Source organism: Fictibacillus sp. 7GRE50 (assembly GCF_015903875.1).
Lineage (GTDB): Bacteria > Bacillota > Bacilli > Bacillales > Fictibacillaceae > Fictibacillus > Fictibacillus phosphorivorans.
The window spans coordinates 570,153-627,823 of the sequence record NZ_JACZDW010000004.1 but is presented as its reverse complement, the minus strand read 5'-3'; the positions used below and the strand labels follow the sequence as shown (position 1 = coordinate 627,823).

General features: G+C 36.9%; 62 protein-coding genes. 6 read left to right on the top strand and 56 right to left on the bottom strand.

Translation table 11 applies throughout. The features are described 5' to 3' along the window. Window positions 1-240: 240 nt before the first annotated feature. Both IHV12_RS18475 and IHV12_RS22960 read left to right on the top strand, forming a co-directional pair. The gene (locus tag IHV12_RS18475; protein ID WP_197191783.1) at window positions 241-1,320 is read left to right on the top strand and encodes a hypothetical protein; all 1,080 of its coding nucleotides are present in this window, start codon (window positions 241-243) and stop codon (window positions 1,318-1,320) included. Then, complete coding sequence (locus IHV12_RS22960) at window positions 1,317-1,445, top strand: hypothetical protein (RefSeq protein ID WP_255520074.1); 129 nt, start codon at window positions 1,317-1,319, stop codon at window positions 1,443-1,445. The genes IHV12_RS18475 and IHV12_RS22960 overlap by 4 nt, the downstream gene beginning before the upstream one ends. A 104-nt stretch (window positions 1,446-1,549) precedes the next feature. Here the strand turns inward: IHV12_RS22960 and IHV12_RS18470 are convergent, their stop codons facing one another. The 7 genes from IHV12_RS18470 to IHV12_RS18440 all read right to left on the bottom strand — a co-directional run bounded on the left by IHV12_RS18470 (window position 1,550) and on the right by IHV12_RS18440 (window position 5,691). Beyond that, window positions 1,550-2,023, bottom strand: a complete 474-nt coding sequence (locus IHV12_RS18470; protein WP_197191832.1) for a GNAT family N-acetyltransferase — start codon at window positions 2,021-2,023, stop codon at window positions 1,550-1,552. A 42-nt stretch (window positions 2,024-2,065) separates the two neighbouring features. Then, entirely contained in the window at window positions 2,066-2,500 is a 435-nt protein-coding gene (locus IHV12_RS18465) for a hypothetical protein (protein ID WP_231620794.1), read from the bottom strand. A 77-nt stretch (window positions 2,501-2,577) separates the two neighbouring features. Further along, window positions 2,578-3,795, bottom strand: a complete 1,218-nt coding sequence (locus IHV12_RS18460) for an ATP-binding protein (RefSeq protein ID WP_197191782.1) — start codon at window positions 3,793-3,795, stop codon at window positions 2,578-2,580. A 181-nt stretch (window positions 3,796-3,976) separates the two neighbouring features. Further along, window positions 3,977-4,381 (bottom strand): NUDIX hydrolase, encoded by a 405-nt coding sequence (locus tag IHV12_RS18455; protein ID WP_197128087.1) that lies wholly within the window; start codon window positions 4,379-4,381, stop codon window positions 3,977-3,979. A 67-nt stretch (window positions 4,382-4,448) separates the two neighbouring features. After that, window positions 4,449-4,763 carry a DMT family transporter gene (locus IHV12_RS18450; protein WP_231618149.1) on the bottom strand — a complete coding sequence of 105 codons (315 nt, stop codon included), beginning with the start codon at window positions 4,761-4,763 and terminating at the stop codon, window positions 4,449-4,451. Further along, entirely contained in the window at window positions 4,763-5,104 is a 342-nt protein-coding gene (locus tag IHV12_RS18445) for a DMT family transporter (RefSeq protein ID WP_197191781.1), read from the bottom strand. The genes IHV12_RS18450 and IHV12_RS18445 overlap by 1 nt, the downstream gene beginning before the upstream one ends. Next, on the bottom strand, window positions 5,104-5,691 hold the full coding sequence (locus IHV12_RS18440; RefSeq protein ID WP_197191780.1) for a TetR/AcrR family transcriptional regulator: 588 nt from the start codon (window positions 5,689-5,691) through the stop codon (window positions 5,104-5,106). Before IHV12_RS18440 ends, IHV12_RS18445 begins: the two co-directional genes overlap by 1 nt. A gap of 152 nt (window positions 5,692-5,843) precedes the next feature. Between IHV12_RS18440 and IHV12_RS18435 the strand changes: the two genes are divergently transcribed. Beyond that, complete coding sequence (locus IHV12_RS18435; protein WP_197191779.1) at window positions 5,844-7,025, top strand: FtsW/RodA/SpoVE family cell cycle protein; 1,182 nt, start codon at window positions 5,844-5,846, stop codon at window positions 7,023-7,025. A 73-nt stretch (window positions 7,026-7,098) separates the two neighbouring features. On the opposite strand, the gene IHV12_RS18430 is transcribed toward IHV12_RS18435, so the two are convergent. The 10 genes from IHV12_RS18430 to IHV12_RS18385 form a co-directional block, all read right to left on the bottom strand. After that, window positions 7,099-8,256 (bottom strand): DUF418 domain-containing protein, encoded by a 1,158-nt coding sequence (locus IHV12_RS18430; RefSeq protein WP_197191778.1) that lies wholly within the window; start codon window positions 8,254-8,256, stop codon window positions 7,099-7,101. A 25-nt stretch (window positions 8,257-8,281) separates the two neighbouring features. Continuing rightward, entirely contained in the window at window positions 8,282-8,734 is a 453-nt protein-coding gene (locus IHV12_RS18425) for a helix-turn-helix domain-containing protein (protein WP_197191777.1), read from the bottom strand. Between the two features lie 382 nt (window positions 8,735-9,116). After that, on the bottom strand, window positions 9,117-9,254 hold the full coding sequence (locus IHV12_RS18420; RefSeq protein ID WP_197191776.1) for a hypothetical protein: 138 nt from the start codon (window positions 9,252-9,254) through the stop codon (window positions 9,117-9,119). Continuing rightward, window positions 9,251-11,449: a histidine kinase dimerization/phospho-acceptor domain-containing protein gene (locus tag IHV12_RS18415; protein WP_197191775.1), complete on the bottom strand. Its 2,199-nt coding sequence runs from the start codon at window positions 11,447-11,449 to the stop codon at window positions 9,251-9,253. Before IHV12_RS18415 ends, IHV12_RS18420 begins: the two co-directional genes overlap by 4 nt. Continuing rightward, window positions 11,427-12,119 carry a response regulator transcription factor gene (locus IHV12_RS18410; RefSeq protein WP_197191774.1) on the bottom strand — a complete coding sequence of 231 codons (693 nt, stop codon included), beginning with the start codon at window positions 12,117-12,119 and terminating at the stop codon, window positions 11,427-11,429. The genes IHV12_RS18415 and IHV12_RS18410 overlap by 23 nt, the downstream gene beginning before the upstream one ends. Window positions 12,120-12,313: 194 nt before the next feature. Next, window positions 12,314-12,742 carry an SRPBCC family protein gene (locus tag IHV12_RS18405; protein ID WP_197191773.1) on the bottom strand — a complete coding sequence of 143 codons (429 nt, stop codon included), beginning with the start codon at window positions 12,740-12,742 and terminating at the stop codon, window positions 12,314-12,316. Window positions 12,743-12,859: 117 nt separating this feature from the next. Next, on the bottom strand, window positions 12,860-13,378 hold the full coding sequence (locus tag IHV12_RS23110; protein ID WP_197191772.1) for an extracellular solute-binding protein: 519 nt from the start codon (window positions 13,376-13,378) through the stop codon (window positions 12,860-12,862). Between the two features lie 15 nt (window positions 13,379-13,393). Further along, entirely contained in the window at window positions 13,394-14,221 is an 828-nt protein-coding gene (locus tag IHV12_RS23105) for an ABC transporter substrate-binding protein (RefSeq protein WP_197191771.1), read from the bottom strand. 35 nt (window positions 14,222-14,256) lie between these two features. After that, entirely contained in the window at window positions 14,257-15,435 is a 1,179-nt protein-coding gene (locus IHV12_RS18390) for a Gfo/Idh/MocA family protein (RefSeq protein WP_197191770.1), read from the bottom strand. Between the two features lie 4 nt (window positions 15,436-15,439). Next, window positions 15,440-16,225 carry a sugar phosphate isomerase/epimerase family protein gene (locus IHV12_RS18385; protein WP_197191769.1) on the bottom strand — a complete coding sequence of 262 codons (786 nt, stop codon included), beginning with the start codon at window positions 16,223-16,225 and terminating at the stop codon, window positions 15,440-15,442. A gap of 272 nt (window positions 16,226-16,497) precedes the next feature. Between IHV12_RS18385 and IHV12_RS18380 the strand changes: the two genes are divergently transcribed. Continuing rightward, a complete protein-coding gene (locus IHV12_RS18380) occupies window positions 16,498-17,274 on the top strand; it encodes a helix-turn-helix domain-containing protein (RefSeq protein ID WP_197191768.1) in 777 nt (258 codons plus the stop codon). A 95-nt stretch (window positions 17,275-17,369) separates the two neighbouring features. Here the strand turns inward: IHV12_RS18380 and IHV12_RS18375 are convergent, their stop codons facing one another. From IHV12_RS18375 to IHV12_RS18280, 22 genes are all read right to left on the bottom strand, one after another. Then, window positions 17,370-17,741, bottom strand: coding sequence for an iron chaperone (locus tag IHV12_RS18375; protein WP_197191767.1), 372 nt, complete (start codon window positions 17,739-17,741; stop codon window positions 17,370-17,372). Between the two features lie 87 nt (window positions 17,742-17,828). Then, on the bottom strand, window positions 17,829-18,836 hold the full coding sequence (locus IHV12_RS18370) for an ABC transporter ATP-binding protein (protein ID WP_231620793.1): 1,008 nt from the start codon (window positions 18,834-18,836) through the stop codon (window positions 17,829-17,831). Beyond that, the gene (locus IHV12_RS18365; protein ID WP_197191766.1) at window positions 18,811-19,785 is read right to left on the bottom strand and encodes an ABC transporter ATP-binding protein; all 975 of its coding nucleotides are present in this window, start codon (window positions 19,783-19,785) and stop codon (window positions 18,811-18,813) included. Before IHV12_RS18365 ends, IHV12_RS18370 begins: the two co-directional genes overlap by 26 nt. Then, on the bottom strand, window positions 19,760-20,644 hold the full coding sequence (locus IHV12_RS18360) for an ABC transporter permease (RefSeq protein WP_197191765.1): 885 nt from the start codon (window positions 20,642-20,644) through the stop codon (window positions 19,760-19,762). The genes IHV12_RS18365 and IHV12_RS18360 overlap by 26 nt, the downstream gene beginning before the upstream one ends. Further along, a complete protein-coding gene (locus tag IHV12_RS18355) occupies window positions 20,637-21,614 on the bottom strand; it encodes an ABC transporter permease (RefSeq protein WP_197191764.1) in 978 nt (325 codons plus the stop codon). The genes IHV12_RS18360 and IHV12_RS18355 overlap by 8 nt, the downstream gene beginning before the upstream one ends. A gap of 73 nt (window positions 21,615-21,687) precedes the next feature. After that, window positions 21,688-23,451, bottom strand: a complete 1,764-nt coding sequence (locus IHV12_RS18350; RefSeq protein ID WP_231618150.1) for an ABC transporter substrate-binding protein — start codon at window positions 23,449-23,451, stop codon at window positions 21,688-21,690. Window positions 23,452-23,498: 47 nt separating this feature from the next. Beyond that, a complete protein-coding gene (locus IHV12_RS22950; RefSeq protein WP_255520075.1) occupies window positions 23,499-23,624 on the bottom strand; it encodes a hypothetical protein in 126 nt (41 codons plus the stop codon). A 257-nt stretch (window positions 23,625-23,881) separates the two neighbouring features. Then, window positions 23,882-24,391: a FixH family protein gene (locus IHV12_RS18345; RefSeq protein ID WP_197191763.1), complete on the bottom strand. Its 510-nt coding sequence runs from the start codon at window positions 24,389-24,391 to the stop codon at window positions 23,882-23,884. Further along, a complete protein-coding gene (locus IHV12_RS18340; protein ID WP_197191762.1) occupies window positions 24,384-25,775 on the bottom strand; it encodes a PepSY-associated TM helix domain-containing protein in 1,392 nt (463 codons plus the stop codon). Before IHV12_RS18340 ends, IHV12_RS18345 begins: the two co-directional genes overlap by 8 nt. Before the next feature lie 266 nt (window positions 25,776-26,041). After that, on the bottom strand, window positions 26,042-26,824 hold the full coding sequence (locus IHV12_RS18335; protein WP_197191761.1) for an ABC transporter ATP-binding protein: 783 nt from the start codon (window positions 26,822-26,824) through the stop codon (window positions 26,042-26,044). Then, window positions 26,821-27,852: a FecCD family ABC transporter permease gene (locus IHV12_RS18330; protein ID WP_231620792.1), complete on the bottom strand. Its 1,032-nt coding sequence runs from the start codon at window positions 27,850-27,852 to the stop codon at window positions 26,821-26,823. Before IHV12_RS18330 ends, IHV12_RS18335 begins: the two co-directional genes overlap by 4 nt. Before the next feature lie 69 nt (window positions 27,853-27,921). Continuing rightward, window positions 27,922-28,905, bottom strand: a complete 984-nt coding sequence (locus tag IHV12_RS18325; protein ID WP_197191760.1) for an ABC transporter substrate-binding protein — start codon at window positions 28,903-28,905, stop codon at window positions 27,922-27,924. A 65-nt stretch (window positions 28,906-28,970) separates the two neighbouring features. Continuing rightward, on the bottom strand, window positions 28,971-29,969 hold the full coding sequence (locus tag IHV12_RS18320; protein WP_197191759.1) for an ABC transporter substrate-binding protein: 999 nt from the start codon (window positions 29,967-29,969) through the stop codon (window positions 28,971-28,973). 201 nt (window positions 29,970-30,170) lie between these two features. After that, on the bottom strand, window positions 30,171-31,517 hold the full coding sequence (locus IHV12_RS18315) for a PepSY-associated TM helix domain-containing protein (protein ID WP_197191758.1): 1,347 nt from the start codon (window positions 31,515-31,517) through the stop codon (window positions 30,171-30,173). A 266-nt stretch (window positions 31,518-31,783) separates the two neighbouring features. Continuing rightward, window positions 31,784-33,490: a thiol reductant ABC exporter subunit CydC gene (gene cydC / locus IHV12_RS18310; protein WP_197191757.1), complete on the bottom strand. Its 1,707-nt coding sequence runs from the start codon at window positions 33,488-33,490 to the stop codon at window positions 31,784-31,786. Beyond that, entirely contained in the window at window positions 33,487-35,214 is a 1,728-nt protein-coding gene (cydD, locus tag IHV12_RS18305) for a thiol reductant ABC exporter subunit CydD (protein WP_197191756.1), read from the bottom strand. Before cydD ends, cydC begins: the two co-directional genes overlap by 4 nt. Window positions 35,215-35,260: 46 nt before the next feature. Further along, window positions 35,261-35,365: a cytochrome bd oxidase small subunit CydS gene (cydS, locus tag IHV12_RS23150; RefSeq protein WP_425590179.1), complete on the bottom strand. Its 105-nt coding sequence runs from the start codon at window positions 35,363-35,365 to the stop codon at window positions 35,261-35,263. 11 nt (window positions 35,366-35,376) lie between these two features. Further along, window positions 35,377-36,390, bottom strand: coding sequence for a cytochrome d ubiquinol oxidase subunit II (locus tag IHV12_RS18300; protein WP_197191827.1), 1,014 nt, complete (start codon window positions 36,388-36,390; stop codon window positions 35,377-35,379). A 12-nt stretch (window positions 36,391-36,402) separates the two neighbouring features. Beyond that, window positions 36,403-37,734, bottom strand: coding sequence for a cytochrome ubiquinol oxidase subunit I (locus tag IHV12_RS18295; RefSeq protein WP_197191755.1), 1,332 nt, complete (start codon window positions 37,732-37,734; stop codon window positions 36,403-36,405). 277 nt (window positions 37,735-38,011) lie between these two features. Then, window positions 38,012-38,428, bottom strand: coding sequence for a transcriptional repressor (locus tag IHV12_RS18290; protein WP_197191754.1), 417 nt, complete (start codon window positions 38,426-38,428; stop codon window positions 38,012-38,014). An 18-nt stretch (window positions 38,429-38,446) separates the two neighbouring features. Continuing rightward, window positions 38,447-39,094 (bottom strand): response regulator, encoded by a 648-nt coding sequence (locus IHV12_RS18285; RefSeq protein ID WP_197191753.1) that lies wholly within the window; start codon window positions 39,092-39,094, stop codon window positions 38,447-38,449. Between the two features lie 3 nt (window positions 39,095-39,097). Then, window positions 39,098-39,976 carry a sensor histidine kinase gene (locus tag IHV12_RS18280; protein WP_197191752.1) on the bottom strand — a complete coding sequence of 293 codons (879 nt, stop codon included), beginning with the start codon at window positions 39,974-39,976 and terminating at the stop codon, window positions 39,098-39,100. A 122-nt stretch (window positions 39,977-40,098) separates the two neighbouring features. Here IHV12_RS18280 and ctaG point away from each other — a divergent pair, with 122 nt between their 5' ends. Further along, a complete protein-coding gene (gene ctaG / locus IHV12_RS18275; RefSeq protein ID WP_197191751.1) occupies window positions 40,099-40,983 on the top strand; it encodes a cytochrome c oxidase assembly factor CtaG in 885 nt (294 codons plus the stop codon). 117 nt (window positions 40,984-41,100) lie between these two features. Here the strand turns inward: ctaG and IHV12_RS18270 are convergent, their stop codons facing one another. Further along, on the bottom strand, window positions 41,101-41,961 hold the full coding sequence (locus tag IHV12_RS18270; protein ID WP_197191750.1) for a zinc-ribbon domain-containing protein: 861 nt from the start codon (window positions 41,959-41,961) through the stop codon (window positions 41,101-41,103). 272 nt (window positions 41,962-42,233) lie between these two features. On the opposite strand from IHV12_RS18270, the gene IHV12_RS18265 reads away from it, so the two are divergent. Then, window positions 42,234-43,778 carry a hypothetical protein gene (locus tag IHV12_RS18265; RefSeq protein WP_197191749.1) on the top strand — a complete coding sequence of 515 codons (1,545 nt, stop codon included), beginning with the start codon at window positions 42,234-42,236 and terminating at the stop codon, window positions 43,776-43,778. A gap of 76 nt (window positions 43,779-43,854) precedes the next feature. On the opposite strand, the gene IHV12_RS18260 is transcribed toward IHV12_RS18265, so the two are convergent. The 16 genes from IHV12_RS18260 to IHV12_RS18190 form a co-directional block, all read right to left on the bottom strand. Further along, the gene (locus IHV12_RS18260; protein ID WP_197191748.1) at window positions 43,855-45,891 is read right to left on the bottom strand and encodes a molybdopterin-dependent oxidoreductase; all 2,037 of its coding nucleotides are present in this window, start codon (window positions 45,889-45,891) and stop codon (window positions 43,855-43,857) included. A gap of 59 nt (window positions 45,892-45,950) precedes the next feature. Then, window positions 45,951-46,373, bottom strand: coding sequence for a VOC family protein (locus IHV12_RS18255; RefSeq protein ID WP_197191747.1), 423 nt, complete (start codon window positions 46,371-46,373; stop codon window positions 45,951-45,953). Window positions 46,374-46,444: 71 nt separating this feature from the next. Next, window positions 46,445-47,203: a kanamycin nucleotidyltransferase C-terminal domain-containing protein gene (locus IHV12_RS18250; RefSeq protein ID WP_197191746.1), complete on the bottom strand. Its 759-nt coding sequence runs from the start codon at window positions 47,201-47,203 to the stop codon at window positions 46,445-46,447. A 24-nt stretch (window positions 47,204-47,227) separates the two neighbouring features. Beyond that, window positions 47,228-47,980, bottom strand: coding sequence for a class I SAM-dependent methyltransferase (locus IHV12_RS18245; RefSeq protein WP_197191745.1), 753 nt, complete (start codon window positions 47,978-47,980; stop codon window positions 47,228-47,230). A gap of 483 nt (window positions 47,981-48,463) precedes the next feature. Beyond that, window positions 48,464-49,243 (bottom strand): TerC family protein, encoded by a 780-nt coding sequence (locus IHV12_RS18240; RefSeq protein WP_197128107.1) that lies wholly within the window; start codon window positions 49,241-49,243, stop codon window positions 48,464-48,466. Window positions 49,244-49,600: 357 nt separating this feature from the next. Beyond that, on the bottom strand, window positions 49,601-50,182 hold the full coding sequence (locus tag IHV12_RS18235) for a PepSY domain-containing protein (protein WP_197191744.1): 582 nt from the start codon (window positions 50,180-50,182) through the stop codon (window positions 49,601-49,603). 140 nt (window positions 50,183-50,322) lie between these two features. Beyond that, window positions 50,323-51,030 (bottom strand): PepSY domain-containing protein, encoded by a 708-nt coding sequence (locus tag IHV12_RS18230; RefSeq protein ID WP_197191743.1) that lies wholly within the window; start codon window positions 51,028-51,030, stop codon window positions 50,323-50,325. A gap of 77 nt (window positions 51,031-51,107) precedes the next feature. After that, entirely contained in the window at window positions 51,108-52,472 is a 1,365-nt protein-coding gene (locus IHV12_RS18225; RefSeq protein WP_197191742.1) for a sensor histidine kinase, read from the bottom strand. A 3-nt stretch (window positions 52,473-52,475) separates the two neighbouring features. Beyond that, window positions 52,476-53,165 carry a response regulator transcription factor gene (locus tag IHV12_RS18220; protein WP_197191741.1) on the bottom strand — a complete coding sequence of 230 codons (690 nt, stop codon included), beginning with the start codon at window positions 53,163-53,165 and terminating at the stop codon, window positions 52,476-52,478. 176 nt (window positions 53,166-53,341) lie between these two features. Beyond that, window positions 53,342-53,854, bottom strand: a complete 513-nt coding sequence (locus IHV12_RS18215) for a DUF2199 domain-containing protein (RefSeq protein ID WP_197191740.1) — start codon at window positions 53,852-53,854, stop codon at window positions 53,342-53,344. Window positions 53,855-53,879: 25 nt separating this feature from the next. Next, window positions 53,880-54,638 (bottom strand): DUF695 domain-containing protein, encoded by a 759-nt coding sequence (locus IHV12_RS18210; protein WP_197191739.1) that lies wholly within the window; start codon window positions 54,636-54,638, stop codon window positions 53,880-53,882. 56 nt (window positions 54,639-54,694) lie between these two features. Continuing rightward, on the bottom strand, window positions 54,695-55,390 hold the full coding sequence (locus IHV12_RS18205; RefSeq protein ID WP_197191826.1) for an HAD family hydrolase: 696 nt from the start codon (window positions 55,388-55,390) through the stop codon (window positions 54,695-54,697). Window positions 55,391-55,430: 40 nt separating this feature from the next. Then, window positions 55,431-56,090, bottom strand: a complete 660-nt coding sequence (locus IHV12_RS18200) for a GAP family protein (RefSeq protein ID WP_231620791.1) — start codon at window positions 56,088-56,090, stop codon at window positions 55,431-55,433. A 9-nt stretch (window positions 56,091-56,099) separates the two neighbouring features. Next, on the bottom strand, window positions 56,100-56,858 hold the full coding sequence (locus IHV12_RS18195) for a MerR family transcriptional regulator (RefSeq protein WP_197191737.1): 759 nt from the start codon (window positions 56,856-56,858) through the stop codon (window positions 56,100-56,102). A gap of 29 nt (window positions 56,859-56,887) precedes the next feature. Then, entirely contained in the window at window positions 56,888-57,022 is a 135-nt protein-coding gene (locus tag IHV12_RS22945) for a hypothetical protein (RefSeq protein WP_255551379.1), read from the bottom strand. Between the two features lie 141 nt (window positions 57,023-57,163). Then, window positions 57,164-57,634: a DUF4188 domain-containing protein gene (locus IHV12_RS18190; protein ID WP_370568845.1), complete on the bottom strand. Its 471-nt coding sequence runs from the start codon at window positions 57,632-57,634 to the stop codon at window positions 57,164-57,166. Window positions 57,635-57,671: the final 37 nt, after the last annotated feature.

Here is a 57,671-nt window from a genome sequence, read left to right as displayed (position 1 = left end):
ATCGTTACTATTTAGACTCTATGAACTTTAATTCCATAAAAGCCATTATAGTCCTTCCACCCTCATAATCATGTTTTCATTAAACGAAACAATAAGGTATCCACTATAGTGTCAGATTATTGGGAAAATTGATGAAAAAGATGTCACTTTATGCTACCCTCTAGCACGGAATTTTCCCAAGTTTTATTTTTCCATTTTATGTTAGATTTAAATTACAAGTCTTATAGAAAGGAGTTTTCCATGAACGTCGGAACTAGAGAGCCCATCACACAGTCACTCGAGCGGTGGCATACAGCTATTCGGACAAATCACATACAACAATCAGAGAGTATACATAACGAGATTAAGAGTGAGATCTCACAGATCAAAGACCCGTCTACACAATTGTATTATCAATTGTTAAACAGCCGTTACTTGATTCTGAAGAAAGAGCTAACTTCTGCACACGCGATTTTAGATACGCTAAATGATGTTCATTTAAATCGAACAGATATTTTTGGGTACTATATGAACTTAATTACCGGAATGCTATTAACAGCTGAAGGAAATTATGAAGTAGCAGAATTGCGTTTTATCAGGGCATTTAACTTATTAAATGTATTAAGCAGCATGACGGATGAAATCGTGCGAGCAGACTTTTATCATAAAGCTGCTGTTCTGTATTATCACATTCGTCAGCCACTCACTGCTCTGGATTATGCGAACGAAGCTTTGAAAACGTTATCTGAAGCGGAAGATTTCGAACTGCTTCAATCCGGTTGTGAAAATATTCTGGGTCTTGCTTCTCTATCTTTGAAACAATACGGGAAAGCAGAAGAACATTTTCTGTGCGCACTTGATCTCGCTAAACGCATTGATCAGTCATATACTTCACTGATCAAATACAATATTGGTTATCTGTATGCTGAACAAAACATGTCCGAACTGGCAGTACGTTATTTGTTAGAGGTATTTGAAGAAGAAGAAGCCTTTTATAAGACACACTTCTTATTGTCTCGAGAATTCTATCGATTGAATAAAGAAGAAAAAGCAATACCTTTCTACAATAAAGGAATCGAGCTCGCGAATGAAGAATATTTGCATCACTTCAAAATTCTGAACGCCTTAAATCAGGCAACAGATATAAACGAGCTTGAACGAACTGTTAAAGAAGGAAATGACTATTTTAAACAACACGAACTCTTTGGTTTCGTAGAAGATTATGCTGGAGAACTTGCACAGGTCTTCTTCAACAAAGAGAACCACAATAAAGCTAGTTATTATTTTAAAGAGTCTTACGAAGCAAAACGCGCTTTACAAAAAAAGGAGGCACTAAAATGAAAAAATTCGCTGCAGGTATTATCATCACTTCACTAGCACTTACGGCTGTATTTGTTGGACTATCCACAAATTCAGTTGAGCAAGCTGAGCATGGCAGAACGTTCTCTCTTTCTCAAAAATTATAAAACAAGCTGTTAACAAAAAAACGATCAGAGGTTTTCTGATCGTTTTTTTGTGTTGCCGAAATGGGAATGAAAAGCATCTTAATTCAAAACCTAGAATAGTTCAATCACTTAAGATTTTTAGTCATTTTAAAATTAATTAAGGAAACACCTTTGCGGACTACACTTTGAGGACAAACTACTTGGTAGCCTCGGTGTTCAAAGAAAGGTTTAGCAGTAATACTGGCATAAGTATCCAAACACACTAAATCTAATTTCCTTGCTTCAGATTCTATTAAATTAACTAATGTCGTAGCTATCCTTTGCCGTTGGTAATGCTTATGAACATACAGTCTATCTAAATGTCCTCTATATGTTAAATCGGAAAAGCCAACAATTTTATCCTTATTCTTAGCTACAAAAGTTATGTTTCGACTCAATGATTCCTTCCACGATTCCACCTTAGATTGTAATTCATCAAAGGATACCCAAGCATACAACTCTAGTGAAGAATAATCTTTGACATTTACGGTATGTACAGTTTCATAAAACAGATTGATGATCTCCTCTGTATCAGTTTCCTTGTACTTTACAACTTTCAATTTCATCTGCACACCTCTGTGGGGTAAACGTTATCCCTTTATTCACGATTCCTTAATCCAAACCGTTCCCATAGTGCCGATCCATGTAAGGAAAGGTATGGATAGACTTATTAACGCATCATACCATTTAATTTCTTTATTTCTTTTTCTTAATATCCTATCAGTAATATAATACAAGACAGCGGCCATTAGACTATACCAAAGCAAGATTAACCCGAAAATCATATGCAATGCGCCAGAAATAATGAGTTCTGCGTTTTTATTTTCAGACTTAATTAAAATAAATTCACCAACTTTATCACTAATTACAGAAGTTATTACACCATAGATTAATATCGCGGGAAAACTATACATCATATAAACAGGGATTATTCCAATACTAGCAAATACATAACTTAGAACTGAATTGAATGATTCATCTCCAAAGGGATTAGGCATAGAGAACCCTAAAATGATGGCATAAATCGTACCTGACAAAGAAGCCGCTACTAATTTTCTTTGTAAAATAACTTTTGTCTCCTCTTCTATTCATTGAAAATTTTTACTGCGCAACATCACTTAGATGGTAGTTTAATCGTAAATGTTGTTCCTTTTTTCAACTCGCTATGAATCGTAATTTTTCCTCCCATCTGTTTTACAATTTGGTGGCATACAGTTAAACCAAGTCCTGTTCCTTTTTCTTTAGTAGAGTAATACGGACTGCCTAGTTTTTTTAATTGTTCTTTAGACATGCCTACGCCGTTATCTTTAATTTCGATACAAACAAAATTGTTTATATCTTTATACGCTAATATCCTGATTTCGCCTTTCGACTTAATTGCTTCAATAGCATTCTTGATGATGTTGATCAAGACTTGTTGAATCTCCAATTTAAGTCCTTCGATTTTAAGAGAGGATTCTACGTGTTGTGCAATATGTATACTGTTCAAAATGGCATAAGAGTGCATCACATCAATTGATTGTTGAATAGTTAATGTGAGATCGATGGTTTCATATTGATCTGTTTGAGGTTTAGCCAACGCCAAATACTGATTGATAATTTCCTGTGCCCGATCCAATTCTTCAATCGAGATACTTATGTACATCTGCTGTTCCTTCGTTAAATCTTCTTTTTGCATGAGTTGCATAAACCCTCGTACGGAAGTCATGGGGTTTCTAATTTCGTGAGCAACTGAAGCAGCAAGCTGACTGACGACATTCATTTTTTCCGTTCGAAGAAGCTCTTGTCTCAATTCCATCTGTTCTTTCATATTCTCAATTAAGTGCACGACTGCAATTAACGTTGCCAATACGATAAGGGAAGAACTCAACTCGAAAAAGAGTTCCTGCTCATCCCCGTTTATAAGTAGTGAGATTCCTCTAGTAATGGGTATCAATGAATAGAATAAACTAATTACGGTAACCTTGCCTTTGATACCGTAGCGATGAAAAAGCTTTGTAATGGGCAATAACAATAAGCAGAGCACCATGTAGTTTCCAAGCAAAATAGCTAGATTCTGATCAGTGAAGTAACCCACCATAAGAAGTGCTAAAAGACTCGAAAACCCCACCCTTTTTCCTCCGTATAAGAAGGACAAAATAATAGCAACCGATTTAAAGTCGTACTTATAGATTTCAGAATAAACGACTGGCTGACTCATCGTGAAAACTAAAATGATCAGCATAAGCAGAAAGAACTTCGAAGTAATTCGTTTTCGTTCGTCATCTCTTTCATTAAAAAACACTTGATAAATAAGGATGGTAAAAAGGATAAAGACCACGTGTAAGCACATGCTTTGGATAGACTCTAACATTCTGTTCCCTACTTCCTAGATTTACCTGTCTTACATGATTTTCGACAACTTTTAAGCATATCCTTGTCAAAAAGACAAACTTACTAGGTATTAGTATCTATTACTTCATAATAAAAAGCACTTCTTCAGCTAAGAAGAAATGCTCTAATAATCATCAGCATTAGAAAGCCCTACTGTATACCTGCCCCTTAAAACGCATTGCGTCCTCAGCTCGAACTCGCTGACTCTCACTTAATTCTGTTAGATCGGCCCATCTTAGGGCAGAGTGTTCGGAGCTAAGAACGATCTCGTCATCATCTGAAATCATACATCGGAATATTGCTGCATGTGTGTTAATTGAACGGTGATAATACAAACCTGTTAAAACAGGATCGATTACATTAATCCCAAGCTCTTCTCTACACTCACGAAACAATGCCTGATGTATCGTTTCACCAGGGTCGACAGCACCTCCAGGCAAACTCCAACCTTTGTTACCGTAAGTTCGTTTTAACAAAAGCACCTTATTCTCTGCATTAAATACCATAGCATGAGAACCAAATCGAAACGTATCATGAATTCCCAAGGTAATCCCTCTTCTACTTAAAATGTATAGCGAGTTATATTCTACTTAAGAACATAGATATCCTTCCTTAGCTTATCAGTTTAAGTCCAACTGCGGCACTGAGTACCATTGCCATAAAAAGAATTCTTAATCCATTTTTTGATTCACCATAAAACAAAATTCCTACGAGTCCAGAACCTACCGTACCGATTCCTGTCCAGATTGCATACGCTGTACCCATAGGCAAAGATTGCATAGCGAGACTCAACAGAAGAAAACTACTGCTGAACCCTAGAACAAGAACAAGAAAAGATACGATGTTTCTCTTCTTAGCAACAAGGTTCATGCCTGTTACACCAACTACTTCAAATAGACCTGCAAACACCAGAAAGATCCAGCCCATTATTGAACCCCTCCTTCTGATTTTGGTTTTCCAGTTACCAATTTAAGTCCCATAACTCCTGCAAGTAGAACAAGAATGAGTATAATTTTTAACATTTTAAAAGGTTCACCGAATACAAGCATCTCCATCAAAACAGTTCCACTTGCTCCTAATCCCGTGAATACGGCATACACCGTTCCAACAGGCAGTTGTTTCGTAGCCAATATAAGAAGCGCAAAGGAAAAGATGATGGCTACAGTGGTTCCTGTCCATGTCAAGATATTATCCGAATGCTTTAAGCCGATTACCCAACACACTTCAAACACTGAACCTATTAATACATAAGCCCAAGCACGATTCATTACAATTCACCACTTTCAATACTAATACCCCGCCAGAACACGGACCACGATTGTTTAGATCTTTTTTGCAGACGTTCTGGAATACCATAGATTAATTCAACAAGAAGTCCGTCTAACATTGTAAGAAATGCTAGAGCTGCAGTTTCCGGAGTAACATCGTGTCTCAACTCATCCGAATGTTGCTCAAAAAGTGCAGTAAATAAACTTTCCAAACGATCAACAAACCTATTACTTCCCGCTTTTATCACTTCATCATGCTTCACTGGTGGATAAAAAGACGTACGCATAAAAAATTTCATATTATTGTTTTTCTCAAATCGCTCTAAATACTCCGTTAAAAATTTGGACAAAACTTCTCTTATTTGAAGAGATTCCTGATCTTCAATAAATTGTTTTACAAAATCGATTTCACAGTCTGTTGCTTCATGAAACGTTTGTATATAGAGATCATCCTTACTCTTAAAGTGAGTGTAGATCGATTGTTTTTTTATTCCCACTTCGTTTGCGATTACAGATAAAGAAGCACCTTCATACCCTAGTTGGGCAAACTGAATGAGTGCTGTTTGTTTCAATTGATCATATGTCATTGTTTAATCCCCTTCCGAACGGTCGTAAGGTAATCTTATCACACTATTTTTTGAAGTCAACATATCGAAATGACTTAATCTTGTATCAACCCACCCAAAATGTGGTATCATTATTTTTGGTAAAATAATGAAAACAGGAAGAAGTGCGGTACATGGAGACTCCACAAAGTAAAACTTTTATAGATAAATTGGATTATGGAATTCTATTTATACTCTTCGTACTAGCAATTATTAGTTTTATGTTCATATATAGCGGCCAACAGTCTGGTCAATATAATGGTAATTTTGTTCCTAAACAGATTTTCTGGTACACCTTAAGTACCATACTAATGCTAGCTATAGCGCGCTTAGATTTTGAGCAGCTTAAAAGAATGTCTTGGTATTTTTATGGCATCGTATTATTTTTTATTGTGATGTTAATTTTCGCACCAGAAAGTATAGCAAAACCGATCAACGGCTCAAAAGCGTGGTATCAATTACCTTTTCTTGGCTCTTTTCAGCCATCTGAATTCATGAAGATCGCTTTAATCTTAGTTCTTAGTAATATCGTTGAATCACATAATTATCAATATATTCAGCGAACGATTAAATCGGATCTGTATCTCATTTACAAAATGGGACTAGCTAGTCTTGCCCCGATTGTATTTGTCGCCATCCAGCCCGATTCCGGAATGATTATGCTCTACCTATCCATCATTCTGTCCATCATCTTCATATCAGGTGTTAGCTGGAAGATTATTTTGGCCGTTATTTCACTGCCATCTATCGTCCTAACAGCATTAATTGTCATCTATTTTAAATTTAATGACTTTTTTCAGACGAAACTGCTCGTCTTACTTCTTCCTCACCAACGAAGTAGAATAAACGGCTGGTTAAATCCATTTGAATACACAGACCAAGGTTATCAAACAAAACAAGCCATTACTGCGATCGGTTCAGGTTGGTATTCTGGTAAAGGCTGGATGGAAGGGATTATGTATGTACCTGAAGCACATACAGACTTCATCTTTTCCATTATTGGCGAAGACACTGGTTTTCTAGGGACATCCATCGTAGTCAGTCTGTTTTTCTTATTAATCTACAAAATTGTGATATTAGGTGTGAAGTCAAACTATTCTTTTGGCGGATATATGTGTTCAGGGATAATTGGACTTCTTTCGTTCCAGATCTTTCAGAATGTGGGTATGAATATAGGGTTGTTGCCGGTAACAGGAGTCACCCTCCCGTTTTTAAGTTATGGAGGGAGTTCATTATTATCCAATATGATGTTAATGGGGATCGTACTCGGAGTAAGTGTGCAAACGAATCGTTATATGTTTGAGATTGATCAATAAGATATATAAACAACGACGACTAGATGGATTCTAGTCGTCGTTGTTTTAGAGATATTCTTCGTAATATTAGTTACTATCTGTAGACAAGATAGCGAATGAGGGTTTCGAGTGGTCCATTCAGCTTAAATTTTTCCAATAGTAAAGCCATGAAAATACCCATTAACCATATTAAAAAGGCAACCCCTGTCACACTAATGATGCTTAATTCTCCTCCTAAACCAAAAGCGACTGGTGATAGTAAGAGCACTAATAACGTTTCATTCAAGACGTAAAATGTAAGCGAGCGTTTTCCTAGAGCAATGAGTGAATTTGTTAAGAGACCACGCTTTTTAATTTGGCTGCCAAACAGCCCAAATAACGCTGCATATCCAAAACCACCTGCAACACCTGTAATCATTTGAAAACCGTAAATGTTTCCTGCTGTAAATAAACTTGGTTTCCATACTTCATCAATCAGTACTAATGGGATCGAACCTAATAACGATATTGAAATTCCCACTAAAGTAATCATTTTTAATTCTCTTGTATATTTATGTGACTCTGTTAAAAGTCGTTTTCTTCCCATCCAAATCCCTATAAGTACAGAAGGAAGGATTGGGAAAAGGAAATGAATAAGAACAGGAATAGTAGGAAAATAGATGATAGTTTCCAAAAACAACTGACTATATGACTGATCTGAAGAAAATTCATTGCCAAATCCGTAACTACCTATTTCCTTTAGGAAAAAGCCCCAAATGACCGGTATATAAAGTATAAAGACTATGGTCAAAGAAACAGTAACCTTTGCTAAGACCTTGTTATTATACATAAGTAGTTTACTAGTGAGTAGACCCGCAATTCCATAAGCCATTAAAATATCTTGCCCACCAACAACTACTGCTAATACGATTCCAAACAAGATTAAATATAATGAGCGTCTGTTAATCGTCTTCCTTGCTATGTTGGACGACTTTCCTTTCGATAATTGACTTTCGTACATCATGACCATTCCATAACCAAACAACACTGCAAATAATGGCCGAGCACGATTATCAATAAAAAGCTCACCTGCGGAATTAAAAATACTCTCAAGAGCACTCAAACTATCAGGACGACTCATGACTCCTGGGTTAGATTCATATAAGAATAAAGGAGCATGAGCCAACACGATCAATAAAAGCATGAATCCTCTTGCTACATCCAAGGAGATTGCTCTCTTTTTTTCCGTATTAGATTGGGTTTGTGTATTCATTTTTCCTAACCCTACTTTCTAATGTTTATTCCACCTTATATTTTTCTTTAACGATTCCAGATCCAATTCCTCCACCAACCATGAATAGCAAAGGTCCAAAGTTCCACAGAAATTTCCCTCCAGGCAATGAAAAATCTACATTTGTAAATTTATTAATCCCTAGAAATCCTAGTTTAATGATTAACAAGGTAACACCGAGTAAGAACACAACATCAAACAGAAACTTTAATTTAGGATGAGCTAGTTGTTTACTATCTTTTATCACTTTCTCTTTTAGTTCTTCGTCCGTTCTAAGTAATTCATCAATCGTTACTTCAAACAGATCACTTAGTTTAATGATAACTTCAATGCTGGGATAATTTTGTCCGTTCTCCCATTTAGAAACAGATTGTCTGCTCACAAACAGCTTTTCTGCTAATTCTTCCTGAGACCAGCCTCTCGCCTTCCTTACGCTTTTCAATTTCTCACCAAAAACCATCGATCGTAGCCACCTTTTTGTATGTATAGACTCATTATTGTGAATTTATGGTCAAAAAGTAAAGATAACTTTAGTTGCATAGAGGCGCAACTCCTAGTTGCATAGTGAAATCTCCCCGTTTATGGCCAAAATGAGGTGAATATCGCATTCTTAATCCATACCACACGGGGTATATATACTCTTAATTCAAGAAGTTTTGGAAATAATTCTAGAAATTTCGGATATATTCCGGCGAGTTTAGCCATAATTCAGCGAGTTTTTAACATATATCGGCGAGTCGACATATTCTGACAACAACGCACTTCTATAATACCCTCAAACCATTATGCGAACAAACAAAATAAAAAGCACTCCTCCCATTTGAAGAAGTGCTCCACACAACCTATTCACTTGTCTGCAGGATCTCAGTAACTTTAACGGTTTCTTTCAATTTAGGACTACCCGCGTTATCCGCAAATCCAAAAATACTAAACAACACAATCGTCATACCAAGTAAGAATTTCTTGTTTATTTTCATCATTTCACCGCGTCCAGTTCAATTGTCGCTTTAAACAGATCACCATCAACGTCGATGTCCATACTGCCCTCATGAAGATCTACGATGGATTTTGCGATGGCGAGACCGAGGCCTGAGCCATCTGTATGACGTGATGTGTCTCCGCGTTTGAATCGTTCAAATAATTCTTCAAAGTTACCGCCTAGTTCGTACTTCGAGACATTCTTAAATGAAACAACGACCTTTTGATTCTCTTCTGTAATGGATATATATACTCTTGTATTGTCCATAGAGTACTTTAAGACGTTGCCGATCAAATTTTCAAACACACGCCACATTTTTTGACCATCCACATGAGCAAAAATCGGACCATTAGGAGTTGCTACTCTAAAAGTTAGTGACGATTCTTTAATGGTTTCACTGTATTCAGCCATGGCTTGTTGAAGCAACTGGACAATATCTACTTTATCTTTAATAAGTTCCAGATTCCCGCTTGCCATCTTAGATACTTCGAACAAATCATCAATCAAAACTTTTAGACGCTTCGACTTGCGATCAATAATTTCTAAATAAGCATTTTGATCCTCTTTTGTTACCTCTTGTGACTTCAAGAGTTCCGTATACGTAATGATTGATGTCAAAGGAGTTCTCAGGTCATGACTGACATTCGTGATTAGCTCCGTTTTGAGCCTCTCACTTTTTGCTTCAGCTCGTTTTGAAGTTTTTACACCGTGCTTGAGTAAGTTTAGGTTTCCAGCTAACATGGCTAATGCTGATTTTCCCTTGTGAGGAAGATCTTGTTCCATTTGTCCTGCCGCAAGCTCATTCGTGTGCTGGATGATTCTGTTAAAGTACCCGATTCTTTTAAAAAGGTAGATTAATACCGGTACAGTAAAGAATAAAAACAGAATGAAATAAACGATGAAAGCCATGGGATGAAAGAATACGACTGCAGCACCGAAACCTGACAAGAAAATAACGATAAGTAGCAGCATGATTTGTATAGCAACACTTCTATTGTAAAAAGCGTCAGAAACTAATCGGTGAAACCATTGGGCTGACTTTGAGATAAACGCATCTCGATATAACTGTTTGTTTCTCACATCACGGTAGATCCAAGTCGTTTGGATAAGAGTGATACTCAACATAAGCGCTGTGACTAGAAATTCGAATAGACCATCACTATACATGAATGAGAATACCAAATTATCGTAGTTTTGTGCGTTCATAACAATTGCCATGATTGCAAAAAACAAACTTAACAATAACAAACCTAACCGAATATCAATAGGTATTTTACGATAGATATTTACTTTTTCTGATGAAGTAACCATCTGTAGAGGATGAAGTCTTCTGCCCCATAAAAACACAAGAAATAGAATCACAATACTGCAGATCGATATAATGTAAAACACCGTTTGTCTCTTCTCAAAATCATCTACTTGTTTTTGTAACCAACTTCCTTGTCCAGGAAGAGTAATTATGCCCTGAAGTGTTTTGGACTTTTGAGGAAAATATTCGTAATGATATTCTATGAAAGTATCTGGGCTACTAATACGTAAGTTGCCGTTTTCAGATGATGATGAATACTCTCTAGTGAACAAATTTGTTTTATTCTTAAGATCTTTAGGGCCTTCTGCTGAAGAAAGATTAGTAAATACCTCTTTTGAGTTCATATCCACCAAATAGTAGTTGAAACCCAAAAGGTTAGGATCATAATCAGAAATATAACTTTGTCTTTCTTTAACAAGTGTCTCTACTTCTTTTTCTTTTTCCTTCACGATCTTAGCTTTGATATGATCGTCACTTTTGAAGTTCTCCATGATATCTTTAACTTTTGCATCTCTTTGTTCTTCATAAAGCTTAACAACATCATCGTTCTTAGCAGCCTTCGCTTCATCAATCTGCTCTTCATACTGACTTTTGATATCGGCTATTTGCTCTGATAGACTTCCATAGCGCATGCGATGTTCTTCAATCTCTTCTTTAGAAACTTTTATATTGTCCTTAAGCTCATCTTCAGATAGATAATTGGTTTCAGAAATACTTATATAATTGATAAATTCCTCAAATTGTGAGTTAAATTCTTCTGTATGAAAATAATCCTTTTTAAAATACCAATGACCATTTTCTAAGATCGAAACGATTCCACATAACCCAAAAGTCAACAATATGATCCAAACAACCCACTTGCTTCTATTTTTCCATTTTGTATCCAATTCCCCATACCACCTTTAAATATCTAGGATTTTTCGGATCGATCTCAATCTTTTCTCTAATCTTTCGGATATGAACAGCCACTGTGTTTTCAGCATTGTAACTGGGTTCTTTCCAAACTCGCTCATATATGTCATTAATGGAAAAAACTCTTCCAGGGTAAGACATGAGCAACTCCACAATCTTGTATTCGATCGGAGTTAATTTTACTGAGTCCCCGTTTATGGCGACTTCCTTTGCTTCCTTATCAAGTGTCAAACCGTTCAGATTAACTAGATTTGTCTTTCCCTCATATGTACCAAGAGTCACGTAACGCCGTAGCTGAGATTTAACACGAGCGATCAGCTCTAAAGGATTGAACGGCTTTGTCACATAATCATCTGCACCGATCTGCAGTCCTAGTACTTTATCTGTATCTTCACTCTTTGCACTTAAGATAATAATCGGTATGTTTTTTTGCTCTCTAATTTTAAAGGTGGTCGAGATACCATCTAATTTTGGCATCATAATGTCCATGACAATTAGATGGATCGGATGTTCGTCTAATTTTTCTATTGCTTCAATGCCATCTCCAGCTTGAACAACTGTGATTCCTTCATTTTTCAGATAGATCTCTATCGCATCGCGTATTTCTTTTTCATCATCAACAACAAGTACGTTAAAATTATTCATTTTTTCACACTCCCTTCTGCATTATAGCATGGCATATATTTGAAATTATCTTTATTCTACACAGCAATCCTTTACATTTAGTTAGCAAAAATCTTAAGACTTTCTTAAGACTCATAATGTTCCATAATTCAAAAGATAGGCAAACAAAAAAGCGCAAATCTATTTAAAGAAATGCACTCTCTTTTAAAACACTATTAGTTTTGAGCTTCACTATACCTTTTAAAATTATCCATGAAGGCTTGCCATCCAGCTTCTTGCATCTCAACTGGATTCGTCGCTTCGGCTTCAAATGTTTCAACGACTCTCGTTTCATTTTCTAAACCGACAAAAGTAATCGTAACTCTTCTTCCATCATCTAGCGTATAAGCAATATATTCATTTGTTTTGACTTCATCATACTTCCCGCTAAAATCAAATCCAAAGCTGCCATCTTTTGCTTCCATTCTGGTAAGAAACCTTCCGCCATCTCTCAAATCGTTTTCCGCTTTTGGTGCGTGCCACTCGTCAGAAGCAAAGCTCCAACCTGTAATATGCTTTGGCTCGGTCCAATATTTCCAAACTTCTGCAACTGGTTTGTTCACGGTTGTTTCCACCGTGATGGTTACTTTATTACTTGTTTCCATAACATAAACCACCTTTCCGTCACTCACAATTTATTAACTCAATGCTCAAAACTATTTCAACAAAAAAATGCATTTCCCTGCTACGGGAAATGCATACCAGCAAAATATTATTTTTTCTTATTCAATCGCTTTCTTAGCTTCTTCATACTTTGCATTAGCAAGGTTATTAATCTGTGAAAGATAATCTTCTAACTTAATTTCACCCTTAATCGATGCTTCAAGAAGACTATGAATATTTGCGTTTGGTTGCTCTGAAATACTAACTCCTGTTGGAGCTTCCCACCGTGACTGAACGTAACCAGGTACAGCTTTTACGGGTTCGACTATAGCATTGTCCAAATTATCAAACGCTGAACGAACGCCAGGAAGGTCTTGTAGTTCAAAATATGCATCCAGCACATCTTGATCTGTTGTGACTGGCACACCATTTAGTACTTTCCCTTTTTCTGCAGCAATATCAATTCGTTTCAGATATCCTTCTTTTCCAAAAGACATCCATTTCGAAAATAAATAAGCTTCTTTTGGATGTTTCGTATTCTTTGATATTCCCATATAATCATTTGCGACAACGGTTCTTCCGCCGGGAATTCCAATGAAATCATAATCAAAATCAAGGTTTTCCTCAAACGCAGTCAATGCCCATGTCCCATCTCAGATTAAACCCATATTCCCTGATGCCCAAACCTCTCCTGCATTACTTCCATCGAAGTTGCTTTTTTGTTCCTCTGTTAATGATTCATAAGCATAATCGTTCGTAACGATATCTTTTGCAATTTGTTGACCTTCTTTGAATTCAGTGCTGTCTAAATGATATCCTTCTTTTGTGTAGGTATACCAACCAAGAGTCTTACTTACTGCTGCAGGATACCAGTCAAGGATTGCCATTGGGTTGTTTATACCAACCTTGCCTTTACTGATATTTGTTATACGTTTTACAGAATCAACGAATTCATTTATGTTTGCACCACTTTCTGGCGCATCCAAATTAGCGTCATTAAACATATCTTTATTAACGTAATATCCTAAAAATTGCTGACCTGCAGGTAGTGCAAAAAGAGTGTCACCGTATGTTGCAGCCTTTCTTACGGCCTCAGGGACTTTTGCAAGATCAGCATCATCAGAGGACAATTTAGAAAGATCTAATAACCAGTCATTTGCTACACCAGGTGGAATTTCGGACAGCATGAATACATCAGGCATTTCATTTGCGCTTGCCGCAGCTGCTAATCCATCATTCCATTTATCATTAGGTATCGACTCAACTAATTTTATCTCGATGTTTGAATATTTTTCTTCAAACGCTTTGATCATGAGTCTTTCTATATTTTGTTCTTTTTCTGTCCCTAATCCCCAACTTGCATAAGAAATGGTTACCTTATTGCCGTCCGCATCATTACTTTTTCCACCTTCGCTCGATGCGTTACATCCGAACAACATTGTAATGATTAAAATACTTATGGTTAATTTAAGACCTTTCATGAAGACACCTCAATTTTAGTATTCTTCTTAAACAATTAACTTAATTGCTCCTGGTTTATTTTGTAATCGCTTACATTTTCAGTTTTAGGTATAGGGTGAAGCATTGTCGATTTAGACATTTTAATAACCTCATCAGCGGTCACCTCTCGCTCTAATGAATCTGATAAGTAGATTCCTTCACTGATTAACATTGTTTGAAGTGCAATCTCAGCGGTCGGCAGCAGTTCCACTCTTCCTTGAAGCGCGGCAATCCAATGATCTTGTGAGGAGTCATAGGCATCCGGGTTCTCTTGAAGTTGATGCCATCGATAATTCGCCGCACCTAGATCAAATGTAGCATCCATATCCATGTCACTCATCGTAGTATGATAGCTTAATGGCGTATTTATTCCGTTTACTTGTCCGTGAAGGGATAGTCCACCTTTATTCCCTACTAAACTGCTTCCTCCCAATCCATTCAAATGAATCGCCCAGGATTCGATAATATCAAGTGTTAGACCCCCATCGAACCGAACAAATCCTAAACCAAGCTCTTCAACATCAAATCCACTTATCATTTTACGTTTTTCATCCATATCCATTTCTTGATACGTTTTACCTGTAATCGTTTTAACAGAAGGCATATTCATTAAATACAGCAATTGGGATATTCGATATACACCCATATCAAACAATGCTCCACCTGATGCCTTCTTTTTTTGATTAAATTCTTTCGTGCCATATCCGTCAACAAACGGTCTACCTCGTCTTCTAAATCCGGTAGAACGAGCATGATACAGTCTGCCAAGCTTTCCTTCATCTATTAACATCTTTGCGGCTTTCGTTTCGATCCCATAGAGAAAGCTTAGTTGAACATGCAGTTGTTTACCGCATTCTTTTGCAGTATCAATCATTTTCTTTCCATCCATGTATGAGCCTGCAATTGGTTTTTCACAGTATACATGCTTACCAGCTCTTAATGCTTCAATCGTAATCCCAGCATGTAAATTATTATGCAGACAAACATCAACTGCATCCAGGTCTTCACGTGCTAACAGCTCTCTATAATCACTGTACGTGTCAGGAATATTGAACTTTTCCGCTACTTGTTTGAGTTCAATTTCATCAATATCACATGCGGCAACGATTTCTGCACCAGATATCTTTTCATAGTTTTCTAGATGAACTTTACCAATCATGCCAACACCAATAATACCGATTCGCACTTTTTTCATAACCTTATACCTCTACTTTCTTGTGCTCGGCAGATATTAGATTTCTCCACGTATTACGTGCTGTAGCTAATTGCCATTCTACTTGACTGTATTCATTTTCTCCTGAGTGATGTTCGATGCCAAGATATCCTTGATAATTAACATCTTGCAGAATCTTGATCTTCTCTTCACAGTCAGGTATGACCCAAGCTGCTAAATGTGTATGAAAGGCATATTTTGCACAAAGTCGATCGCCGTTCTCTTTATCCACATCCCAATTATCAAAGTGCAGAAGGATACCAAATGAAGGATGATCAACTGCCTCATAAACCTTTTTAATGTTTTCAGGATCCCTTGATGCTCCCCAATGGTTTTCAGGCCCTACTTTAAAACCGCCATTCTGTGCTATTTTTGCATATTCTTGATAACGGTTCACTGTATACTCAAATTGTTCATCTGTCATTTTCAAATCTCTTCCACCCATATCGATTCTAACGGTACGTGCTCCTAATATTTCTGCAGCTCGCAGATTTTTAAGTGCGTTTTGATACCACTTTTCCTTAGCATTTGGATCTGGGTCCCATACCTCTGCACAGTCAACGCAAAGATTAGCAAGGGTTAACTCCTTCTCATCCATCGCTTCTCTTATTTTCTTGAGATAATCCTCATCATAGCTAGTTAACATCATGTTCCAAATATCTGCTGATTTCAGGTGATAACGATATTTGACACTTTCTAAATACCCAAAAAGATCTATTTTCCCTTGATTAAATAAGCCATTAAATGAATACGAAGCAACTGTATATTTCATAATGCCCTCCCGTTTAATTCAAGATTCTTGTAAAATGGAAATTTGGATAATTCAAAACTCGATTTAAAAAATACCTTATACTGCTTACCTTTCAGATTCACCTGAACAGTTAATGGTTCACTAACGCATGTAAATTTAGTCGCCTCACCCCACTTGATTATAGATATTTTCTGATTATTTTGATAATATCAACATTGAGGCTACTAATGGAATTAACAAAACCCTTTCCATTTGTATAATTCACCAGTAATTTTTTAATTGGAGTTGAATATATGGAAATTCAAGGCGTTTATCATGACGTTAATCCTACTTGGAGGATCGGAAAAGACCGTGGATGCGCAACACTTGTTTATGTTACACAAGGTAAAGTGATGTATTGGATCGATGGAGTCGGTGTGGAATTGGTTAAAGGAGAGATCCTGTATATTCCATCTGGTGTAGATCGCGCATGGGAAAACCACGCCGATGAGAGTCACCAAAAATATACAGTGGTTTTTTTATGGGAAAGTGAAAATCTGCGGAAAATCTTGCACTATACAACTAAGAATGAGATGTATCGTTATAAGACTTTTAACACCCCTTATTTTGAACAAAGATTTTCATCACTTTTTACACAAATCCTGTTGAAAAAACCTTATTTTGAATGGATGGCAAGGTGTATATTGTCAGAATTACTCACTCAAATCGCGCAAGAATCATCTGAAGTAAGAACGGCTCCTTCAAAAGAGCGGATTGCAAACGAGATACAAGATTATATTCTCCGCAACTTTAGAAGTAATATATCCATTGATGACTTGAGTTCACTTGCAGGTGTAACCCCTAACTACGTATCAGGGATCTTTAAGGAAGTAGTGGGAAGTACACCCATACAATACTTACACCAATTAAGAATTAACACGTCCTTACATCTACTACAAAATACACAGATGACAATAAGTGAGATCGCTGAATATCTTGGGTACTGTGATCAATCGTATTTTAATAGGATGTTTAAAAAATGGATGGGGGTGGCACCGAGCAAGTATAATCATCATTATGTAATAAGTTGAAAAACGTATTCTGATCTGCGAATGGTAAAGGTAAAAACTCCAGAGCAATTCATTTAAATAAAAAAAGCATGACTCTGACATCATGCTTTCGATCGTTACTCACGCCAAAATTTCGTGTATTCTGCTTTGTCCTGTATATTAAACGCTATTATATCCTCAAGCAGCTCATAATTCACTTCATCTTTCCAGCGAATACGAAACAAGCCTTTAGTTGAGCTATAACCAGACTTTTTGATACTCTCGGCAAACCGCACCATAGCTATTTCTTCAGGAGCAATACTCATGTGTTGCTTTGCCATTGAGATACCGATGATAAATGTGCCATGATCGGTATACATCGGTGTGTTCCACTTGAATTGCGGTTCCAATGTAGGAAATTTTTGAGCGATCCACTCCAAAACCTCCTCCATTCGGGGTCTATGATCGGGGTTATCAATTCCAGCTAAGTATTGCGAAAAGATTTCCATGTAATATCTCCTTATCACTGATAAAATTTACAGAGTCTCATTACTTATCAGTTTATATGAAGATTCCTTGATAGTAAAACGCTGTACCTATTCGTCATCTGTAACACTCAAGTGACAAGAAACATGATGTTGCTCCTCTTTCGCCTTTAAGGAAGGTGTGTTTTTGAAACATTTTTCTATTCGGTAGGGGCAGCGATTTACAAATACACATCCCTCAGTTACTTCTGACGGTTTGACTTCACCATCATAAATAAAATCACTCCTATTCTCAATAAAATGCAGAAGGTTGCTCACGACAGATACAAGAGCTTTCGTATATGGGTGCGAAGGATTTCTGATGATTTTATCAGTTGGGCCGATCTCTACAATTTCACCTTGATACATGACTGCTATCCGATCACACATATAACTAGCTGTCGCTAGATCATGTGTGATATAAATCATAGTAAGACCCATTTTTTTCTTCAAAGTTTTTAAAACATTTAATATACCTGCACGAACAGATACATCTAGCATGGATGTGGGCTCATCAGCCGCAATAAATTGTGGCTTTAAGATAATTGCCCTTGCAATAGCAATTCGTTGTCTTTGGCCACCACTTAGTTCATGTGGATATCGATAGATGTAATCTTCTGCTGGTACTAACTCGATAGATTCTACCGTTTCTTTTATTCTTTGTAATTGCTCCTTTTTCCCTAAATGTGGCTCATGTGCTGTAATAGGTTCAGCCAAGATATCAACTATTCTCATGGATGGATTTAACGTTTCATAAGGATCTTGAAAAACCATTTGCATCTGACTTCTTAACTTTCTCATTTGTTTAGGCTTAAGCTCATCCAAGTTAAACCCATTAAAATGAATTTCACCATGAGAAGAGTTGATAAGTTTCATGATCATTCTGGCTGTTGTTGTTTTACCGCTGCCACTCTCACCGATGATTCCTAGTACTTCTCCTTTGTGTATGGAAAGATTCACATCATTTACAGCCAAAATACGAGTAGATTTTCTGTTAAACATACCCGCTTTCTTCGTAAATACTTTGGAGAGATTCTTTACTTGTATAAGAACATCATTGTTCATGTTTTTCACCGTCATATAAGAAACAAGCTGTATAATGGCCAGGTTTTACTTCACTTAATGGAGGAACATGACTTTTACACTTATCCATTGAAAATTCGCATCTGGGATGAAATCTACAACCTGTTGGAGGTTCAATTAAGTTTGGTACGTTTCCAGCAACCGTTTCAATTTCTTTATCACCGTTTAATAGAGACGGTGTAGCCTTTATAAGTCCCTGAGTGTATGGATGAAGAACATTCTCCAGTAGAGAGCGGTTGCTACACCATTCAACGATCTTACCCGCATACATAATAATAATTTGATCACATATTGAAGTGACCATCGGTAAATCATGTGAAATGATTAATACGGATAAATTCATCTGTTTTTGTAACTTTTTTAACAAAGCAATGATTTGTGCTTGTGTCAAAACATCTAATCCAGTGGTTGATTCATCGGATATTACGAGTTTTGGATTACACGATAATGCCATTGCAATTGCTACCCTTTGCTTCATTCCTCCACTAAATTCATGAGGATAACTTTGCCACCGTTGTTCTTCTATTCCAACTAGGTTCAGTAACTTCTTAGCTCTATGAAGTGCTTCTTTTTTTGATACGTTCTCGTGCAAGAGAATGGCTTCTGCTATCTGATCTCCTACTTTAAATACAGGATTTAGTGCATTCATGGCACTTTGAGGTATGACTGAGATCTCTTTCCATCTCACTTTCTGAAGATCAGAATCAGTAGCCTTTAGCAATTCTTTACCATCTAGAAAAGCTTCTCCGTTTACGATTTCACCTGGTTGCTCAATCAACCTTAATAATGAATTCGCAACAGTAGACTTTCCACAGCCTGATTCACCGATTAATCCAAGGAGTTCACCTTTACCAACCGAGAAATTAACTCCCTCTACAGCTTTTACAGTTCCTTTATCTGTATGATAATGTGTTGTAAGATTATTTACTTGCAATATCTTTTCCAACTAATTTACGCCTCCTTAACCTAGGGTTTATCGCTTCTTCTATTGAATAACCGGTAAATGCAAAACCAATGACTAATGTGGTTATCGCTATTCCTGGTGGAAGTATCCACCAAATCCAAGCATCCGTAAGTAATGCACCTCTAGCCTGTGCGTAATACAGAATGGTACCCCAACTTTTTTGAATGGGATCTCCTAAACCAAGAAAACTGAGAGATGCTTCGATCAAGATTGAATGACTCGCAGCAAGGACGAACTGTGAGACAGCAATCGTAATAACTCCTGGAAAGATGTGTTTTACTAGAATAGTAGTATGGTTTAAACCAATCGATCGGGCGGCTTCCACATAACCCTTAGTATTAATACTGATGACTTGCGAGCGAATGATTCTAGCGGGACTAGCCCAAGACAATAAACTAATTACAAAAATGATATTCCAAAAACTTGGACCAATAAATGCAGCTAAAAGGATCATTAAAGGAAGAAATGGGATTACTAGAATAAGGTCCACGATTCTCATAAAAAACGTGTCTATTCTCCCACCAAAATAGCCCGCCATAATCCCAATAACACAGCCGATTGTAATCGATATGAAAGCAGCTAGAATTCCAATAAGTAAAGAAATTCTAGTACCATAAATCAACTCACTCAAAATATCTTGTCCGATATCATTTGTTCCTAACAAAAACTGTGAATTCGGTTCCATAAATGGAGCACCTACTCGTTCATTAGGATCAAATGGAGAAATGAAAGGTGTTGCCAGGGTAATAAACAGGAAAAGTATTAAAATTCCAAGTCCGATAAGACCTAGATTGCTAGAACTGATAACTTTTAACAAATTTTTATTTCTTCCATTATTCATTAGCTTTCCCTACCTTCGGATCAAGAAAAGGATACATTAAGTCTGCAATAAAGTTCGCGATAACTACACTAAACGTAATTAATAGAAAAGTGGCTTGTATGAGCGGATAATCTCTGTTTAGAACAGATTCAAACATCAATCTACCGACGCCTGGATAAGCAAATACAGTTTCGATGACTGTAGCTCCACCAAGTAAGAAGCCGAGATTCAGCATGAACACCGTTACTACGGGAAGCAATGCATTTCTCATGGCATGTTTATACATGATGACCTTTTCTTTAACGCCCTTTGCTTTTGCGATCATAATAAAATCTTCATTTAGTACATTTAACATCGAATATCGCATAGTCATAAAGGTACTTGTTACTGATATCAAAACTAATGTTGTTAGCGGCAAGATTAAATGGCGTCCAATATCAAGAATTCTCTCAATTCCAGTGAAATTATTCCAAGCGCTTGCAGCACCAAAAACAGGAAGCCAACCTAGCTGAGCAGAAAATACGGAAACTAACATCATTCCAATCCAGAAAGAGGGCATTGCACTAAGAAACATAAAAAAGATTAGAAGGTTAACGTCTGTCTTAGTACCTCTTTTCCAAGCAGAGATGACTCCAAAGATCACCCCAAGAATCGTAGAAACCACCAAACCTGTACCCGTTAACAAAAGTGTCCAAGGAATTCTCTCTTTTAGTAAATCAGTAATCGGACGTTTTTGTTGATACGAATAACCGAAATCTCCTGTAAATATATTTGCGATATACACTCCATATTGCTGTATGAGGGGATCGTTTAAGCCATGCTTATCTAGTATGGCTTCTTTTTCTTTTGTAGTAAGAAAGCCTACATCTTCTCCCGCTAAGTACATGAGGGGATTTCCTGGCATCCACCTAGGCAAAAAGAAATTTAATGTAAGCATAAGGATAATGACAAGGAAGTATTGAACCACTTTACTAGTTAGAAACTTTAACACCGTTTCACCTCTTTTTAATGTATTACACGCTAAAAATCCCGCAAATTAATGACTTTTGCGGGATTCCGTTTTCTTAACCTTTTTTTCCATTTACTTTCTTCTTAATGAAGAAAACACCAATTATAACAACTATAACCAATAAACCTAAAATGATTAGCGACTTGTTAGAATTCGTATTTGTCTCAGAATTCTTTACATCTCCTGAATCCGCATCTTGTGTTTGTGCAGACTTTTCCCCATTTTCAAATGGTATAAAAGAGCCTTTGTGTATGATGCCTTTTCCTAATTGGAATGTGTATCCGTCATAAGCTTTAGGATTATAAGCATTAACGATTTCTTGATAGTAAAGAGGCACAATCGGCATTTCATCACTTACAAATGCTTGCATTTCTTTAATTTTCGCCAATCTATCTTCTTCTGTTTTTGCATCTTTTAATGCAGAAACCATACTGTCAAATTTATTATTTTTGTAGCCGCCAATGTTTACTGTGCCAATTGCCGGATCAGAATGGAACAGATCAACCAATCGATCAGGGAACAATTGCATCGTACTAGACCAGCTCCATAATCCGAGGTCATAGTCTCTTCCCTTACTCACATCAAATTCTGGCCACATAAGAGAATCTACTGTAGTAGCATCCATTGCCTTTACAGATACTCTAATTCCAACTTCTTTAAGCCAATCTGCAATAATTTCAGCTGTTCTTATACGGATTGGGTTATCTGCGTACACTAATGAAGTTAGTTGTAGTTTCTTTCCATTAGGGTCTTCACGATAACCATCTTTGTCCTTATCAATAAAACCTGCATCATCTAATATTTGATTTGCTTTTTCTTTGCTAGGCTTAAAAGTTAAACTTGAATTATATGCAGGTGATGACGGGTGAATAAATCCGGGACTTCCCTTTTCTGCATAACCCAACAATACATGATCTACTAGATATTGAGTATCAATAGCATATGCAATGGCTTGTCTGAATTCTTTTTCTGTCATCGGATACTTTTCCGCATTCATTTGAAAGAGTGAAGTATTGTAACCTGCACCTTTCATGATTTTCAGATTAGAAGCACCTTCAAATTGCTTCACTAATTCAGGAGAAACACTTGAAGATGCAGCGTCGATTTCTCCTGCCTGTAATGCAGTGTACAAAGCAGTTGTATCTTCTATGATTGGGAAAATAAGCTCATCAATTTGTGGTTTACCTTTAAAGTACTTTTGGTGCGCCACCATTTTATAATATTGACCTGATTTATATTCTTTCAGTTGATAAGGACCGCTACCTAAAGAATTACTTGATTCATCAGGATTCTTAATATCTTTCCAAATATGTTTTGGTAAAATAGGCAGGTCCGCCAGTGGTTGAATTAAAAAATTCGGATTTGCTTTCGACAATCGTAAGATGATCGTTTTATCATCTTTGATTTCTACTTTTTTTATTTCTTCTAAAGGGCTTGTAAATCTTGATTTGGGATGATCTAGAAAGTATTGAATAGTAAATGCAACATCATCCGTAGTAAGCTTCTTGCCATCTTGCCATAATACATCATCGTGAAGTTTCATTTCATAATTTAAACCATCTTGGCTAACTTTATATTCATCTACTAGCCAAGGTTGTGGCGTATTTTCTTCATCCAGCTGAAACAGGTTATCATATAATAAGTTAACAAGGTCAAGACCAGGGTAACCCGTAATATAGGTATATGGATTTAAGGTGCTCTCATCTCCTGTTATACCAATCTTAACTACTTTTTTGGATTCTTCCGCTGCTGCCGGTGTCAACGAGGACATCAAAAGCATAATTGAGAGTGTAATTAACCAGTAAGTTTTCTTCATCATTTCTTGTTCTTTCTCCCTTAACCCCACACATGATTAACGTCTGGTTTCTAATTATTCTCGTGCTGTTCGTGATTTTCATGGTTTTTGTGATCCTCATGAGAATCTCCAGAACCACATGCTGTTAACGCTGTAAGTGCCATTGCCAGAATAAGGATTGCAGTAACTTTTTTCATTCTTCCACCTCTTTTAATTACTTGGTCTCCCTCTATGTAAGACCCAACTTAGAGTATATGTGAAAGCATTTTCAAAGTAATCACTCTAACGGGTGATATTTAGTGGAACTTTTATATAATGTTGCTTTCAAAAGTATTATATTTCCGTTGAAGAGAATAAAAAGGGTAAAAACAATATCCTCTTAGAAAATAGCCTCATAAAAAAGAACCGATGATTTTATAGAATTCATCGGTCCCCATTTTCGTATTAATAATTCTTAGTGATGGTGTTCCATTTCTTCACTCAGTTTTACGTTATTCTTCTTCAGTACTTCCAAATCTTGCTTAGAAAGTTCACCCACAACAAATTGTTTTTTAGGAATTACTGTAGAGCTGTCATTTTCTGCATGGACCTTAACATAATAAAGACCATTCTGATCAAATCCTTCACTTAACGAATACACACCATTACCTTCTTCTGTTGCCAATTTTTTGTCATGATGTATTGAACCATCAGCTTTCAAAATTTCAAAGTATACAGAATCCGCGTTAGTGACTCTTTTTCCCTCTTGTGTCAATATGGCTTCCAATTTCTCTGACTGATTTGGTTGGAATTCATTCGGAATAACAATTTTAACCAGCAGTGGTCTCTCTTGCTTGTATTGAATCGCAGCATCAGATTTCACCGAACACCCTGATAAGATACTACTAAATGCAACAACTAACACAATAAGGAAATATGAATCTCTTAAGACATGTATGTTCTTTTTTATTGGTTGGTTAGGCATTTAGAAACCTCCTTATTGATGAAACCCTCTGAATAATTAACCAATCAATCAACCAAATGACTAGTAAGGATAGCCCGACTAAAGGAAAGAGAATCCCCAAGAATATTAAGGTAAACAAAAATAACTTCATTGTTTTTGCGCTAGGTCCTTTAGGTGCGCCAGTGCCTTTTTTAGGTTTGCGCTTCAACCAAAGATAAAATCCACTTACAGCAACCAACATGATTCCAAGACAGATGAGTAAACTAACGAATTGGTTGATCAAACCAAACTGAGTTCCTTTGTGTAACGTAATACCAAGTGCAACAATTTTCCCAACTATACCGTAATGTTCAAATCGATAATCCGCTAAAACTGCTCCGGAATATTGGTCTAAATGAATCGTTGCTTCGTCTTCAGCTTTTGCTGGATAAGCTGACAGCGTGTATACTCCGGTTGGCTCATTTGGGATACTCACTGAGAAAGACGGATCCATTCCTTGCTGTTCAGCAATTGTGACTATATCATCAACTGATACTGGAATAATACCTTCCACCTTGGACTCCGGAACTTCAAGAGTTTCAGCTGCCCATGGAACCTCGGCCACATCTTTTGTTTGAACGGCAGATACAGGTGCTTCACCACCCCAAATAGATGGTGGATAACCCACTCCATTATTTGTAGCAATAGATTGAAAGTTTGCACCCCAAAAGCCTGACCAAGGAAGACCAGTTAGAATTAGAAATAACATACCCGCAGTAATCCAAAAAGCAGGTACTGCATGCAAGTCCCTTCGAAGTATCTTCCGTCCTTGACTAAGACGAGGGACCAGAACTCCTGATAATTGTTTATTCTTACGTGGGAACCATAGGAATAAACCAGTAACTATGAGGACGACCGCCCAACACGCTACTAATTCTACGATTCGGTCACCTGTCGTACCAATCATTAACTCCCCGTGTATCTCCTCAATCTTATTCATAATACGATCATCATCTGATAACTGCCCAATGATTTTCCCCGTATAAGGATTAACAAAAATGGTTGAGGTTGTTTCTTCAGTAGAAATCTTGACTTCACTAGAACGTGATTTTGATTCGCCTGGTCGATATTGTGTAACTGTTGCGTCAGGAAATTTATTTTTAACAGAATCAATTTGATCTGTCGCAGATATACGATCAGCTTCTGGTGTTACTTCATAATATTCCTGATAAATGATATTTTCAATCTGCGGCTTAAATAGATAAACTGACCCTGTAATAGCAAGGATTATTAAAAAAGGAGCAAAAATAATCCCTGCATATAAATGCCATCTCCATATAGTACGGTAAAAATTTGTTCTTGATCGTTCTTCATTCTGAGTAGGTTGACTAACTTCATACGTTTCTTCTCGCTGAATATTATTCATGTTTCCTCCGATTCTGTATTTCAAGATGTAATATTAATAAGTTTCAAAATCTCCAAATTAATAAAGGTGAACTTAGCGAATCTCAACAATTATCCAAATGTATAGTAAGTGTAAATTAAACGTTATAAACTAAATCACCATTTTTGAGTATATTTGAAACTAAGTGTAAAGTAATCACTCAAATGGGTGATATTTATGCAAGCTCATAAAAAAATAAAAAACCGAAGGCACAATATCACCACTCGGTTTCCATTTTTAAAAAGTTATCATGTCTTTAGAAGTTGAAAATTGTAGATTGAAATCGGTTCTTTTTCAGATACTTTAATTTCCGCATCAACTTTAAAGACATCACCCAGCATTTTCTTGGAGATGACATTCTGTGGGATACCACTATCATAAATACGTCCAGATTGAAGGACAATCATTCGATCTGAAACCATAGCCGCTTGATTAATATCATGCAGAACTAAGATAATCGTAATTCCCTGTTCTACATTTAACTGTTTAATTAGCTCAATGATCTCAAGTTGGTGGTGGATATCGAGATACGACGTAGGTTCATCCAGCAGCAAAACAGTTGGCTGCTGAGCAAGTGCCATTGCGATCCATGCTCTCTGACGTTCTCCTCCAGACAAGCGATCTACAGCTCTCTCAGACAATTCCCCTAAATGAGTAAGTGTAATGGCTTGATCAACAATTGCCTGATCTTCTTGATTTAGCCGTTCAAATTTCCTTTTATGAGGGAAACGACCATATTCAATTAATTGTCTAACCGTAATTTCAGGGTTACTCTCATGAACTTGCATTAAGAAAGCAAGCTCTCTTGCAAAAGCTTTCCTATTCCACTGATTGATTTCACTATTTTTAAATAAAATCTTTCCACTAGAAGCTTGAAGTTGCTTTCCAAGCGCTTTTAACAGCGTACTTTTACCACAACCATTCGGTCCGAGTATACTATGGATCTTTCCTGCTTCAAATTGAAGCGTTAAATCCGAAATAATCTCATTATCGTGATATCCAATATGAACATTCTTTGCTTCAAGTGTCATATCGTTCTCTTCTTTCGTAACAAATATAAGAAAAATGGAGCACCTATAACCCCCATGATGATACCAACAGGAAGTTCGATCGGCGCAAAGGCAACACGGCCGATTGTGTCAGATAAACACAGAACGGTCACTCCTAGCAGAGCTGAGGCTGGAAGCAATATTCTATAATCATTTCCTACGAGGAGTCTTGCAGCATGGGGCACAATTAGTCCAACAAAACCTAGTAGACCAACGATACTTACTGCACTTGCAGCAAGCAGCGCACTTATGGCAATAAACCACAAACGATAGCCTTCAGTGTTTAGTCCGAGCGATCTTGATTCAGCATCACCAAGTAGTAAGACGTTCATCCGCTGAGCGCTAAGCAAAGCCAATACTAATCCAATAAGACTATAAGGAACGATGATCTCTACATGCCCCCAGCTTTTGGCCGACAAGTTTCCAATCATAAAAGAAACAGCCCCTTGAATACGATCACTATAAAATGTATACAGTGCCGATACTCCGGAGTTTAAAAATGCAGAGGCTGCAACACCAGCAAGAATAATCCTCATAGGAGAGACTCCCTTGTCCCAGGCAAGCAAATAGATGAGCAATGCCGAAATCATCGCTCCAATAAATGCAGCAGGAATCAACAAATAGGAAAACGCGGGAAAAACTAGTAACAATGTGATTCCAAATAAACCAGCTCCAGAGGAGATTCCAATAATATGGGGATCAGCCATTGGATTACGCATAACCCCTTGCAATAAGGCACCAGAAAGAGCTAAATTTATTCCAACAAACACTGCTACAAGTGTGCGTGGAAGCCTTATATTCCAGATAATTGTGTAATATGGAGAATCAGTAGAACCAAATAAAATACTCAAAATTGACTTTGCATCTACGGATACCGCTCCGAATCCTAAACTTACCATTACACTGATTATTGCTAGGATAAAGAAAAGTCCCACGACGGAAAGCTTCCATCCTATCTTTCTATTAATACCCTTATTCACCTTCATAGTTTTAATCAGAAAGTTTGCCATAAACTTCTGAATTGGCCCCTTCCATTCCCACGTGGGTGTATTTAAGCAGAATAATAGCCAGTTTCAAGATTAGTTTGTTTGGGTTGAATAAACCAATTCCGACAAATATTTATAAGAATCCACAACATCGACACCAGGAGCCATGACAAATTTTTCTCTTGGGAGAAAATAAATTTGGTCATTTGAAACAGCGGAAAGGGAATTCCATGCTGGATTCTTTTTATAATTGTTATCTATCATCTTTTTTGCGTCCTCATTCGTTGTATGAGAAAGCACAAACAGGTAATCAGGATTAATCTTCACCATCTCTTCCATACTGAACGGGATATAGCCTGCCATAACTTCTCCATCTAATGATTCTGTTACATTTCGTAGCTTCAACTGGTTAGCCATGTCCACCGATATTGTCGGACCCTGTTCAATAAATGAGGCATCACCCATAACTGTCAAGATTGCATAAGTAGGCTTTTCCTTCTTATCTGGAACCTGATCAATCACTTGATTGATTTTTGAATCCATCTCATTGATAAGTTTTTCAGCTTTTTTATCATTCCCCGTGATTTTTCCCATAAGTAGTGTGTTTTTTCTAATGTCCTCTATTGATTGCGTGTTAAGGTTTGCAAAAGGAATGTTAGCCTCTTTAAATGTTTTTCTAAGATTACCATGTGTAAAACGTTGACCAACAACTAAATCGGGTTTCAATGCAAACACCTTCTCGATATTAACCTCGTGCATGAATCCTACTTTTGGAACATCCTTAGCTTCCTCAGGTGGATCTATAGTAAATGCATTTGTTATACCAGCTGCTTTACCCCCAACTTGATAAAATGAATAAAGGACCTCATCCTTCAAAATTACTATGTTTTTAGGTTTTTCTTTTAAAGTTACGAGTTCCCCATCAAAGTCTTTAAAGGAAAGATAAGGCTCAGCTGATTGGTTAACCTCAGCGCTATCTTTCTTTCCCTCTCTTTCCTTCTGAGTATCATTCTGACAACCACTGACCATTGCTAGCATGATTAAACTGATGATTATAAGTTTTATCCCATTCTTCATGTTTTTATCTCCTTTATGATAACTATTTCATTAATTGAGTTTATCGATTTAATCCGAGCGATTGATTACTCAGGAAGTTTTCCATAGACTTCAGGATATACAGCTTTCCCCATATATTCGAATGATTTTTCCATAGATAGACCAGGATTATTTACAAAAAGTTCACCTGGAATAAAGCGAAACTGATTCTTCTTAATTGCAGATAGAGAAGACCATGCTTGATTGGATTCCAAGTTATCTTTTAACATTCGTTGTCCTTCCTCTTTGGAGCCATGAACAATCAAAAAGACATAATCTGGATCTTCATTCACAAGAGTTTCCATGCTGAATGGCACACTGCCCATTCCTTTTGAGTCTTTCTCTTTTAAGCTTTCAGCGATGTTCTTCATTTTAAATGAGTTTGCTATATCAAGTGCAATGGATCGGTCAGTCTGAAGGGACACGGTATCCATCATCATTGTAATGACAGCGTAGGTAACTTGTTTATCTGGTGCTTTTTCTAAAACACGCTGGATTCTTTGATCCATTTGTTTTATCTTTTCTGCAGTCGCTTTTTCTTTATCTAAGATCTTACCAAGAATTTCTGCATTTTCTCTCACATCATTTACTGAGTTAATTGCTGTTAATGCAAGAGGAATATTTGACGAGTACATCGCTTCTTTTAATTTTCCATGAAATACAGATTGTCCAATGACCAAGTCTGGTTTTAATTTCAGCGTTTCTTCAAGATTGATGTCGTTAATCATTCCAAGCTGCTTTGCTGCCTTAGCATTTTCAGGTATTTTCAGTTCTGGTACTGTAGAAATGCCAACTGGCTTTCCCCCCAAATCATTGAAGATTTCATATAGTTGTGTATTAAGTAAGACAACTCTTTTTGGTGTTTCCTTTAATACTATTTTCTCTCCTGTAGAATCTTGAAAGCTTATAGTCTTTGTTGATTCTTCTTTTGTTTTTGGTTGACTCCTATCAGACTGCTTATTTTCAGCTTTTTCTTGACTACATCCTGCGAAAATTAACAAGATTGCAAAAATTACACTTAAAAGTTGCCATCTCTTTAATTTCATTTTTAGCCTCCATTCATATAAAAAGTTTATTGTTACGCTTTGATATGTGTACATAACAACAAGATTGAGCCAGCAATATCAAACATGTTAACATCCTATCAATGGCCGCCGATTAGTAATAAACCGTTTTCATTTATTCTAAAAAACAGTTAATATTCTCACTAAATCTGGTTGACCAGATTTAGCGAGAAATAAATTCTATTATTTTGATAACTCACTAGAAATTCTTTTATTTTTAGAAGAATAGTAAACGATAGTTTCTATAACAAATATGATCAAGATAGATATACCAAACAGAGGCATGATTATCCCCAGTATTAGCAATGCTAGAATCGCAACTAAAGACCATTGTTTATTAACTCGTCTAGGTGTCTTTGATTCGCCCTGTTTCATTCTTCTCATCCACGATAAAAAGCCCATCGTAATTGCACCAAGAAACGCTATGCAGACAACTAAATTCAATATTTTATTAGGCATTCCAAATAGATGTCCTTCATGAAGTGGAATACCCCATGTAAACCATTTACCGATTATGCCGTAATCTTCGAAGTTTATTTTAGCAATTACGTTTCCTGAATATTGATCGAAATAAGCTGTTGTTTCCTCGTATGGACTTACATCGAGTCCTGGAACACCGGTATTGCTTCCTTTTGAAACCGTAAAAACGCCCTTCTCGTCAGCAGGATATACAATTGAAAACGGTCTGCTTATCTTTTCATCCTGAGCTTTAGCAATTACAGATTCTAAACTCTGCTGACCAGGATTATTTAGATTATTGTTAGCCTCTGTTTTATCATCTGAAGCAGGTTGATTCAGGCTTCTTGTAGCCCAGGGAATCTCATCTACATCCGATTGCGGAGGAGTGTAGCGTAATTCAGTTCTTCCAATCTCAGGGTGTTCTTGACCGAACTTGGCAATTTGGCTTCCCATAAATACAGACCAAGGAATACCCGTTATGACAATTACCATTAATGGAATTGCAAGTGCAATTCCCAAAATCGCGTGTGCTTTTTGAAATTTTAATGATTTGGATTTGTTTTTGTTAGCAAGTAATTTCTTTTTAAATGTCATATATATTCCGGATATGATAAGAAACACTGTCCAACAAGCTGTCAATTCCACTAAATAACGCATGAATGTACTTTCCGTTAAAAGAGAACTGTGGAAGTTTCTCATAAAGTAAGAGTATGTATTACTCGGATCTTGTGAAGAAACAATTTGATTGCTGTCATCTAGGAATATCGTTCGTGAATCACCATTCTCGTTACTTATGGTCACTCGGCTGTTATAAGGTTCTTCCATCATGCTAATCTTGCCGATGGAATATCCTTCGTATTTTGCACTAATTTCTTTGATGGCTTCGTCCATGCTTTGAGTTTCTTTTGTTTCACTCATTCCAAAAAATTCTTTTTCATACAGATAACTCTCAACTTCAGGATAGAAAAGAAAGCCAATCCCTGAAAGAGTTAATGTTATTAATAGCGGTGTAATGAACCATGCAGCATAAAAATGAAGTCTTCGAAATGGATTAAAAGTATTATTATTCATGGCAATCTCCTTCTAATTTGTTTACATATAACGGAAAATCCGCTGTTTCAAGCTGCATAAAGTTACAATTTTTGTATTATTCAGCCCAACTACGAGTATAAGCGACACATTTTTTATTGCCATCCCTCCAATGGGTGATATTTAAATGTTAAATAAGAAAAATGGACAAACCCTTTTCTTGAAAAATCTTTCGAAAAGGTTGCCCATTTTTTAAATATTGCAATCCATGTATTAAAATATCTTTGTTAGAACTTACAATTCAATTCTTACACTATAACATTTTTCTCTATTTCTCTTAATTGATAAAAATAGCCCTTTCTTGACAAGAGTTGCTCGAATGATCCCGCCTCAACAATCCTACCACTATCCATTACAATAATCTGATCCATTTGCTCAAGATTTTTTAACTTATGACTTATAAGTATGACCGTATCATTTCTTGCCTTCTCAAAAATTTTATTTAATATACTTTGTTCGGCTAACATGTCTATAGAAGACATAGGTTCATCTAAAAGCCATAACCCACTAGAACGCAAAAGCACTCGAGCAATCGCAAGTTTTTGCTTTTCACCGCCTGATAGATTACTTCCTTTTTCTTGTATCCTTTCATTGAGATTCTTATATTGCAACCCAACATCAAGGAGAGCTGATTCCATTTCATTATCTGTTGCATTTTCATTAGATATTAGTAAATTTTCACGAATTGTTCCAAAAAAGAAATGGTTCTCCTGTAAAACAATACTCATATTTCGCCATAAGCTTTCGCTCTCTATTTCTTGAATGGGATTTCCGTTTACAGTAATTTCTCCTTTATCAGGACTGTACAATTTCATAAGCAGCATAAGCAAAGTGGATTTTCCAGAACCAGAAGGACCTACAATAGCTGTTTTTGAACCTGCTGCAAACGAAATTGATATATTATCCAAGATAGGAATTACAGGCTCAAAATAAAGCTTCACATTTTTTAGTTCAATAGAATGTGACAAATTGCTAATTTCAATATCGCTTACTTCCTTCTCAGGTTCCTTGTTAACAGTTTCATGAAGACGCGAAGCTGCCCTTCTACTTTCTTCTGCATAGACAGGAAATGCCGCCATAGGTACAGCATATTCAAATACATTCAATGAAATCATTACAAGCATTGCTAGATAAATCCCATCAAGATTACCTTGTGCTACCTCATATGCACCTGTTGCTAATACACAGCAGCTTATCAATGCTGATACAGCATAATTAATGGATTGAGTCCAATTTGATCGGTTGTCGATATGAGCTTGTTCGTTCGTTAAGTCCCTTGAAAGAGTCTGTAGATTCGCTGCTTTCTCCTCATTTATACCGTACATTTTCAAGTCTCTAAATCCGTAGAGAAATTCTGTAACCTCTGTTGAAAACTCATTTCTCGTATTTCTTATATTAGATTCCTTCTTTTTTTGAGTCCAAGCAAAAAATCCCGGAACAATAATTCCTGAAACGATCATCCCTATCAAGAGGGAAAGTGACATATACCCTGAATAAAACGACATAAAGAATATGGCACTCAAAAAAACAAGAATAAAAACAATAGGTGGGTAAACCACTCGAAGAAAGAAATTTTGCATGCTCTCTACATCTCCGACAATTCTTGCCAAAAGATCTCCACTTTTGTATTTATTCAAAATACTAGGAATTGATCGCTCGACTTTTTCAAAAAAGGAAGATCTTATTTCTTTTAAAATAGAAAATGTTCCTCGGTGTGAAACTAAACGTTCAACATACCTACTTAAAGCTCTTGAAATACTTATCAACTTTAAGAGTCCTAACATAACTGTTAATGTATACAGCGGAGGAAGCAGAGCGGCTTTAGAAATTAAATAACCACTAGAAGCAAACATAGAAAAACCAAGCATTCCCGCCAAAAAACCAAAAAGAATTGTTAACCAGATATCTTTCTTCTCTCTCCACATTATTTGAATTATGTGAGCTAAGTCTTTCATGTTACTGCCTCCTTCCTACTTATAGTAATCATTTCTCGGTAAGAGTCGCTCTGCATGATTAATTCATCATGTGTACCTCGCGCCATAAGTTTTCCGTTTTGTATAAAATAAATTTGGTCTGCATCTATTATTGTGTTTAATCTATGAGCTACAGTAACGATGGTGGCGTTCTCTCCAAGCTCATTTATAGATTGCTGCAGGATACTTTCTGTCATCAGATCCAGACCTGTAGTAGGTTCATCAAAAAGAATGAACTTTGGTCTTTTCACAAACGCTCTTGCCAAAGCAAGTCTTTGTTTCTCTCCACCTGATAGACCTCGACCACCTTCACCTATGATCGTGTTGTAACCAGATTCTAATGATTCAATCATTGAAGATAACCCTGTACTCTCTGCAGCTGCTCTAATTTCTACCATATCTACTTTTTTACTGCTGCCGATCGATATGTTTTCAGCTATCGTACCTGAAAATATATAGGGACTTTGAGAAATATAACTTATCTGTTCAAACCAACTTTTTTCATCATAACGATTTCGTTCCTTTCCATTAATCAACACCTTTCCTTCATCTGCTTCTAACAGGCCGCCGAGTATATGAAGAAGTGTTGTTTTTCCAGACCCATTCGGACCAACTATTGCTATTTTTTGATGCGAATGTATTTCCATATTTATAGATTTCAGTGAAAAAGAACTTTCAGCATATGAAAATGTAGTATTTTCAAGAGAAATGTTTAGAGACGAACCATGGAAAGGGTGCTTCCCCCATTTGACACCTTGTTCTTCTTTCTCAAGCTCACTAAAAATCACCTTTGCTGCTCCACTGCTTCCCTTACCAGCATGAAAAGCACTTCCGTATTCTTTTAGTAATAAGTAAAAATCAGGAACAAGGATCAAGATGAAGAAAGCTGCTGAAAATAATACTGATTTAAAAACGACTATTTGAAGTCCTAATTCAAACGCGATCAACCCTATACTTAGCATGGAAATGAACTCCAGTGAAAGAGCAGAAAGAAAGGCTATCTTAAGGACCTTCATAGAAGCATCGCGAATTTCAATGCTGCTTTTTTCGATTTCTAATTTTTGTACTTTTGAACGCCCATATAACTTTAGTGTTACTAGTCCTTGAAGTACATCTAGAAAGTGTCCTGAAAACATAGATAGCTTTTCAAGTTGTTCTTCTGACTTTTGTTTTGTTTTCATTCCTGTCAGCGCCATTGCCAATGGAATAAATGGAGCCGTGATTAGTAGAATAAAGCCTGATATCATATGTTGAGAAAACACAGCAATCAAAATAATCAAAGGAATGATAATCGTTTGTAGCATCTGCGGTATATACACACTAAAATACGGAGTCATTTCATCGACTGCGTCCAGAACCATATTAACTTTTCTGCCTGTCTGTCCACTAAGTGAAGTCTGTATAGGGTTATTGGATAGTTTCTTCAAAAGGTCAGATCTAAGTTTGTTCTTAACATCCAATGCTAAAGAGATTCCTGATTTTCTACCCCTATACATAACAAGTACTCGTATGAACGATACTGTGAGCAAGATTATCAAGTCAGAAATAACATCTGTAAATGAGGCACTTTTCAAAAATACCGATTCCACCACATTTACAAAATAATAGGCTTGTAAAACCATCGCCAAACCAGTTAACACTGCATAAAGAGAAATTCGCCTAATCCACTTTTTCTGTTCAAATGCCATTTTCCTAATTTGTTTCATCGCTAACTCCTTTACGATGCTTGATTGTAACGATTAAGTTTAGAGACTATTTTTCGTAAGGAGACTTTCCGAATGCTCCCCAAACAAACAGACCCGCTAGAGTAAAGACAATTATTAAAACCGGTGCAACCATTATTAAGAATGTATGCATAGATGACCCTCCTATTTTTTACCCTTCACATAATCATTATTGAATAAAAATAGACGTAATAATAAATATAGTGAAGGCACTAACAGTACCAACCCAGCGATGAACGCGATAGTTAGCGCAATAGCCATTGTTTCATTCGTAAACCCGGAATAGATTGTTACATACGGGTATAACACATAAGGCAAATGCGCGGCTCCATATCCATAGAACGCTGCAGCAAATTGAAGCATGACTAAAATGAAAGCACTACCCAGTTTTTTCTTCTTCCAAATTAAAAACACAGCTCCTGTGAAAAATAAGAACGATAGAGCAAACAACCATGACAAGTCTAGCATTTTGTAAAAATGGTCAGGGTTGTGCACCCTCATCGATAAAAATACGAGCAAGCTAGCAAGTATAGTTGGTAGGCTCCAAAACAATGCATATTTTCTCAAAAGCTGAAATGCACCATGGTCGTTTGCTTTGTATGAATAGTAGGTTAAAAAGCAAGCTGATATATACAGAACACTTACAATTGCTAAAAATACAACAGACCATGCATAAGAGCTTGAAAATAAGTCTGCATACTCCAAACGAACATTGTTAGCCTCAGCATTAATAAATCCGCCTTCTGAAATGGTGAGTACAACGGAAAGAGAAGCAGGGATTAATAGTCCAGTTGCTCCATATAAAAACTGATACCAGCTGCTTTCACGATGTCCATAGTGATGAAAAGCGTAATATGCTCCCCTCAGCGAAATTAATATGATTGCAATGCTACCAGGAACTAAAAGGGCTGTTCCATAATAGAACGCAAGTGAAGGGAAAAATCCAATCAGTCCCACGTAAAAGAAGATTAAAAAAACGTTAGTGACCTCCCAAACAGGTGATAGATAACGATTAATCACTTTTTTCACGATAGGGGCACGGCCCGTAACGGTTGAATAATAATTAAAGAATCCAGCACCAAAATCAATAGATGCAACAATAAGATATCCATATAAGAATGTCCAGAGAACCGTGATTCCAAGGATTTCAAAGTTCATCATACTCTCCTCCTATTCCATTCCCCGTTTATCTAGTTCACGTTCAGCCGGATTTGCTTTAAAGGTTCTACGTAGAACGGTTACTGCTGAAATGGCTAAAATCAAATATAATCCAATAAACAAATACAGCATTATATCTACATAACCTGAAGAAGTTGCTCCCTCTGCTGTAGTCATATAGCCTCTTAATATCCAAGGCTGCCTTCCTTCTTCTGTAAAGAACCATCCAGCTTCGATCGCAAGCATCGCGAGAGGTCCACTACTAACTATGAACCATAAAAGTGGTCTATTTAGCTCATTAGCCTTCTTTCTCCACTTCATAAAAACGTAGATAAAAGAAATGAATGCAAGAAACATACCGATTCCTACCATAAGATCAAAGAAGTAATGAACAATCAAAGGCGGCCATTCTTCTTTAGGATACTCTTCAAGTCCGATTACTTCTGCATCTGGTGTTGCATGAGCGAGAATACTTAAGGCATAAGGAATCTCAAGAGCATATTTCACATCGTTGTTCTCATCTAAAATGCCACCCAAAATGAGCGAAGCTTCCTTAGTTGTCTCAAAGTGCCACTCGGCCGCAGCCAGTTTTTCCGGCTGATATTCAGCTAAATATTTTCCTGACAAGTCTCCTATAACTGCTGTGCTTAATGCACAAACAAATGCTACAGTCATAGAAAGGTGTAATGCTTTTTTGTAGTAGACATGCTGTTTCCCTTTTAAAATCATAAATGCGGTTATGGCTGCTATTACACAAGCTGATGTCAAATAAGCAGATGATAGCACATGAGCCATCTTTGTCGGAGTTGCCGGATTAAACATGGCTAACACTGGGTTAATCCCCGTCAAAACACCATTTTCTAGCTTGAAGCCAAGAGGTGCATTCATAAATGCATTTACAGTTGTGATAAAGAAACCGGATAATGTTGCTCCTAGCGCTACAGGAATCAGTAATAAGAGATGATACAACCTATTTTTAAAACGATCCCAAGTATACAAGTAAATACCTAAAAAAATGGCTTCAAAGAAAAACGCAAATGTCTCCAAGAACAACGGAAGACTAATCGTTTGTCCCGCTACTTGCATAAATTTTGGCCATAATAGACTTAATTGAAGAGCGATTGCTGTACCTGTTACAACTCCTACCGCAACTGTAATAATGTATCCTCTAGCCCATCTTCTTGCCAACAGATGGTAATGCTCATCTTTACGACGTATTCCTATCCACTCTGCTAAAGCAATGAGGAGTGGTATTCCAACACCAAGCGTAGAAAATATGGTGTGAAAAGCAAGTGTCAAACCTGTCAAAATCCTACTATATAAAACTGGATCATAATCAAACAAAGTACTTCCTCCTTTTACTTTTACAGTAATCTTCTGTATTAAGCAGTTTAGAATAGCTGTTAATAATGAACCTTATAGTTTGTGAAGTATTTCACATGATAGTGTATGAATGTACGAGTTCTTCAGGCAAAGTATATAATACAAAATTTGTACTGCCTATAGAGTTAACAATATCGAAATAGATTGTTCACAATTTCACAATATTTATCTATGTAAAGCATACTCTTATTTGGAGTATGCCTGAACATAGTAAGATTTCACTATTACATCAAAAACATTAATTTACGTTACCGCAATTCTTACATTTGTTTTGAATAAGAAAATAATTTGTATTAAGAGCTTTCTTAATATCTCTAATCATCATAGGCTCTAATTCAGTCTTTTTGCCACATACCATACAGAAGCAGAATGGTTTTCTGCTTTCTTCATTATCATTCTTATCGTTAAGCTGAATAAATGTATTTTCATTTGCTTCATACAAAGTAATGATATTTGCTTCCTCAAATACCCTAAGTGTATTTTGGATGGTAATAGGGGTAATGTTAGAATACTTTCTAGCAAAATAAGACATAACTTCTTCTTTTGTAACTTTTTGATTCGACTGTAAGAAGTTTAGAAAATTCCCCCTCGCCATTGTGAGTTTATTCCCTGTCTTTTTCAGTCTAACCAGTGCTTCTTCATTGGTAAGAAACATACTATTCTCTCCTATGTGTTAATTTCTTTCAATCCATCCTTTGTTGAATGCGTAGCTTGTAAGTTGAACTCGATTATCCAGATGAAGTTTACCAAGGATGTTCTTTAGATGACTTTTTACGGTATGCTCTGAGATTGAAAGGTTTTCAGCAATCATTCGATTTGATTTACCTTGTGCAACTAACTGCAAAATCTCTTTTTCACGTGCAGATAATGGTGTCTTTTCTTCCTCTACTTTTTCCTGTGTGAATTCATTCAATATTTTAAAAGCCATTTTTTGTGACATAGGAGCCTCATCAACTGCGAATGCTCGTAAGTAGCTGTACCATTCACTGGAGTTCAAGTTTTTAAGAAGGTACCCTTGTGCTCCTCGCTTTACAGCTTCAAAAAGATCTGTAATGTCATCTGAAACGGTCATGATTACTATTTTTATGGAAGGATATTTGTATTTGATTATTTTTGTTGCTTCCAACCCATCCATAACAGGCATCCTAATATCCATGAGGATTAAGTCAGGGCTTAATGTTCCCGCTAGCTCCACTGCCTCTGCTCCGTTTTTAGCTTGTCCGATGATTTCAAATTCACTGTAGTCTTCTAGTAAATCTTGAATACCTTCTCGTGCATGCTGGTGATCATCCACTAGCAATAATCTGTTGCGCTTTTCCATGAGTTAATTCTCCTTCGTAATTAGAATACGCAATTCTCCATTTTCAATGGTAATGTCTAATCTACTATTCATAGCTTGTACTCGATCCTCAACAATTTGGAGTCCATAGCCGTTTGGATTCGTTACTAGATCAGTTGTATTTGTCTTATTCTTGATGAGGCAAAACCATCCGTCCTCAAGCTCTTGCGCATCGATCCATACTTGTTTTGTGCTAGCGTGCTTCACTACATTCATTAGAGCTTCTTTTATACAAGCAAACAGTTCAATTTTGTCTTTTGTAGATAAAAGAGATTCATTGACATGCCAGTTCAAATCAACGTTTAGAGTATGTTCACTTTCCATTTCTTTAATATGCGAGAGCAGGGTATTTGTCCAATTGAAATTCGTTTCAACGGGCGGAAAACGTAAATTATTAATTGCCTGTCTCACATCTTGATGGATATGATGTAAGGTTTTCTTCATTTTGATAAAGTGAACGTTGTTATCTAGATCTGCCTGCTTTCCAAGCTTGTTTAATTTAACCGATAAGAAAAAAAGGGACTGTGCGATTCCGTCATGAAGCTCTTTTGATATTTTAGTTCTTTCTTGTAGTGCAGATAACTCTGCTTTTTCCTCATTAAGTTCTTGTTGGATCTGTTCGAGCTTGTCAAAAAGTTTCAATAAGAACACGATAGTAATGGCAAAGACTATTACTGGAGATAATAGATTCCCCACCTCCATAGATAAATAGGGAAGTAAGAATGTATGCCTAAAGTATTCCCACAATCCAATCGAGAAAGTCGGTAATAATAAGATCAGCCATTTTATCTGGGTATACGTCATTTTTTCACTCACCTTTTCTACACTTATTATCATGTTGCCACATTCTTTAATAAATGCCATCACCATTATGGGTGAGTAATCGAATCTTTTTCTATCAAAATCCCTCCATTGAGTGATGATTAAGTTTATGAAGTATGATTTAATTTACTATACGAAATAGTGTTCTAATCTGGAGGACCAACATGTGGGAATTGATACGGAGTAATATTGAACTAAGAAATTTATGGGACTTGCAACTACTGTTTTTCTTTTTGATGATCTATGTGTTGTATTTAATCGCAACAGGTCCGTACAAGAAAGATTTTACAGGCAGCACTAAAGTTCACCCTGTTAAAAAGATCGTTTTTTTTATTGGTCTATTATTAGCATATCTAGGATTTGGTGGACCTTTATATTTTTTAGGGCATATTTTCTTTAGTGTTCATATGACTCAGATGGCTATCTGCTTTATCATTGCACCTCCACTTATCATTTACGGAATGCCAAGATGGCTCTTCCAAGCCATACCAAACGTTATAAGATTTAATAGAGTTGTACGGTTGTGTAAAGACCCTTTATTTTCATTGATTGCTTTTAATGCTTTGTTCTCAATCTATCACCTACCACAAGTGTTCGACTTTATGATGGTTAACTACCACTTACATCATCTCTACAATATTGTCTTGTTTTTAACTTCACTGATGACATGGTATATCATGCTGCAGTCAAACCGTCTTTCAAATCTTCAAAAGACCGGTTATATCTTTGGAAGCGGCTTATTATTAACACCTGCATGCGCACTCATTATTTTCTCGTCACATCCCCTTTATGCTACATATTCTAATCCGGAATTTTGGGCAAAGGTTATGGGATTATGCGTAATGCCAGGAACTCACATGCCAGAAAATTTTTATGATATGATTATGCCTTTATCTTTAGTAGAAGATCAGCATCTCGGTGGAGTGCTCATGAAGATTATTCAAGAAGTGGTCTATGGAGTAGCGTTAGGATATGTATTCTTTCAATGGATGAAGAAAGAAAGACAAGACGAAATTGATGGGGTTTACCCAAGTGTCCACAATAACTAAAAGAAAATAGTTACTCAACAAAAAGAGAAGCCTCTTGATTTAGAGGCTTCTCTTTTCTACATATCATTGCTTAAGCAGACAATCAAATTGTCGATACGATTACTAGTGTCTAATAAGCTATGAAGAACAAGAATTACACCCGACTCCCTTCACACGATCCTTCACCCTTGCTGTGTATTCGTCACCACATTTCCTACATCGCCACCAAACATTATTGTATGACGTAACGGAGACATCTCTAGGTGTTTTATGAACCCCGAACATTGTACCATTACGATCTGGATGCCACTCTGCTGCAATCTCAGGATACATAGAAAAGAGAGATTGCTCAAACTTAACACACTCTGGACATCGCGATTTATTTTTAATTCTTTTACGAATTCTCTCTCGCCAAACATGCCCTTTTTCGCATACCCATGCCACTTCCTCGTTTGAGTTATACACGACATCATGTGGACTTTTCCCATTGTTCACTGTAGACCATTCTTTTACAAGTTCGGGGTGGATCGTCGCCAAACAGTTCTTTTCATACGCCTTTTTGTCTGAACAATACACACATACACTTTTAGGATTATGTACTCGATCAATCACGGTTTCTTCCCACTCATGTCCTCTTTTGCAAATCCACCACCTACGTGGCCAATCTTCCTTGCTGTCAACATCCGCAGTGGTAAGATTTTTGTTCAGAGTCGGATGCCACTGCTGACATAGCTCAGGATCTGCGTCTGCTAACGTTTCACTTTTAACTTCTTCAAACTGATACGATCGTTTTAACGCTCTTTCTTCTCTTACACAATCCGAACATTCCAAATTCTTCTTATAGCGCTCCCGAATAGTCGCTCCCCATTCATGCCCTTTTGAACAAACCCACCATATGTATTCATAACTGCCAAAACTAGTCTGGCACGGTTCAATTCCATGATTTTTTGTAGGATGCCATTGTGATAATAGCTTATTCGGTAATATCAAGTGCTTCAAACTCTTCAACCCTTTCTCTATAAATACAATCACATAATAAAAAAGAACTATAAAAATTAATCCTATGTGGTTAATTATACCTATAATATTTGATTATGAACTTGGGAAAATCGTAGTCGAAAAGACCTTGTAAAGACAGGTGTCGCTTATTGTTTTTCCCAACTTAGAAAGAGTTTTTCAGATGGCAACATTTTTGAGATATTTACCTATACATGAAAAATTTCCTTTCATATACTAAAATGCTAAAAAAAGATCAAAGGAGAAAAATTCTGATGACAAACAAGGGACATTGCATATGTAGGTGTTTAAAAGAGATTCCTAGTGGACGAAGCATTATTATTGTCACAGATCGTGGTGGTCTTTTTAATCTAACTTTTATAGATGTTATCGATCATTGCGTTAGAGGAATTGATCCTTTAGGAAGATCCCAAATAATTGATTGTGAGTGTATTGCGGGAATTGATTTAAGACCAAGTACAGGCGGGAACTTAACTCTTCAATCTGAAGCCGTTATTGTTTGTACTGGTTTTATTAGCGGGACTGTAACATGCAATGGTATCCCAGTAGCCGGAGCTCCAGTTACTTTTACAGATGATATCGCTGCCGGTTTAACATATACGCCAAATCCAGCAATAACTGATTCATCTGGTAGAATCCTTGTAGAAGTAAATATTCCAGAAGGTACACCTGAAACTCCCGCTAATATTATTGGTACAACTGTAATAAATGGCGAGACTGTTTCAGCTATAGACAACTGCATGGTCATGTGTCCTTCCTCACAATGTTCAATCGAATTAACAGCATCCGGTGAAAGCATTGATTGTACGGGTAATGTCTTTGCAGTGGTAACGTGTGGAGGAGTACCTGTCGAAGGTGTAACGGTTGACTTTAGTAGTGATAATCCAAACTTTACTCTCAACCCAACATCTGACGTTACGGATTCACAAGGTGATGTTGCAGCGGGGTTAAATATCGCACCTAATACTCCTTCCCAAGTTGCAAATATTACAGCCTCAGCTACAATAGGTACTCAAACATTGAGTACAACGATATCTGTTTCTGGCCAATGTGCGAATATTTGTGCCCTAACATTATCATCTGCATCAGAGATTGATTGTTCCGGTGTATTATCTGGTACTTTATTATGTGGCGGAGTACCTCAATCAGGTGTAACTGTTACCTTTACTCAATTCCCTGAAGCAGTCGCCACTATACCTTCCGCAACTACAAACGCTTCTGGTAATTTCACAACCAATATCACCGTTCCACCAGGTACAGCCTTAACGTCAACTGTAGTTAGCGGAACAGCAATCGTTGCCGGCCAAACTGTTTCCTCATCTATTGACATTGATTTCAGTTGTCGTGCAACAAATTGTCCATGTAAGTTCAGACTTGGTGTACGAGGATCTAGTGCCCCAGCTACTGCAAATGTAGTGAATCAGGGCGTCCCTTCAACTGTTACCGGTAACATAAATGTTACAGCGAATCAATGTTATGGCAGAAGAGAGAGATGTGATCCGACGGTTGACAACTTTAGTATCTCATTCTCAGGCGCAACGTTTACTTTCAACTTAGCTCAAGGTAGAAGAATTCGTTTCACTTGTATCGGTGAAAGAGCAGCGACTTTAGAAGGAACAGCTATTGCTACAGGATCGTCTACCATTCAAGGGCTCTTTGACGTGTTCATCGGTTTTACTCGTTCTGGCAGCACAGCAACGTGGAACATTCTTGCTACAAACCAAGCTGGTGATTCCTTCAGTACTACCTTCACATCCGGTATCTCATCAGAAACAGAGATTGAAGATTGTGATGATTAAATTCACTCTTTAATAAAGTCGAAAGCTCTTCTTCATTAGTGAAGAAGAGCTTTCTTAATTTTAGACAGTCTTATTATCAGAGTTTATTAACGCTAACTCTCCCCGAAAAAAAGGTTGCTCCCCCACCCATATCTGCTATGCGATCAGGGGTGAGAGAATTGACTAGATGCTTCGTATCACCATCTGCTCCCCAAAGACCTTGAGTAACAGCTACACCCCGTAGAACATTATCACCAACGCTCGCTTTTAGTACACATTCTCCTTGCTCATTCCACACTCGTACCTTTTGGCCATCTTTTACTCCTGCCAGATCAGCGTCAAACTGATTCATAACAATTACAGGTTCTTTTTCAAGTCGCACATGTTTGTCTTGATTTGCAAACGTTGAGTTTAAAAAATTATGGTTCGGTGCTGCAATAAATTGAAGAGGATGATCAGAATCATTAATCAAAGGGATATATGTCGGCAGCGCTGGATAGCCGTCCTGTTTCATCTTCTCAGAATACAGTTCTATTTTTCCGCTCGGTGTTGGAAGCTTAGTTGGAAATTCCACCTCTGCCTTTACATATTGTTTTTTATCCAATACGTCAAAGTTTATTCTATGAATATAGGGATTCTCTGTTGAATCTAATGCTTGGTCAATTAGTTCTTCTTCTGTATCATCAAATGCATTCTCAGTAAAATCCATGCCTTTAGCAAGTAATCGAAACACCTCTACATTAGACTTCGATTCTCCGTAAGCTTCAATCACAGGCTGTTGAAGCTGAATGTAATGGTGCCAGTACGACGTGTAAAAATCTGTATTCTCAAAAGAAGACGTAGCTGGTAATACAATGTCTGCATACAATGCCGTCTCTGTTAAAAACAAATCATGTACCACCGTAAATAGGTCTTCTCGTTCTAATCCTTTACGAACCTTATTCCCTGCAGGTGCAACCACAGCAGGATTCGTCCCATATACAAAAAGTGATTTGATGGGAGGATCTAAAGCAAGCAATGCTTCTCCAAGCAGATTCATGTTTATTACACGCGTGTTTTTGTTAGGTTGCAGATCCGGCCGTTGCAGGTTATCAGTGTTGAACGCGAGATAAGCCGAATTTCCTTTGATCGCCCCTCCACCTTTAACAGCCCATTGACCTGTTAAAGCCGGCAAACAAGATACCGTTCTCACAAACATACCGCCATTATCGTGATGCTGTGGACCGTTTCCAATCCGTAGAAACGCAGGAGACGTTTGGCCATACATCCGAGCAAGCTTCAGTATATCCTCTACTGGTATTCCCGTGATGCTTGAAACTGTAATAGGGTCATATTGTTCAACATGTTCACGGAGCTCTTCAGATCCAACGGTGTACTGTTTCAAAAATGAATGATCCAACATGTTCTCAGCAAATAGAATATGCATCAAGCCTAATGCAAGAGCAGTATCGGTTCCTGGTAAAATAGGGATGAACCAGTCTGCAAATTTAGCAGTTTGGTTTTTATGGACGTCAATGACAACAATCTTCGCTCCATTTTGTTTACGTGCTTGTTGTGCAAGTGATACTTGATGCATATTCGTACTAACAGCGTTAATACCCCAGAAAATGAACAGTTTGGAATGAATCGTATCTTCAGGATCAATTCCATAGCTACCGCCCATCGTATACTTGTAACCGGCTGCCCCTGCTGAGTTACAGATGCTTCGATCAAGCTCTGAAGCTCCTAGTCTATGAAAAAAACGACGGTCCATTCCTTCAGCAGCAAGATTACCCATATTCCCATAAAAGCTATAAGGTAGAATGCTCTCGGCGCCGTCTTTTTGAAGCAAGTTCTTCCATCTCGTAGTGATGGTGTTAATCGCTTCATCCCAGCTGATTTGTTCAAAATGTCCTTCACCTTTCGCTCCAACACGCTTCATTGGATATTCTAAACGCTTTTCATCATATAGGCGGTCAGTCATATTTCGAACTTTATTACAAATAAAGCCCTTCGTGACCGGATGATCCGGATCACCTTCCACTTTTACAATTTTTCCGTTTTCTTTATGGAGGAGCAACCCACACTGATCGGGACAGTCTAAAGAACAGACCGATGGAAAAATACCGTTGGGACTATCTACAAAACTGGTCATATGCGTTCTCCTTTCCAAGATGTCACATTCATTTTATTCCTTCATTCAACATTAAATTGTCAATCTAAAATTTCCCAATCAGGGTTCCAAACGACTTCCCACAAGTGTCCATCTGGATCTTGAAAGTGACCAGAATATCCACCCCAAAACGTTTCGTGAGCTGGATCTGTTATGAAGGCTCCTGCACGTTCCGCTTCTTCCATGACCATATCAACCTCTGCTATACTTCCAACATTATGACCGAGAGTAAATTCAGTAGGGTTTGGTGTTCCAGCTGAAACCTTAGCCTCATGTGCCAAATCTTTGCGGTTCCAAATGGCAAGCTTTAATCCCTGTTGCAAGTCAAAAAAAGCTACAGCTCCATGCTCAAACTCTTTACCTATAATTCCTTTAGTCGAGAACCCTAAACCATCCCGATAAAACTGTAGCGATCTCTCTAAGTTTTCAACGCCTAACGTAATGACCGTAACTCGTGGTTTCATAATCTCATCTCCATTGAAATTTCCGTTTATCTATAAGAATCTTGCGTTAAACATATTAAAAAAGCCGTCATTTATAAGAATGATAAGCGATCCTCTTTAAGGCTGATACCATGCATTTCTGCCCATTCAGCTGTAGAGCTCCATAAGTCACCAACAAAGCTTTTTAGTTTTTGTACATCTGTATGTAAGGATAATACTTCTTTAATGTTCATTTCATAATGGTTCGGCAAACTAGGCAGTTTAAATGATTCTTCGTACATGGATCTGCTCGATAAGAATTTGTGATTATTTTTTAATCCAACCAACATGGTTGCCCAATAGGCGATTTGGCGTGCCTCGTGTGCTGCAATGATAATGTCTGTATCCTTTAAAGTAAAGACTTTATATACATGTTCATACATATCCGCAAGAGCATCTTTCATTAAAACATTGAAATTTGTATGCAACTCAGTTTCCACAGCTATTTTTTTTAGCGAATCATATAGATTTGTCGGATCATAAATGATTTTACACGTGAACAATACATCACCTTTAACGCACCATTCATAGTCTATGCTTCTGGCTTTAGAATGAATTTTCTCAACCGTATTAAAACTAATACCTACGAACATTCCTTTATAAAAGAAAGGGTACCATTCACTTTCTTTGCCCTTTACTACCACTCGTAACTCCAAGTCAGACTGGGGACGATCTGTTCCCTTAGCTGTTGATCCTTCAACCGCGACAGAAATCAAACGTTCTCTATACTTTCTTAATAGCGTTTCAAAGATCTCATTTGCAACATGTAATCTATTCTCTGTAGTAAATTCTTGAGGTTTCCATCTAGTCATTGGTGAACTCCTTTGAAATGCTTTTTACTTTTTTGACGCTTTTATAATAAATGTTGCTGGAACAAGGTTTGCTTTTTGAGTGGAATACCATCTGGACGGATTCTCCGAGGGCTCTTCAGGTAAGTAAACATCATCTATTACTTTTTCTATCATAAAACCTGCATCGATTAAAGCATTTATGTAGGTGCTTAATTTTCTATGATGAATGACAGCTAAATTCTGCCAACCTTCATTATATTCCGGGCCTTCATTCACATAAGATTTGTTAAATATGAACGTAGACTGTTCCCCTTCGTATTTTAATCGATCATGAAGAGGATGTTCCCAGCTGAAAATTAAAACACCACCTGGTTTAAGATAACTATAAATATTTGCGAACGTAAGACTTAAATTTGTTGTCCAGCCCAAAGCATAAATCGAATAAACCATATCGAAATAATTGCTTGGTAATCCCGGGTTCTCCTCCATAGGTGATTCTATCAATGTAACCTCTACTTGTTGATCGTGTAGAAGGTTTCTAGCTGTCTCAATCTGCTTCGTACACATATCTAGTCCCCATAATTCTTTGGCACCTTCTCTACCCATATATTGCAGTGAATGGCCACTACCACACCCTATATCCAACACCTTATTACCTTTTATTGAGCCAAATAACTTTAGTTGCTCTTCATTAAAAGCAAAAGGTCCGTATTCCGGAAGTGCCGTTCTACCAAAAAAGCGTTCGGCTGATACCTCCCACCTTTGTTTATTCATTTTTAAAATTTCAGTTGCTTCCAAAGTTTCCACATCCTTTAATGTTTTTTTTCGATTATTCATCGTTTTATCAGTAGTAGCTGATGGTTAATCATTGTATTGAACATCCAGCATCAGTTGATTTGATCTCCCCGCAATTTTTAGGTTGTTTTTAACTCCATAAAATCACGGTTGGGAAAACAAGACCAAGCGCCAAGGATATAACTGCTGCAAATTTTGTTTGCTTGATAGTGCGATGATCATTTAATTTCAAATAATAAAAATAGGACAAGGTAAAATAAAAACACATCACCATTGAAAAGATAGAAAAAATTAAGAACACATTACTTACAATTAAACTCATTTTCTCTACACCCCTAAATCAAATACCATTTCTTTTTTTACAACACTATACTTTCCATATAAAAAAGTGCATTCCTTCTATGAATGCACTTTGACTGAAATATGTTTGATTAAGATAAAAAAATGGTGTACACATATGAAATGGTACACCTACATTGAACCTTATTAATTTGAAGAGTCAGTTACGTTACCGGACTTTTTAGCAGGTGCAAACCATCCGATTACCGCAATACCCACTAACACACCATAGAAGATGATCGTCCAAACCGTACTATGTGGAAAATCGTGATCTAATACTCCAATATCATTATGAGCAAGTGTAATGACCGCAAGTTTTACTCCTACCCATGCAACGATCGCATAAGCTGTTGTTTCTAAAGCTGGTCGTTGATCTAGTAACTGAACAAACCAAGTTGCTGCATACTTAATTAAGATCAGTCCCGCAATTCCTCCGAGAACAACAACTATAAATTGTCCACCATCCATACCACCGAAGTCGCCAAGAGGTGAATCTGGAAGTCCTAGTGCCAATGCAACGGCTGCTAGAATTGAATCGATCGCAAACGCCAAATCAGCGATAGCGATCTTACCAACTGTTGGCCAGAAACCTTTTCCTTTTGCTTCTTCTTCTACTTCTTCTTGGATTTTCTCATTCTCTTTACCGAATTTAGCTTGTATTACATGCTTTAATCCGAGGTATAAAAGATAAGCTGCTCCGATCGCCTGTATCTGCCAAACGTTCGCGATGAATGAAATGGCAAAAAGTGCACCAAATCTGAAAACGAACGCCATAAGAATCCCATAACTAATCGCCCGTTTCTTCTCATCCTCAGGTAAATGTTTTGCGATAACCGCTAGTACAAGGGCATTGTCAGCAGATAACAAACCTTCTAGTCCAATTAATATCAATAATGCCCAGCCGTACTCTAACCAAATTGAATCCATCCATGAATCTCCTTTCAAATCATACAAATAATATGTAATATCCATAGAATGACCATTTTAGTCGCAAGATACTCTTCGAGAATATACTTGCACTACTAGGAACAACTCTATACTTACAAGATTATATATTATTTTTTAGATTTTTACCTTATTTAAGCGAATTTAAAACTTAACAAAGTTAGATATTTAAAGGGTTTATCTTGTTTTTTACTCATGGGTATTTGCGTTTTAAATGGTGAATTCTACTTGAAAACACAGAGAACGAAATGAACAGAAAAACAGTTGATAAAATTCTTACATACTCAAAAACGAGGCGCCTTTATTAGGCAGCCTCGTTTATTCTGGTGATTAAAGTGATTAATTGTTATCATTCTCATCAACGACAGCTTCACCTGTTACAGCATCTACGTTGACATCTACATCCTTACCGTCTTTTTGAATCTCAAACTCGTAAACATAATCATCATCAAGACTCATTTCTTTTATAGTTCCTGATACTTTCTTCAGTGCAATGGACTGCGCTTGTTCAGAAGTGATTTTAATTTTTGCAGGATCTATCTGATCATCGCGATCCGAGCTAACATTGTCATCCCCACTATTGTTATCGTCATCACCATCATCGTCGTTGTCATCTTGATCTTTCATACCTTCTTCAATTTTAGAGATCTTACCGGTTTCAGCCGCAATATCAAGATCGTATTCCTTGTCTCCGTTATGAACCTCAATCTCATACTTGTCTTTTAGACCATCTCGATCAAGTTCCATCTCTGCAATTGTTCCGCCTTTTGTTTTTTCTAAAGCGATGTCTTTTGCTTGTTTCTCTGAAATTACATTCTTAGCAGCAAACGCGCTAGGTGTGTTTTCTACATAAGTATATGTTCCTACTCCAATACCACCGACTAATACTGTACCTGCAATAATTTTTGTTAGTTTTTTCATTTGTTGTTTCCTCCTTGTTTTTAACTATAACCTTATAATAGACAGGTAAAATGAGAACAAAGAGAAGAGAAGATTAGAAAACGATGAGAAAAGCTGGTGTTTTTCTCAAAAAAATAAGAACGCTCTAGATTAGAGCATTCTTAGTCATTATCTTTTGTTTCCATCGTTACAGAGTTTACCTCACCCGAAAACGCATTTATGATTACTTGTGCTTCTTTCGTTTTCGTTTCAATCTCAACTTCATAAACGATCACACCGTCTTCATCATCTAACTCAATATCTGTGATGGTCCCTTTTACTTCTTTTAGGGCGATTTGGCTAGCTTCTTCTTCTGTTATTTTTGTTTTTGGCTCAGCCGGTTCATCTCTAGATTCAACCTCGTTTTTACTCTTGATGTCCCCATTGTTCCCGTTAATTTCCAAACGATAAGTTTTCCCTTCATTCTGGACAGAAACAAGATAGACTTTGTTTTCTTCATTAAATTCAGCAGACATCACTTCACCGTGTTTGGCAGCTATTTTTTCTGCTTCATCCTTTGTTATACGTTTTCCTGAAGTTTCTTCATGTTCTGTTCGATTCATGTCGAGAATTTCTCCAGAAACCGCATCAGACCAGATCACATATACACCTTGTTCACTTTTCAACACTGTTTTGTATTGCCGTGTATCTTCTCTATTCGCTAATTCTGTAGATAGAATCTCTCCTGGATATTTCGCGCTTACGATTTGATTCATTTTCTCTTTTTCTAATGTACTACCTTGGTTTCCGTTCACCCACTCTCTTGTTCCGAAGACAAGAAGGAGAATAACGACTATTATTCCAGAAATCATTGCTGTTTTTTTGTTCATACGTATTCCCCCTTTACATGGATTTTCTCATGTAAGAATGAAAGCTCCATAAGAATTAGATGAGAAAATGATGAGAATTAACTCTGTTTCACAGGAATCTCCATTGTAACCGTTGTTCCCTTTCCTTCTTCACTCACCAGATGAAGCTTCCCTTGGTGAGCAGAAACGATTTGTTTTGCGATGGACAGTCCTAGCCCCGCTCCACCTGTATCACGGCTCCTAGCTTGATCTACTCGAAAGAATCGATCATAGACTTTTTCGAGATTTTCTTTAGGAATGCCGATTCCATAGTCTGTTACGGAGATACTGACAGAGTTTCCTTGTTTGGTTAACTCCACTTCAATTGACTTCGAGCTATACTTAATGGCGTTATCTAAAAGGATGATAAGAACTTGCTTAAGTTTTAATGAATCACACTCTATATGGATTTCATTTATGTTGGATTGAACATGTATTTCACGTTCGTACGCCTTGTTCATATTCTTAGTTGCATTTTTAGCCATTTCAACCAAATCGGTTTGTTCAAGTTTCAGATCCACTTGCGATTCATCCCTTGCAAGAATTAGCATCTGCTGGGTTAACTCTTTCATCCGAATGGATTCTGAGTGAATCGCTTCTACAGCTTCTTCTAAAATTTCTGGCCGACTTCCTCCCCAGCGCTTCAGCATTTTCGCATAGCTTTCAATTACAGTAAGCGGCGTTCTCAGTTCATGTGAAGCATCAGATACGAACTGTTCTTGCTTTTTGTAGTTGTTTTCAAGAAGATCCATCATATGGTTAAACGTTCTTGCCATCTTATTCAGCTCATCATTCGATTTCTTATTGATCGTGATCCGTTTATACGTCCCACGCTTCTGGTTTTCTTCCATCGTTCGCGTTAAGTTGCTGATCGGTACTAAGATCAACCGGCTCAAGAATCGCCCTCCCAAGTAAGAGGGGATTAAAATGAGTAATGTAGCTAGGATTAAAACGATTCTTAAGATCTGCATTGTGTTTGGAATGGATGCTTCTTTTTCGATCAACTGTAAAGAAACAACCTCTCCGTCCGTCCAAATGACCGGGTGTTGAGAAACCGTATATATCATTCCGTCTAACTTCTTAACATCACTGTATTGATTCGATCTATAGGTATGTTTGATTTCCTGAAGCTTATCGTCATCAGTGATTCTTGATGAAGTAGCAGCTACACGGTTATCACTAGTAATAATACGAATCATTGAATCTGCAGGAAGGTAGGCACGCAAAAGCTGTGTCATGTTCATTTTTGTCTCAGATGACGTTTTAACCGCTTCTGTTAAGCTCTCCATTCTTGTCTCTGAACCTTCTAAAGCATTATCATATAGATTCTTTTGAAACAAAAGATAAATGCCACTATTCGTGATAAGTAGAATGATTAAAAGCCATACCGTTGAAAACAAGGTTATCCGATTTTTTATGTTCATGGGTTACTCCTTCATCGTGTAGCCTACTCCACGAATCGTATGAATATAGGGGTGTGAAAAAGTAGAATCAATCTTCTTTCGCAGATAACGTATGTAAACATCTACAACATTGGTATCGCCATAATAATCATAACCCCATACCTTAGATAAGATCTGGTCACGGTTTAATACCTGGTTTTTATTTCTCATCAAGAAAACAAGAAGATCAAACTCCCTTGGTGTTAACTCTACTAAGGAAGAATCTCGCTTAACTTCCCTTGTTTTCAAATCAACGGTCAGTTCACCTAGCTCAAACATTTCGCTTTCTTGATCTTCTGTGTAGTGTTGATTCATGCGGAGAAATGCACGGATTCTAGCTAACAGTTCTTCAATTTCGAACGGTTTAGTCACATAATCGTTTGCGCCAAGATCCAGCCCACTCACTTTATCTGGCAGGGCATCTCTGGCCGTTAATAAAATGATTGGAATATGACTACCAGTTGCTCTGATTCTTCTAAGAACCTCCAAACCACTTAGCTCAGGCAGCATCACGTCGAGTAGGATAAGATCCCACTTACCAGATTTAAACTTTTCTAATCCTTCCATGCCCGTTGTTGCTGTCTCCGTTTCATATCCTTCGTGTTCAAGTTCAAGTTGAATGATTCTTGCTATCTTTTTCTCATCTTCAACAATCAGAATTTTTTTAGCGCTCATCATTGTTCCTCCTAAGAAAGAAGCTTGTTAGCATTATTATAATGGAAGTTTGTAGTAAGTCCACGAATGATCCCTTTTATAAGGAACGTAATGAATCGACGAGACCCAATAAAAAAAAGAGATCCAATGAATAAATTTATCAGATCTCTTACATAAACTTCTCTATAGACTTACTTTCATAGTTCGCAAAGAAATTGAGCAATTTCTTTAACCCGATCCATTGTAATTCCTTGTACTTGCTCAATCGATAATGGGTGATCCGTAGGCTCGAGCTCAATAAAAGGTCGCAAATTTTGTGAGCGGGTATGTACATTTGTTTTTAAATTTACCGTTTCAGGATACATGGGAAGATGTGTAGATAACCACCCAAACATCGGATCCAGTTGTTCACTATTTGGGTCATCCCATTGCTCTAAAGTCAGTTCAAAGTTTTCTTTGCTAAGTGACACCCATACACCCCATACAAAGAGTTCAGTAGATCCAATAATGGGAATCTCAATACAACCTCTTATAAAGAAATGTTCACCGTCCATTACACAAAAATCATTAGTAAGTTCAAAATGCTTTTTTCTCTCTTTTATTGTAGCTTCTTCATAATATACAGGTGCTTTAATTCCATAATTTAAGGGAAGTTCATCATGATATTTTCCACAACATGTGCATTGGTATCCGCTAACTAAATCTGTCATCAGATTGCTCCTCAATTAAAATAACTTACTTTTTAAGAACAACAGGAGATTCCCACCCGTCATATTCACCATTATGTTTCTGAGATATTTCAATAATCAGATTTGTAACACAATCGATCAAGTCGTAATCTACACCGTCTTCTCGAGAGATTTTGATGTTAAATGTTCCTTCTTCATTCTTTTCCTGTTCGAAATCCTCCGTTTTAAATCCTTCTTTAATAATGTCTTGTTCAAATGCTTTTAAATCTTTTAATGTACGAAACTCAATCCAATGCTGAATCTCTCTGAGTTGTTCAAGATCGTCATTTTCTTGCTCAAGCAATTCCACTAAATCACGGTTACTCATCTGTTGAAGATGAAATTCATTTGGATAAAGGAATTCGTAATAAAATGACCACGGTTCCTCTTCTTCTATACTTGAGATTTCCGTTTCGTATTTATTATTATCAAAAATAGTGAATGTCAGTTTATCTATAATTTTGATTTGTTTTTCTTTTTTAGCGTAATAGAAGAATTCTCGTGTTCCATTCGTAGTTAATCGTCCAACTTGAATGATATCTTTATCATACAAGTTTTCCATCAAATCGTATTCAAGCTCACCTAGTAATTCATCTTCTAATTCTTCAGGGAACCCTAACTCAGTAGGGGACTTAATAGTAAGTTTTACTGTAAACAACCAATTGTATTTCTTAATATTAATTTCTTCAGTTACATCCAAATCAACAACAAATGAAGCAAGATTCCCATCCAATTCATCGATATAAAAATTCCAGTTATCAGACATGTGATGACTCCTCCTTTTCTTAAGTATACGAAGGGCTAATATTTCTATCTATAGTTCTATTTTCCTGATGAAATCTGGTATTTACCTAATCTATTACATTCCTGAATAACTAAAGGAATCTCCAACAGACCATCCACTATATAATCCGCTTCAACATCTTCCCTATGAGCATCTCTCTTCCAAATCCCTTTCATCCCAACATCTTGCGCAGCTTTTACATCATTCTCAGGATGATCACCTACAAAAATAGCCTCATTAGGAGATACTTGTAGGTGCTTTAAGGCTACATTAAAAATTCGAGGATCTGGTTTCTTTATCCCTTCCCATTCAGAAATTAATATCACATCAAAATATTCTTTGATTCCTAACGCATTTATATTATCAATCTGAAACTGTCCGAATCCGTTTGAAATGATTCCTAGCTTGAAGTTATTACGTTTTAAATCCTCTAACATTTCAATAAGATGAGGAAAAGGAAGGCAGTGGTTCTTAAATTCATTTATGTAATCAGTAAGAAGATCTTCCCAAGAAGGTTCAGGTAATGAAAATTCATTAGTAATTTGCTGATATACTTTATCCTTCCAAACAAATCCTCGGTTATCTAATTCTATAAATCGTTTAACATACATGTCATTTGTTACATAACCTTTTAGCTGCGGAAATCTGTTGTATTGTTCTTCAATAAATAGTTTCACAGACTCATCCCGATCTAATAGTGTACCATCTAAATCAAACATAGCAGCTTTTATCATTTGTAGCACACACTCCCCTAGTATCATTTTTTTACATTGCTTATAAATAATCTAAACTATTAAAAATCAGTATGATTCCAACGATACACATGATCCATGAAAGAGCTGAACCAGAATTCTTAACCAGGCTTTCACGTAGATTTTTTAAAGGTTTATCCATCCATCTACCAAACAAAAGATAAATGAAATACAACAAGAGCGGTGGCAAAACCATGATTAAATTGTATCCAGCTAATATAGAAACCCATTCCATACTTGAAAGATTAGTAGTAGATAAAATAATGATCGCTGCAAAGTAAGGAAAAGCGGTTCCTACTTCAATAAGCGAAGTTGACAACCCAAGGATTATGATAGAAATCAAACGTTTAGACTTTGGAGTAGGCAGATCCGCATTTTTCTTTGCGGGAACATAGAAACTAGCAATAAACAAAATGGCTCCAATGAGAAAGATAGTCCAGCTTATGGTTTGATTTTGAAAAATGTTAGAGACACTCTCAAGCAAAGTTGATATTCCTAACATGAGTGAAACACCGACTATAAAATAAAAACCAGCAACGGTTACTAGGTAGATGAAAATACGGGATGTTCGTTTCTCTTTCTCATTTAAAAGGAGATATACCGTGACCCCTATTGTAGAAGGACTTAGCATATCTAATACAGCTAACCCACCAATTAAAAGAAGTAGATCTACAGTCACCAAATTCCTCCTCTATTCAGAATGAGCTTCAGCCTTTTTCGTTATAAATATTTCATAAGCGGAGTTCAAGTATTGAAGTACATCTTGATCAATGGGATATAACCCCAGTTTTTCTGATTCTGTTTCTGACATCCTCATTTCCCATAATTTATCTATGAATTCCTTTTCACCATCAAATGCTTCTAGTCTCTTTTCTTCCATTCTTCTAATAATGTTTTGAACCTTAGGAGAACTTGGGTCTGTATGTACAAACCGTTTTAACTGCCCAATAAGAGCAATCCATTCTAAAGAATCTGCGTTGTCGCTAGTCATGTTTGGAACCTTCTCCCAAAGCAATAATTCTCTTTCTTTAAACAATGATTTTCTATATTTCTGCTGAAGTTCTTTATTGTTATTGGCTAATTGCATAACCTTTTGTATGGCAATCTCATTATTCTCATCTTCAATTGCCATGCCATGTATTAACTCCCGTAGCGCACTCTCCATTTTGTTTAAGTTTTCTTGCTCTTGTTTTATATAAGAAAGTTGATTTCTTAGGCTATCTGACCAATCCCAGTCACTCGAATTCAGCATGTTCTTAATCTCGTTTAAACGAAACCCAATCTTTTTCATGAATTGAATCTGTTGTAACTTCTTTAAATCACCATTGCTATAGAGACGATGTCCGCCTTCCGTTTTGGATGTTGATTGTAATAATCCTATCTGATCGTAGTGCCGCAGAGTTCTGACGGTGACCCCTGTCATCTCACTTACCTTATGAATGTGCAGCAATTGATAAACCCACCTCTCAAGATCTATTGTTATTTTATATAAGTGTTCAGCAAGTAACCTGCTCCTAAACCAATGAGAACACCAGCAAACGCTTGATCTATAATTAAACCAACACCAGCTCCGATAATGACACATCCATAGATAACAACATCTTCACGTTTCATCTCATCATCCTTTTTATGTAAGTCGTTATCTATTAGTATACAAAATGACGTTACGTCAGTTTCAAGTGTTAATCAGCATTTATTTCATAATGAGTGGAGAAATTAAAAAAGATCTATCAACGGAGGATAGATCGACTAACACTAAACGTTCATTCTCTCTCTTGCAGATTGACTCTCTTTAGTTACAGCAGCTAATGAATAAGCTTTTCCGAGTCCAATGCTTGGCATATTGTTATAGATGGCTTCAGCCCCACGATTTACAATTTTATAGCTTTCGTGGAATATGCCAACACTGCCATCGTTACCAATATTCTTGTTGAATTCTTTCCATGCTACTAAGTGCGTTTTACCATGAGCATAAGCTTCGAGTTGATCAAAGCTTCTCCAATATTGAATGAGTGTTATTCTTCTCCAACTAAAATGAAATTCTGTATGTAGGAAGCCGATCTCTGGGTTTTGATACAATTCTCTTATCATCGGTCCCATAGCTTTAAATACAGGTATCCACTTAGAAAATGAAAGCAACTTATTCACTCGCATCCCTATTACAAAAACGACAAAGTCTCCTTCCACTACTGCCACATGTCTACCCTTATGAATATTTGCCACAATCTTTATCCCCTTTATAACCCATTTACTTTAAATTAAC

Bases quoted from the DNA above. Each gene is read 5' to 3' on its own strand.
- IHV12_RS18475 (WP_197191783.1), top strand. From the start codon at position 241: ATGAACGTCGGAACTAGAGAGCCCATCACACAGTCACTCGAGCGGTGG.
- IHV12_RS22960 (WP_255520074.1), top strand. From the start codon at position 1,317: ATGAAAAAATTCGCTGCAGGTATTATCATCACTTCACTAGCACTTACG.
- IHV12_RS18460 (WP_197191782.1), bottom strand. From the start codon at position 3,795: ATGTGCTTACACGTGGTCTTTATCCTTTTTACCATCCTTATTTATCAA.
- IHV12_RS18450 (WP_231618149.1), bottom strand. From the start codon at position 4,763: ATGGGCTGGATCTTTCTGGTGTTTGCAGGTCTATTTGAAGTAGTTGGT.
- IHV12_RS18445 (WP_197191781.1), bottom strand. From the start codon at position 5,104: ATGAATCGTGCTTGGGCTTATGTATTAATAGGTTCAGTGTTTGAAGTG.
- IHV12_RS18440 (WP_197191780.1), bottom strand. From the start codon at position 5,691: ATGACATATGATCAATTGAAACAAACAGCACTCATTCAGTTTGCCCAA.
- IHV12_RS18435 (WP_197191779.1), top strand. From the start codon at position 5,844: ATGGAGACTCCACAAAGTAAAACTTTTATAGATAAATTGGATTATGGA.
- IHV12_RS18430 (WP_197191778.1), bottom strand. From the start codon at position 8,256: ATGAATACACAAACCCAATCTAATACGGAAAAAAAGAGAGCAATCTCC.
- IHV12_RS18425 (WP_197191777.1), bottom strand. From the start codon at position 8,734: ATGGTTTTTGGTGAGAAATTGAAAAGCGTAAGGAAGGCGAGAGGCTGG.
- IHV12_RS18420 (WP_197191776.1), bottom strand. From the start codon at position 9,254: ATGATGAAAATAAACAAGAAATTCTTACTTGGTATGACGATTGTGTTG.
- IHV12_RS18410 (WP_197191774.1), bottom strand. From the start codon at position 12,119: ATGAATAATTTTAACGTACTTGTTGTTGATGATGAAAAAGAAATACGC.
- IHV12_RS18405 (WP_197191773.1), bottom strand. From the start codon at position 12,742: ATGGAAACAAGTAATAAAGTAACCATCACGGTGGAAACAACCGTGAAC.
- IHV12_RS23105 (WP_197191771.1), bottom strand. From the start codon at position 14,221: ATGAAAGGTCTTAAATTAACCATAAGTATTTTAATCATTACAATGTTG.
- IHV12_RS18390 (WP_197191770.1), bottom strand. From the start codon at position 15,435: ATGAAAAAAGTGCGAATCGGTATTATTGGTGTTGGCATGATTGGTAAA.
- IHV12_RS18385 (WP_197191769.1), bottom strand. From the start codon at position 16,225: ATGAAATATACAGTTGCTTCGTATTCATTTAATGGCTTATTTAATCAA.
- IHV12_RS18380 (WP_197191768.1), top strand. From the start codon at position 16,498: ATGGAAATTCAAGGCGTTTATCATGACGTTAATCCTACTTGGAGGATC.
- IHV12_RS18375 (WP_197191767.1), bottom strand. From the start codon at position 17,741: ATGGAAATCTTTTCGCAATACTTAGCTGGAATTGATAACCCCGATCAT.
- IHV12_RS18370 (WP_231620793.1), bottom strand. From the start codon at position 18,836: ATGACGGTGAAAAACATGAACAATGATGTTCTTATACAAGTAAAGAAT.
- IHV12_RS18360 (WP_197191765.1), bottom strand. From the start codon at position 20,644: ATGAATAATGGAAGAAATAAAAATTTGTTAAAAGTTATCAGTTCTAGC.
- IHV12_RS18350 (WP_231618150.1), bottom strand. From the start codon at position 23,451: ATGATGAAGAAAACTTACTGGTTAATTACACTCTCAATTATGCTTTTG.
- IHV12_RS22950 (WP_255520075.1), bottom strand. From the start codon at position 23,624: ATGAAAAAAGTTACTGCAATCCTTATTCTGGCAATGGCACTTACAGCG.
- IHV12_RS18345 (WP_197191763.1), bottom strand. From the start codon at position 24,391: ATGCCTAACCAACCAATAAAAAAGAACATACATGTCTTAAGAGATTCA.
- IHV12_RS18340 (WP_197191762.1), bottom strand. From the start codon at position 25,775: ATGAATAATATTCAGCGAGAAGAAACGTATGAAGTTAGTCAACCTACT.
- IHV12_RS18335 (WP_197191761.1), bottom strand. From the start codon at position 26,824: ATGACACTTGAAGCAAAGAATGTTCATATTGGATATCACGATAATGAG.
- IHV12_RS18330 (WP_231620792.1), bottom strand. From the start codon at position 27,852: ATGGCAAACTTTCTGATTAAAACTATGAAGGTGAATAAGGGTATTAAT.
- IHV12_RS18325 (WP_197191760.1), bottom strand. From the start codon at position 28,905: ATGAAGAATGGGATAAAACTTATAATCATCAGTTTAATCATGCTAGCA.
- IHV12_RS18320 (WP_197191759.1), bottom strand. From the start codon at position 29,969: ATGAAATTAAAGAGATGGCAACTTTTAAGTGTAATTTTTGCAATCTTG.
- IHV12_RS18315 (WP_197191758.1), bottom strand. From the start codon at position 31,517: ATGAATAATAATACTTTTAATCCATTTCGAAGACTTCATTTTTATGCT.
- cydC (WP_197191757.1), bottom strand. From the start codon at position 33,490: ATGAAAGACTTAGCTCACATAATTCAAATAATGTGGAGAGAGAAGAAA.
- cydD (WP_197191756.1), bottom strand. From the start codon at position 35,214: ATGAAACAAATTAGGAAAATGGCATTTGAACAGAAAAAGTGGATTAGG.
- cydS (WP_425590179.1), bottom strand. From the start codon at position 35,365: ATGCATACATTCTTAATAATGGTTGCACCGGTTTTAATAATTGTCTTT.
- IHV12_RS18300 (WP_197191827.1), bottom strand. From the start codon at position 36,390: ATGAACTTTGAAATCCTTGGAATCACGGTTCTCTGGACATTCTTATAT.
- IHV12_RS18290 (WP_197191754.1), bottom strand. From the start codon at position 38,428: ATGTTTCTTACCAATGAAGAAGCACTGGTTAGACTGAAAAAGACAGGG.
- IHV12_RS18285 (WP_197191753.1), bottom strand. From the start codon at position 39,094: ATGGAAAAGCGCAACAGATTATTGCTAGTGGATGATCACCAGCATGCA.
- IHV12_RS18280 (WP_197191752.1), bottom strand. From the start codon at position 39,976: ATGGCATTTATTAAAGAATGTGGCAACATGATAATAAGTGTAGAAAAG.
- ctaG (WP_197191751.1), top strand. From the start codon at position 40,099: ATGTGGGAATTGATACGGAGTAATATTGAACTAAGAAATTTATGGGAC.
- IHV12_RS18265 (WP_197191749.1), top strand. From the start codon at position 42,234: ATGACAAACAAGGGACATTGCATATGTAGGTGTTTAAAAGAGATTCCT.
- IHV12_RS18260 (WP_197191748.1), bottom strand. From the start codon at position 45,891: ATGACCAGTTTTGTAGATAGTCCCAACGGTATTTTTCCATCGGTCTGT.
- IHV12_RS18255 (WP_197191747.1), bottom strand. From the start codon at position 46,373: ATGAAACCACGAGTTACGGTCATTACGTTAGGCGTTGAAAACTTAGAG.
- IHV12_RS18250 (WP_197191746.1), bottom strand. From the start codon at position 47,203: ATGACTAGATGGAAACCTCAAGAATTTACTACAGAGAATAGATTACAT.
- IHV12_RS18240 (WP_197128107.1), bottom strand. From the start codon at position 49,243: ATGGATTCAATTTGGTTAGAGTACGGCTGGGCATTATTGATATTAATT.
- IHV12_RS18235 (WP_197191744.1), bottom strand. From the start codon at position 50,182: ATGAAAAAACTAACAAAAATTATTGCAGGTACAGTATTAGTCGGTGGT.
- IHV12_RS18230 (WP_197191743.1), bottom strand. From the start codon at position 51,030: ATGAACAAAAAAACAGCAATGATTTCTGGAATAATAGTCGTTATTCTC.
- IHV12_RS18225 (WP_197191742.1), bottom strand. From the start codon at position 52,472: ATGAACATAAAAAATCGGATAACCTTGTTTTCAACGGTATGGCTTTTA.
- IHV12_RS18220 (WP_197191741.1), bottom strand. From the start codon at position 53,165: ATGAGCGCTAAAAAAATTCTGATTGTTGAAGATGAGAAAAAGATAGCA.
- IHV12_RS18215 (WP_197191740.1), bottom strand. From the start codon at position 53,854: ATGACAGATTTAGTTAGCGGATACCAATGCACATGTTGTGGAAAATAT.
- IHV12_RS18210 (WP_197191739.1), bottom strand. From the start codon at position 54,638: ATGTCTGATAACTGGAATTTTTATATCGATGAATTGGATGGGAATCTT.
- IHV12_RS18205 (WP_197191826.1), bottom strand. From the start codon at position 55,390: ATGATAAAAGCTGCTATGTTTGATTTAGATGGTACACTATTAGATCGG.
- IHV12_RS22945 (WP_255551379.1), bottom strand. From the start codon at position 57,022: ATGAAACGTGAAGATGTTGTTATCTATGGATGTGTCATTATCGGAGCT.